At 36.4% G+C, this 56759-nt stretch carries 66 protein-coding genes and 1 pseudogene (1 of these 67 running past the window's edge); 16 read left to right on the top strand and 51 right to left on the bottom strand.

All coding sequences use genetic code 11. The features are described from left to right. Window positions 1-19 precede the first annotated feature (19 nt). The 3 genes from cyaB to JEP36_RS01600 all read left to right on the top strand — a co-directional run bounded on the left by cyaB (window position 20) and on the right by JEP36_RS01600 (window position 3844). Entirely contained in the window at window positions 20-610 is a 591-nt protein-coding gene (gene cyaB, locus JEP36_RS01610; RefSeq protein WP_232797438.1) for a class IV adenylate cyclase, read from the top strand. A 334-nt stretch (window positions 611-944) separates the two neighbouring features. Further along, the gene (gene nqrE, locus JEP36_RS01605) at window positions 945-1544 is read left to right on the top strand and encodes an NADH:ubiquinone reductase (Na(+)-transporting) subunit E (protein WP_109372536.1); all 600 of its coding nucleotides are present in this window, start codon (window positions 945-947) and stop codon (window positions 1542-1544) included. Window positions 1545-2245: 701 nt separating this feature from the next. Continuing rightward, window positions 2246-3844, top strand: coding sequence for a methyl-accepting chemotaxis protein (locus tag JEP36_RS01600; RefSeq protein WP_198619653.1), 1599 nt, complete (start codon window positions 2246-2248; stop codon window positions 3842-3844). Window positions 3845-3918: 74 nt separating this feature from the next. On the opposite strand, the gene JEP36_RS01595 is transcribed toward JEP36_RS01600, so the two are convergent. Further along, complete coding sequence (locus tag JEP36_RS01595) at window positions 3919-4656, bottom strand: phosphatase (RefSeq protein WP_109372537.1); 738 nt, start codon at window positions 4654-4656, stop codon at window positions 3919-3921. 320 nt (window positions 4657-4976) lie between these two features. On the opposite strand from JEP36_RS01595, the gene JEP36_RS01590 reads away from it, so the two are divergent. Continuing rightward, a complete protein-coding gene (locus JEP36_RS01590; protein ID WP_109372538.1) occupies window positions 4977-5417 on the top strand; it encodes a hypothetical protein in 441 nt (146 codons plus the stop codon). A 76-nt stretch (window positions 5418-5493) separates the two neighbouring features. On the opposite strand, the gene JEP36_RS01585 is transcribed toward JEP36_RS01590, so the two are convergent. The 4 genes from JEP36_RS01585 to JEP36_RS01570 form a co-directional block, all read right to left on the bottom strand. Then, the gene (locus JEP36_RS01585; protein WP_198629803.1) at window positions 5494-6357 is read right to left on the bottom strand and encodes a lipase family alpha/beta hydrolase; all 864 of its coding nucleotides are present in this window, start codon (window positions 6355-6357) and stop codon (window positions 5494-5496) included. A 219-nt stretch (window positions 6358-6576) separates the two neighbouring features. Continuing rightward, window positions 6577-6915 (bottom strand): antiterminator Q family protein, encoded by a 339-nt coding sequence (locus tag JEP36_RS01580; RefSeq protein ID WP_198625545.1) that lies wholly within the window; start codon window positions 6913-6915, stop codon window positions 6577-6579. A gap of 271 nt (window positions 6916-7186) precedes the next feature. Continuing rightward, a complete protein-coding gene (gene map, locus JEP36_RS01575) occupies window positions 7187-7963 on the bottom strand; it encodes a type I methionyl aminopeptidase (RefSeq protein WP_100158067.1) in 777 nt (258 codons plus the stop codon). 24 nt (window positions 7964-7987) lie between these two features. Next, complete coding sequence (locus tag JEP36_RS01570; protein ID WP_198629832.1) at window positions 7988-8173, bottom strand: ParD-like family protein; 186 nt, start codon at window positions 8171-8173, stop codon at window positions 7988-7990. A 361-nt stretch (window positions 8174-8534) separates the two neighbouring features. On the opposite strand from JEP36_RS01570, the gene JEP36_RS01565 reads away from it, so the two are divergent. After that, a complete protein-coding gene (locus JEP36_RS01565) occupies window positions 8535-9290 on the top strand; it encodes a hypothetical protein (RefSeq protein WP_198619655.1) in 756 nt (251 codons plus the stop codon). Between the two features lie 147 nt (window positions 9291-9437). Here JEP36_RS01565 and JEP36_RS01560 read toward each other — a convergent pair whose 3' ends face one another. The 4 genes from JEP36_RS01560 to JEP36_RS01545 form a co-directional block, all read right to left on the bottom strand. After that, entirely contained in the window at window positions 9438-9680 is a 243-nt protein-coding gene (locus JEP36_RS01560) for a hypothetical protein (RefSeq protein WP_198619656.1), read from the bottom strand. 43 nt (window positions 9681-9723) lie between these two features. Continuing rightward, a complete protein-coding gene (locus tag JEP36_RS01555; RefSeq protein ID WP_198629802.1) occupies window positions 9724-10227 on the bottom strand; it encodes a hypothetical protein in 504 nt (167 codons plus the stop codon). A gap of 195 nt (window positions 10228-10422) precedes the next feature. Further along, on the bottom strand, window positions 10423-10956 hold the full coding sequence (locus JEP36_RS01550) for a dihydrofolate reductase family protein (protein ID WP_198625542.1): 534 nt from the start codon (window positions 10954-10956) through the stop codon (window positions 10423-10425). A gap of 213 nt (window positions 10957-11169) precedes the next feature. After that, window positions 11170-11451 carry a DUF5339 domain-containing protein gene (locus JEP36_RS01545; protein ID WP_196533314.1) on the bottom strand — a complete coding sequence of 94 codons (282 nt, stop codon included), beginning with the start codon at window positions 11449-11451 and terminating at the stop codon, window positions 11170-11172. A gap of 201 nt (window positions 11452-11652) precedes the next feature. Between JEP36_RS01545 and JEP36_RS01540 the strand changes: the two genes are divergently transcribed. The 3 genes from JEP36_RS01540 to JEP36_RS01530 all read left to right on the top strand — a co-directional run bounded on the left by JEP36_RS01540 (window position 11653) and on the right by JEP36_RS01530 (window position 13471). Continuing rightward, complete coding sequence (locus JEP36_RS01540; RefSeq protein ID WP_232797436.1) at window positions 11653-11898, top strand: DUF7832 domain-containing protein; 246 nt, start codon at window positions 11653-11655, stop codon at window positions 11896-11898. Window positions 11899-12144: 246 nt separating this feature from the next. Further along, entirely contained in the window at window positions 12145-13230 is a 1086-nt protein-coding gene (yedE, locus tag JEP36_RS01535; RefSeq protein WP_232805388.1) for a YedE family putative selenium transporter, read from the top strand. Then, the gene (locus tag JEP36_RS01530; protein ID WP_198625540.1) at window positions 13205-13471 is read left to right on the top strand and encodes a putative Se/S carrier-like protein; all 267 of its coding nucleotides are present in this window, start codon (window positions 13205-13207) and stop codon (window positions 13469-13471) included. The genes yedE and JEP36_RS01530 overlap by 26 nt, the downstream gene beginning before the upstream one ends. 205 nt (window positions 13472-13676) lie before the next feature. Here the strand turns inward: JEP36_RS01530 and JEP36_RS01525 are convergent, their stop codons facing one another. The 3 genes from JEP36_RS01525 to JEP36_RS01515 all read right to left on the bottom strand — a co-directional run bounded on the left by JEP36_RS01525 (window position 13677) and on the right by JEP36_RS01515 (window position 15223). After that, window positions 13677-13898, bottom strand: a complete 222-nt coding sequence (locus JEP36_RS01525; protein ID WP_109372547.1) for a DUF465 domain-containing protein — start codon at window positions 13896-13898, stop codon at window positions 13677-13679. Window positions 13899-14142: 244 nt separating this feature from the next. Then, window positions 14143-14490, bottom strand: a complete 348-nt coding sequence (locus tag JEP36_RS01520; protein WP_198629801.1) for an immunity protein Imm33 domain-containing protein — start codon at window positions 14488-14490, stop codon at window positions 14143-14145. 577 nt (window positions 14491-15067) lie between these two features. After that, complete coding sequence (locus JEP36_RS01515; protein ID WP_194952313.1) at window positions 15068-15223, bottom strand: hypothetical protein; 156 nt, start codon at window positions 15221-15223, stop codon at window positions 15068-15070. Window positions 15224-15493: 270 nt separating this feature from the next. On the opposite strand from JEP36_RS01515, the gene JEP36_RS01510 reads away from it, so the two are divergent. Further along, window positions 15494-15964, top strand: a complete 471-nt coding sequence (locus JEP36_RS01510) for a hypothetical protein (RefSeq protein WP_198629800.1) — start codon at window positions 15494-15496, stop codon at window positions 15962-15964. 265 nt (window positions 15965-16229) lie between these two features. Then, on the top strand, window positions 16230-18251 hold the full coding sequence (locus JEP36_RS01505) for an autotransporter outer membrane beta-barrel domain-containing protein (RefSeq protein WP_198629799.1): 2022 nt from the start codon (window positions 16230-16232) through the stop codon (window positions 18249-18251). Between the two features lie 77 nt (window positions 18252-18328). On the opposite strand, the gene JEP36_RS01500 is transcribed toward JEP36_RS01505, so the two are convergent. From JEP36_RS01500 to JEP36_RS01485, 4 genes are all read right to left on the bottom strand, one after another. Then, window positions 18329-18832 carry a hypothetical protein gene (locus tag JEP36_RS01500; RefSeq protein ID WP_198625536.1) on the bottom strand — a complete coding sequence of 168 codons (504 nt, stop codon included), beginning with the start codon at window positions 18830-18832 and terminating at the stop codon, window positions 18329-18331. Window positions 18833-19152: 320 nt separating this feature from the next. Further along, window positions 19153-19488, bottom strand: a complete 336-nt coding sequence (locus JEP36_RS01495) for a c-type lysozyme inhibitor (RefSeq protein WP_109372551.1) — start codon at window positions 19486-19488, stop codon at window positions 19153-19155. A 124-nt stretch (window positions 19489-19612) separates the two neighbouring features. Further along, entirely contained in the window at window positions 19613-20008 is a 396-nt protein-coding gene (locus JEP36_RS01490; RefSeq protein ID WP_198619664.1) for a subtilase family AB5 toxin binding subunit, read from the bottom strand. A 62-nt stretch (window positions 20009-20070) separates the two neighbouring features. Then, window positions 20071-20730, bottom strand: a complete 660-nt coding sequence (locus tag JEP36_RS01485) for a class I SAM-dependent methyltransferase (RefSeq protein ID WP_198629798.1) — start codon at window positions 20728-20730, stop codon at window positions 20071-20073. Window positions 20731-21034: 304 nt separating this feature from the next. Between JEP36_RS01485 and JEP36_RS01480 the strand changes: the two genes are divergently transcribed. The 3 genes and pseudogenes from JEP36_RS01480 to JEP36_RS17700 form a co-directional block, all read left to right on the top strand. After that, window positions 21035-22261 (top strand): phosphoadenosine phosphosulfate reductase, encoded by a 1227-nt coding sequence (locus tag JEP36_RS01480; protein WP_198619665.1) that lies wholly within the window; start codon window positions 21035-21037, stop codon window positions 22259-22261. A gap of 12 nt (window positions 22262-22273) precedes the next feature. Further along, window positions 22274-22915, top strand: a complete 642-nt coding sequence (locus JEP36_RS01475; RefSeq protein ID WP_198629797.1) for an IbrB-like domain-containing protein — start codon at window positions 22274-22276, stop codon at window positions 22913-22915. After that, window positions 22916-23137 (top strand): annotated as a pseudogene (locus JEP36_RS17700) (integrase); the annotation flags it as partial. Between the two features lie 110 nt (window positions 23138-23247). Here the strand turns inward: JEP36_RS17700 and JEP36_RS01470 are convergent. The 10 genes from JEP36_RS01470 to JEP36_RS01425 form a co-directional block, all read right to left on the bottom strand. Beyond that, window positions 23248-23469, bottom strand: coding sequence for an isocitrate/isopropylmalate family dehydrogenase (locus tag JEP36_RS01470; RefSeq protein ID WP_332872983.1), 222 nt, complete (start codon window positions 23467-23469; stop codon window positions 23248-23250). A gap of 422 nt (window positions 23470-23891) precedes the next feature. Further along, the gene (locus JEP36_RS01465; RefSeq protein ID WP_198629796.1) at window positions 23892-28166 is read right to left on the bottom strand and encodes an NACHT domain-containing protein; all 4275 of its coding nucleotides are present in this window, start codon (window positions 28164-28166) and stop codon (window positions 23892-23894) included. A 231-nt stretch (window positions 28167-28397) separates the two neighbouring features. After that, on the bottom strand, window positions 28398-29039 hold the full coding sequence (locus tag JEP36_RS01460; RefSeq protein WP_198629795.1) for a hypothetical protein: 642 nt from the start codon (window positions 29037-29039) through the stop codon (window positions 28398-28400). After that, on the bottom strand, window positions 29036-29299 hold the full coding sequence (locus tag JEP36_RS01455; RefSeq protein WP_004242500.1) for a hypothetical protein: 264 nt from the start codon (window positions 29297-29299) through the stop codon (window positions 29036-29038). Before JEP36_RS01455 ends, JEP36_RS01460 begins: the two co-directional genes overlap by 4 nt. After that, complete coding sequence (locus JEP36_RS01450) at window positions 29284-29535, bottom strand: hypothetical protein (RefSeq protein ID WP_004242498.1); 252 nt, start codon at window positions 29533-29535, stop codon at window positions 29284-29286. Before JEP36_RS01450 ends, JEP36_RS01455 begins: the two co-directional genes overlap by 16 nt. A gap of 3 nt (window positions 29536-29538) precedes the next feature. Further along, window positions 29539-33201, bottom strand: a complete 3663-nt coding sequence (locus JEP36_RS01445) for a phage tail tip protein J-related protein (RefSeq protein ID WP_198629794.1) — start codon at window positions 33199-33201, stop codon at window positions 29539-29541. Continuing rightward, entirely contained in the window at window positions 33201-33599 is a 399-nt protein-coding gene (locus JEP36_RS01440) for a DUF6950 family protein (RefSeq protein ID WP_196731351.1), read from the bottom strand. The genes JEP36_RS01445 and JEP36_RS01440 overlap by 1 nt, the downstream gene beginning before the upstream one ends. A 57-nt stretch (window positions 33600-33656) precedes the next feature. Further along, on the bottom strand, window positions 33657-34238 hold the full coding sequence (locus JEP36_RS01435; protein WP_198629793.1) for a hypothetical protein: 582 nt from the start codon (window positions 34236-34238) through the stop codon (window positions 33657-33659). Further along, complete coding sequence (locus tag JEP36_RS01430; RefSeq protein WP_198629792.1) at window positions 34238-34834, bottom strand: hypothetical protein; 597 nt, start codon at window positions 34832-34834, stop codon at window positions 34238-34240. The genes JEP36_RS01435 and JEP36_RS01430 overlap by 1 nt, the downstream gene beginning before the upstream one ends. After that, complete coding sequence (locus JEP36_RS01425; RefSeq protein WP_198629791.1) at window positions 34835-38110, bottom strand: phage tail tape measure protein; 3276 nt, start codon at window positions 38108-38110, stop codon at window positions 34835-34837. A gap of 126 nt (window positions 38111-38236) precedes the next feature. On the opposite strand from JEP36_RS01425, the gene JEP36_RS01420 reads away from it, so the two are divergent. Then, complete coding sequence (locus tag JEP36_RS01420; RefSeq protein ID WP_198629790.1) at window positions 38237-38428, top strand: YqaE/Pmp3 family membrane protein; 192 nt, start codon at window positions 38237-38239, stop codon at window positions 38426-38428. Between the two features lie 24 nt (window positions 38429-38452). Here the strand turns inward: JEP36_RS01420 and JEP36_RS01415 are convergent, their stop codons facing one another. The 15 genes from JEP36_RS01415 to JEP36_RS01345 all read right to left on the bottom strand — a co-directional run bounded on the left by JEP36_RS01415 (window position 38453) and on the right by JEP36_RS01345 (window position 48094). Then, on the bottom strand, window positions 38453-38683 hold the full coding sequence (locus tag JEP36_RS01415) for a phage tail assembly protein T (RefSeq protein ID WP_231133514.1): 231 nt from the start codon (window positions 38681-38683) through the stop codon (window positions 38453-38455). Between the two features lie 44 nt (window positions 38684-38727). Next, window positions 38728-39144, bottom strand: coding sequence for a hypothetical protein (locus JEP36_RS01410; protein WP_198629789.1), 417 nt, complete (start codon window positions 39142-39144; stop codon window positions 38728-38730). A gap of 65 nt (window positions 39145-39209) precedes the next feature. Beyond that, window positions 39210-39875: a hypothetical protein gene (locus JEP36_RS01405; protein ID WP_099074612.1), complete on the bottom strand. Its 666-nt coding sequence runs from the start codon at window positions 39873-39875 to the stop codon at window positions 39210-39212. A 9-nt stretch (window positions 39876-39884) separates the two neighbouring features. Then, entirely contained in the window at window positions 39885-40226 is a 342-nt protein-coding gene (gene gp17 / locus JEP36_RS01400) for a tail completion protein gp17 (RefSeq protein WP_088495936.1), read from the bottom strand. Between the two features lie 5 nt (window positions 40227-40231). Then, window positions 40232-40705 (bottom strand): HK97-gp10 family putative phage morphogenesis protein, encoded by a 474-nt coding sequence (locus JEP36_RS01395; protein WP_198629788.1) that lies wholly within the window; start codon window positions 40703-40705, stop codon window positions 40232-40234. Further along, window positions 40695-41024: a phage head closure protein gene (locus JEP36_RS01390; protein ID WP_075672647.1), complete on the bottom strand. Its 330-nt coding sequence runs from the start codon at window positions 41022-41024 to the stop codon at window positions 40695-40697. The genes JEP36_RS01395 and JEP36_RS01390 overlap by 11 nt, the downstream gene beginning before the upstream one ends. After that, window positions 41024-41323: a head-tail connector protein gene (locus JEP36_RS01385; protein ID WP_162282504.1), complete on the bottom strand. Its 300-nt coding sequence runs from the start codon at window positions 41321-41323 to the stop codon at window positions 41024-41026. The genes JEP36_RS01390 and JEP36_RS01385 overlap by 1 nt, the downstream gene beginning before the upstream one ends. A 38-nt stretch (window positions 41324-41361) precedes the next feature. Next, entirely contained in the window at window positions 41362-42528 is a 1167-nt protein-coding gene (locus JEP36_RS01380) for a phage major capsid protein (protein WP_198629787.1), read from the bottom strand. Between the two features lie 3 nt (window positions 42529-42531). Beyond that, window positions 42532-43200 (bottom strand): HK97 family phage prohead protease, encoded by a 669-nt coding sequence (locus tag JEP36_RS01375; protein WP_036976745.1) that lies wholly within the window; start codon window positions 43198-43200, stop codon window positions 42532-42534. A gap of 17 nt (window positions 43201-43217) precedes the next feature. Beyond that, a complete protein-coding gene (locus tag JEP36_RS01370) occupies window positions 43218-44486 on the bottom strand; it encodes a phage portal protein (RefSeq protein ID WP_198629786.1) in 1269 nt (422 codons plus the stop codon). Further along, on the bottom strand, window positions 44486-46219 hold the full coding sequence (locus tag JEP36_RS01365) for a terminase large subunit (RefSeq protein ID WP_198629785.1): 1734 nt from the start codon (window positions 46217-46219) through the stop codon (window positions 44486-44488). The genes JEP36_RS01370 and JEP36_RS01365 overlap by 1 nt, the downstream gene beginning before the upstream one ends. Beyond that, window positions 46173-46640 carry a phage terminase small subunit P27 family gene (locus JEP36_RS01360; RefSeq protein ID WP_198629784.1) on the bottom strand — a complete coding sequence of 156 codons (468 nt, stop codon included), beginning with the start codon at window positions 46638-46640 and terminating at the stop codon, window positions 46173-46175. The genes JEP36_RS01365 and JEP36_RS01360 overlap by 47 nt, the downstream gene beginning before the upstream one ends. Before the next feature lie 117 nt (window positions 46641-46757). Beyond that, window positions 46758-47096 carry an HNH endonuclease gene (locus JEP36_RS01355; protein WP_036937620.1) on the bottom strand — a complete coding sequence of 113 codons (339 nt, stop codon included), beginning with the start codon at window positions 47094-47096 and terminating at the stop codon, window positions 46758-46760. Beyond that, window positions 47093-47500, bottom strand: coding sequence for a hypothetical protein (locus JEP36_RS01350; RefSeq protein WP_036976739.1), 408 nt, complete (start codon window positions 47498-47500; stop codon window positions 47093-47095). Before JEP36_RS01350 ends, JEP36_RS01355 begins: the two co-directional genes overlap by 4 nt. 81 nt (window positions 47501-47581) lie before the next feature. Beyond that, entirely contained in the window at window positions 47582-48094 is a 513-nt protein-coding gene (locus JEP36_RS01345; protein WP_036937622.1) for a KilA-N domain-containing protein, read from the bottom strand. A gap of 826 nt (window positions 48095-48920) precedes the next feature. Between JEP36_RS01345 and JEP36_RS17900 the strand changes: the two genes are divergently transcribed. Continuing rightward, window positions 48921-49124 (top strand): KTSC domain-containing protein, encoded by a 204-nt coding sequence (locus JEP36_RS17900; protein WP_088495941.1) that lies wholly within the window; start codon window positions 48921-48923, stop codon window positions 49122-49124. Between the two features lie 271 nt (window positions 49125-49395). Here JEP36_RS17900 and JEP36_RS01335 read toward each other — a convergent pair whose 3' ends face one another. The 5 genes from JEP36_RS01335 to JEP36_RS01315 all read right to left on the bottom strand — a co-directional run bounded on the left by JEP36_RS01335 (window position 49396) and on the right by JEP36_RS01315 (window position 51227). Further along, entirely contained in the window at window positions 49396-49857 is a 462-nt protein-coding gene (locus JEP36_RS01335) for a lysis protein (protein ID WP_103004804.1), read from the bottom strand. A gap of 2 nt (window positions 49858-49859) precedes the next feature. After that, window positions 49860-50018 (bottom strand): hypothetical protein, encoded by a 159-nt coding sequence (locus JEP36_RS01330; RefSeq protein ID WP_173807699.1) that lies wholly within the window; start codon window positions 50016-50018, stop codon window positions 49860-49862. After that, window positions 50000-50470, bottom strand: coding sequence for a lysozyme (locus JEP36_RS01325; RefSeq protein WP_103004805.1), 471 nt, complete (start codon window positions 50468-50470; stop codon window positions 50000-50002). The genes JEP36_RS01330 and JEP36_RS01325 overlap by 19 nt, the downstream gene beginning before the upstream one ends. Then, window positions 50470-50739 (bottom strand): bacteriophage protein, encoded by a 270-nt coding sequence (locus tag JEP36_RS01320; protein WP_046334538.1) that lies wholly within the window; start codon window positions 50737-50739, stop codon window positions 50470-50472. Before JEP36_RS01320 ends, JEP36_RS01325 begins: the two co-directional genes overlap by 1 nt. Window positions 50740-50804: 65 nt before the next feature. After that, a complete protein-coding gene (locus JEP36_RS01315; RefSeq protein ID WP_198629783.1) occupies window positions 50805-51227 on the bottom strand; it encodes a hypothetical protein in 423 nt (140 codons plus the stop codon). A 618-nt stretch (window positions 51228-51845) separates the two neighbouring features. On the opposite strand from JEP36_RS01315, the gene JEP36_RS01310 reads away from it, so the two are divergent. Next, window positions 51846-54242 (top strand): AAA family ATPase, encoded by a 2397-nt coding sequence (locus JEP36_RS01310; protein WP_232805387.1) that lies wholly within the window; start codon window positions 51846-51848, stop codon window positions 54240-54242. A gap of 288 nt (window positions 54243-54530) precedes the next feature. Here JEP36_RS01310 and JEP36_RS01305 read toward each other — a convergent pair whose 3' ends face one another. The 5 genes from JEP36_RS01305 to cspE all read right to left on the bottom strand — a co-directional run. Next, entirely contained in the window at window positions 54531-54989 is a 459-nt protein-coding gene (locus JEP36_RS01305) for an Hsp20 family protein (protein ID WP_098943205.1), read from the bottom strand. A 189-nt stretch (window positions 54990-55178) separates the two neighbouring features. Continuing rightward, complete coding sequence (locus JEP36_RS01300; protein ID WP_099659640.1) at window positions 55179-55568, bottom strand: hypothetical protein; 390 nt, start codon at window positions 55566-55568, stop codon at window positions 55179-55181. After that, window positions 55559-56344: a hypothetical protein gene (locus tag JEP36_RS01295; protein WP_115370360.1), complete on the bottom strand. Its 786-nt coding sequence runs from the start codon at window positions 56342-56344 to the stop codon at window positions 55559-55561. Before JEP36_RS01295 ends, JEP36_RS01300 begins: the two co-directional genes overlap by 10 nt. Before the next feature lie 157 nt (window positions 56345-56501). Beyond that, window positions 56502-56642, bottom strand: coding sequence for a cold shock small protein YmcF (ymcF, locus tag JEP36_RS17695; protein WP_374189502.1), 141 nt, complete (start codon window positions 56640-56642; stop codon window positions 56502-56504). A gap of 7 nt (window positions 56643-56649) precedes the next feature. Further along, window positions 56650-56759: the 3' portion of a transcription antiterminator/RNA stability regulator CspE gene (gene cspE / locus JEP36_RS01290; RefSeq protein WP_004244726.1), read on the bottom strand. 103 nt of this gene lie beyond the right edge of the window; only the last 110 of its 213 coding nucleotides appear in the window; the start codon falls outside the window, past its right edge; the stop codon is at window positions 56650-56652.

The following is a 56759-nucleotide window of genomic DNA, read 5'->3' as shown; positions in this document are numbered from 1 at the left end:
TCAGAAGAGCACCTTGTTAATGCGCTATAATTCATTAACGCTAAATTGGGGAAAACGTATGTCTGAACACTTTCAAGGTAAATTTGAAGCTGAACTAAAATATCACCTTCAAAATCCACAAAATTTTATTAATGAATTAAAAAAATCAGGAGCCACATTATTTACACCTGAGAATAAAGAAACAGATTGGTACATGGAACATGATAATACTGAATTTTCAACTGCAACCATCAGTTTATGCGTAAGAAAAATGCTACCCTCAGGAATAAATCTTCTTATCGTTAAAGGCCCTGATTTATCACAATGTGAAGCCGTTCGCATCGAAGATGCAGAAAAAACAGTCTCTATGTTTACGACACTTGGCTACCATTGTATTCTCAATTATACAAAATCAAGAGAAATCTATTTTCTAGATGAGTTTCATATCACGATTGATAAACTAGATAAATTAGGCTCATTTGCCGAGTTTGCTATCATGACGGACGACCAAAGCAAACTATCACTCTACACGGATCAATTAAGACATTTAGCCGCAAAATTTGGTTTTACAGAAAAAGATCTTGAGAAAGATAACTATAAAACACTCATGTTAAACAACCTCAAATCATAAACAATTTTATTCAGTAAACATCTCTATAAAAATAATTAAAAACTTTCTCATCTAAGCATCGATATGCTATCAACAGATATTGATGCTTTGTCATTTCTAATGCTTTTTATCTTACCCACTAACAATAAAAAATGGGGTTTAAATAGAAGATTTATTTGAATCCTATATTTATTACATTTATCCAATAATTTTATTTTCCTTATCTTAAATAAACCTCACTCTTAGTCAAAAAATGTCATTTAGATCTAATTTTAAAGATATTTTTGCAATACCACTTATATTAATACACTGTTTTTACTAGAATTAGTAAAAAAATATATTAACAGGAGGGTTTATGCTTGAAAATTACCTTAATATCTTTATTAAGGCAACTTTTGTTGAGAATATGGCATTAAGTTTCTTTTTAGGAATGTGTACTTTTCTTGCTGTTTCTAAAGAAGTAAAAACCTCATTAAAACTAGGTCTTACTGTTACTGTCTTACTTATTATTGCTACACCTATCAACAACTTAATCTATCATTTTATCCTAAAGAAAGACGCGATAGTTGAAGGTATTGATCTTAGCTTTCTTAGATATATTACTTTTATTGGCGTTTTAGCGGCACTAGTTCAAATTTTAGAAATGTTTTTAGATAAATTTATCCCTTCACTTTATCATTCATTAGGGATCTTTTTGCCTTTATTGACTATTCATTGTGCTATCTTTGGTGCCACCATTTTTATGGTTGAACGTGATTACACCTTTACTGAATCAGTGATATATGGTGCAGGATGTGGCATAGGTTGGTTACTTGCAATTATAGCTCTCTCAGGTTTACGTGAAAAAATGAAATATTCAGACATTCCGAAAGGATTGAGAGGATTAGGGATCACATTTATCACAGTAGGATTAATGTCACTTGGTTTTATGTCATTCTCTGGCATTTCACTTTAATAACTTGTTTTTATCTTTAATATTATGTGAAATTTTCATACATCATTAGGATCATTCCCGATGTGATCTTTATTTATAGGCGGAGGGATTATAGCCCTTCCGCTTATAGCGATTTCGTCTGATTTCTTATTTTTTATCTATTGCAATCTTTTTATTTCTCTCTCATTTATAACGTTAAGTTCTCTTATTTGTTCTATTAAATAAACAAAAAATAATTTAATTTATTGCTGTTTTAATCATTATTAATTTTTTATTTTATAAATAGAAACACTGGCATTATTTAAATCTAATTGTTCAAAAATCAACTAGTCAATCACATAAAGTTAATAATAAATCAACAGGTTAACTATATTCCACGAAGGTGATCTCTTTTATATCATTTTTATTATTTATCTTTAACTTTTAATATTTAAGAAAAATTAATTAAAAATCAAAGTGTTACAAAACAAATAAATACATTTAATAAATTTATTAATCAGAACAATAAATAAGCATAAAGAATATTTATAAAATGCCGATACTATTTTTTAGTATTTGAAAAAATCAAAAGGATATATGGCATTAAATCAAAGAGTGACCTAAAAACATATTTTCATTTGTTTTTTAATTCTTTGTCTATACCAGTTACAGGAAGTAAAAATAAAACTTAAAAATCAATAAATTACACAGTTATATTTTTATGAAAAAGGAAATAACATTACATGTTTAAGAACTTCAAACAACGTTATTTGCCAAACGTCTCTTTTAATATGTCGAGTTTAAAAACAACCACCCTAGTTTGGCTTATTACAGGCTCTTTAATCTTACTTCTTGGGCTAGCTTGTGTTTTATTTCTCTCTTCAGTTAATGATTACAAGAGAAACTTAAACACACTAAATAATATCTACCATGAACAATCACTACTAAGCAATACTTGGGAAAATCTACTACAAACACGTAATACCTTAAATAGGGCTAGTTCTCGCCACTTATTAATCATTAATAAAATGGCTACCGCAAATACTGACATCTCCTCATTATTACAACAAACTAAAGAAAAACTTCAGCACGTTGAAAATGGATGGGAAAGTTTCAAGAATTTTCCTCATAATGTTGAAGATCAAAGTTATATACAACAATTAGAGCAGAAATATACTGAGCTTAATGCCGCGCTCATTGAATTTTTAGCCTTTCTAGAACAAGGCAAAACATACGAGTATTTAAATCAACCAACACAAACCTATCAAGACAATTTTGAGCAAGCCTATACTAACTATCATCAACAGCTAGAAAATTATTACACGGCTTCATTGGGTGAAGGAGAATTACTGTACGATAAAATTATTTATAGCTTAATCGCTATTTCAATATTAATTGTTATTTTTTCTTTCTTAGTTCAAGTTGTACTACGAAAAAACTTTATTTCACCTTTAAACGCTATAATGAAAAATATCGAAGATATTAGTAATGGAGAATTAGCGACCGATGTCACCACAAAAGGTCTATATGAAATAAATATTCTCACTGCCAATATTCAAAAAATGCGAGATCAGATAAAACGGATCGTCAATAACATCAATCACAGCTCAGGTCTTATTAATTCAGAATTAAGTGATATTGCTGTTATGAACAATAATCTTGCTATTCGTGTTGAACAACAGTCAGCAGCTGTACTCGAAACCTCCGCAGGAATACGACAATTAAGCGTTACATCAAAACAACATGCAGAAAATACACAAGCATCATGTGAGCTAGTAACAAAAACAGATACGATGATCCATCAAAGCAATGAAATGCTCGCTAACGTTGTTGAAAATATGCATGAAGTTGTCACGTTCTCTGAACAAATAAACGACATTACCTCTACAATCGATAATATCGCCTTCCAAACAAACCTATTGGCTTTAAATGCTGCCGTAGAAGCGGCAAGAGTCGGTGAACATGGAAAAGGTTTTGCTGTTGTTGCTAAAGAAGTAAGAGAATTATCTATTAGCTGTAATTTGGCATCAAAAGAGATAAAAGTACTTGTCGCTAATTCAAGTAAAAAAATAAATCAGTGTTTTCAGCTAGCCGCTGACGCAAACGATAATATGGTAGATATTTCTAAACATACTGAAAATATTAATGAAATGATCCACGATATTTCTATTTCTACAAATGAACAAAGTAATGGTATTGCCCAAATTGAAGATGCAATAAATCAATTAGATCAAACCACACAAGCTAACTCAACAATGACACGAGAATTAGTCAGTTCATTAGATTCTTTGCAAACACAATCAGATAGACTAAAACAAGAATTAACTGTTTTTCATCAGTAAATGTTAAGTCTACTCACAGCATAAAAGCTATCTTTATCTTAGGATAGCTTTCTTATTATTGATTTAACCCAATATTAAAAATGGCTAAATTCAGGGATCTCTTTTTTACCATGTGACTCTAGAAAATCTAATACCCTTCTTGGAGTTACATTTAATATACGCTCTTGTGGAAAATCTATTTGAGCTAATACTTCTAATACTCGATCAAAATTTCCTAGTGAAGAAGCAATGTGTGAGTCAGAGCCTAGTGCAATTAATCCTCCTGCATCACGCACTGCTTTCGCTATTTCTATGCAATTCTTCTCACTTCCTACTCTAGAATGAATAAATGATGAGTTATTCATTTCTAAAGCAACGTTGTAAGTAGCAGCTGCTTTTGCAACTTCAGCAATATCTATTGGATATTTCGGATTCCCTGGATGCGTAATCATTTGGACACAGCCACTTGCTATTGTTGCAATTAACGCTTTTGTATTATCAACAAGGCCTAATGAACTCATTACTGGATCATGAAAACCAGCAAGTACAATATCTAATTTCTTGCTCATTTTCTCACTACAATCTGTTTCACCTTTAATATTTTTAATATTCGCTTCTATACCATAAAGAATACCAACACCATCAATAATACGAGGGATCACAGGTAAGTTAGAAAAATGCCATTCATGAGGTGCATCATCCATATCTGGGCCATGATCAGTAATTGCAAACAACTGAATTCCCTGCTTTTTAGCTTGCTGGAAATATTCACTAACTGTACTGTAAGCATGTGTACTAGCAATAGTATGAGCATGTAAATCAACGGGATACATAAACAACTCCTTTCTAAAAACACCTTATGAACATCGATAAGATGGCTTTTATTGAATATAAGATCTATCTAGAATTAATTATCAATTCCAGTAAAAATACGTAATAACCAACAAGCAATGTACTATCTACTGCACTTTTTCTCACATTAGCAAGAAATGAAGATAAATTTTAATAAATATGCTTTAATCTTTAACATACTATTTAATATCAAATAGATAAATAGAGTTTCACTTTAGTACTATACACAGGGATTTTGAAAACACATTATATTGTGTAATTTCATGTTAAACCTAGTTTTCAACTTTATAAAAGGCTATTTATGTTCAACTATCCAGCAGTCGCTCATTTTGATAAAGAAAGTGAAACTTACGAAATTACCTACCGTGATTTTGATAATATACACGCTGTTGCTTATACAGAAGATGATATTGAACTAGAAGCCTCTGATATTTTACATGTGGGTCTTGAGGAGTTTATTGCGAGTAAACAGCCTATTCCTGCTCCATCCAAAGCCCAAGATGGTGATTTTATTGTCTACTTACCTCTTATTAGCTGTTTAAAAATTGCATTACATAATGCGATGTTAGAAACAAAGACAAAAAAATCCGATCTTGCAAGAAAGATGAATTTAACGAGTGCGCAAATAGAGCGTTTACTTGAAATTAATCAAACCTCAAAAGTAGATAGTCTAGAGCAAGCACTTTATTTATTAGGCTATGCTATTTCTGTCAGCGTTAATAAAGATATTAACCAACAATAATAAAAAAAATAAAAATGGCTCTAAATTGATTAGAGCCATTCGTACTAGATTATTTCACAACAAGCATACAGGATAATTAAAGCTTTTTACTTGCTAAGAAATTCGCATGGTTTGTATAAATAGCGATGATATCTTCACCACGCCCTACTAACCCAGCAACCTGATTTACCATATCCAGATGATCTTCAGCATAATTATCTTTGATCAGTTTACCTAATCGCATACTTGTACGACCTACCAAGCCATCATTTTCACGCTCAGTAAAGAATGCACTTAATACACGCATTGCGGCATGAGTAGGATCCAGTAAATTGCCTCTTTCACCAGCAATCAAACCTTGGATATAGCTACCAAATGAATAGTAATGAACGCCATTTACGATTTCTTTACCTTCACCATCACGAACAGCTGGCAACCCTTGTGGGTACTTTTTATTAAATTCAGTTACATTTTCAGTTGTTAACGCTTCTAATGCAGCGACAGCATCTTGTGGATTGCCACGATTACCTGAAAATGCAGAAATAATAGTACCAATAGCTTTCATTACTGCATCAGCAATATATTCTGGCACACTATCCTTGCGCATAATACGTCGTACTAAATCTGCAATTTCTGAACCGTGGTTTACACCATTAACAGAAGTAACAGAAGCAATGCTCTTCGCATGTTTTGCAGCAACATAACGGCAAGCTAATGGGCCTTGGCTATGACCGATTAAATTTACTTTTTTGGCTTTCGTTTCTTTGAGAATTTTTTGCACAAATTCCCAAAGTTGTTCACCACGAACTTCGTTAGAGTTAAATGCAGAAAGAGATGCGGTGAAAACTTTATGGCCATCTTTTTCTAAGGCATCGGCGATACCATAAAAATAAGGATAACCGACGATATCATCAAAACCAGATAAACCATGAACTAAAATAATTGGATATGTAGTTGACATATTTTCCACTCCTTGGGTTTAAATTAATCTATTTAATTTGCTAAACATCCTATTAGCAATACTTAAAACAACACTTAGAATACAAAGTTTAAAATACAACTTTGAAGTACAAAAATTATAGTAAGCATCGTATTTTTATACCTTAATTATTCTAAGTGTTTTTAGCTTAATCTTTATTTTACGATCGTAAAGCATTATTTTAATTTTTTATTTATAGTCTTAATTAGCACCCGAGAAAATCAGCATACCTTCAATCATACCTTCTGCTTTTTTCAGTTTTTTTCCAATATATGTATCCGAACATTGATCATATTTTGCAAGCTGAATAAACGTTTTACCAAAAACATAATAATTAATAAGCAACTGATAGTCCTCTTTATTGTGCGCCATCAATCTTTTCATTAAGTCATTAATAATATTAGCATTATGATGAGTACATTTTTTTCTTAACTTTATACGCCCTGGAATAATTTCTTTATTATTCAATAGATTAATAGCATTTTGATCATTAGCCACCCATGATCCCCACGCTTCTAAAGTTTTTGAAATATTTTCCATATTAACATCCTTATTTTCCATAAAGTAATAATCGCATCCTGCAATCATTTGATAATAATCCATTAACACTTAATGAATATTGATATTAATATAGTGAACAACGTGTAATTTACAACTCTGGTTTATAAAGATATTGAGTTTTTAACTTAATTTATTGATAGGAATGAAAAATAAAATAGATGCAACTAGCCACTTTAATTAAAAATTAAATTATTTTTAAATTATAAAAATATTTTCTCTTAAAATGGCTATAAATATAAAAGAGTAGCAATTATGGTAATACTTCTTCTGGACGTAAAGTGAGTACTTCATACCCTGTTGCTGTTACCAAAATAGTATGTTCTGATTGAGCAGATAACTTTTTATCTCTTGTTACAACAGTCCAACCATCTTTCTTAGTTTTTATTTTAGCGCCGCCTTGATTTATCATTGGCTCAATCGTAAAAGTCATGCCTTCTTTTAATTCAACGCCCTGTCCTTTTATACCATAATGTAGTACCTGTGGCGCTTCATGCATTTCTCTTCCTATTCCATGCCCACAGTATTCTCTCACTACACTATATCCATGACTTTGTGCAAAGCTTTGAATAGCATGACCAATATCGCCTAATGTCGCACCTGGTTTTACTTCCTTAATACCTTCCCACATTGCTTGATACGTTGTTTTTGCTAATTTACGCGCAATAGGAGATGCCTCTGGCATAATATACATTTTACTAGAGTCAGCAATGAATCCATTTTTTTCTAGTGTGATATCAACATTAACAATATCTTTGCTTTTAAGGCGCTCATCTGCTTTTGGTACACCATGACAAACAACTTCATTGATAGATGTATTTAGCACATACTCATAACCATATTGACCTTTACTTGCTGGTCTTGATTGAAGTTCATTGACAATAAAATCATCAACTTTATCGTTAATCTCTAGTGTAGAAACACCGGGTACAATAAAATCATCAAGCATTGTAAAAACTTTCGCCAATAAACGCCCTGACTCACGCATTAATTCAATTTCATCAGCCGTTTTAATCGTTATTTTATCCACTCTTCTTTCCTCTTATTCTACGTCTTACTTGATGGCTTCTTTTTCCAGCATTTCATTGATAATCATTGGAAATGTCTTATCTGGGTTTAATTCTGCTTGAATGCCAATTTTTATCCAAAACTCTGCCTGAGCATTAACAGAGCGTGACATCACATTACTTGCTTTTCGCAAGTACTCATGTAATTCATCAGAAATTTTTACAATACCCACGCCAATCCTTATATACAAATCATAATAAAACATATACGTTCTATGATAGAATCAAACTCTTCTTCTTTCAATTGCTATTCAATACCGCCATAGGCATAAAATGCCTAAATAAAAAAATAAGGAGAAATAGGAGAAAATAAAAACTCAAAATAATGAGATCATTTTTTTATTTTCATCTACTTTATTACACCAACCCACAAATGAATAATATTTGGTCTCAAATTATCCTAAATTACAGCTGTTTATCTTAAATACGATTATCCTAAGAATTAGCTGAGAGACAAATTAGAAAGTAAACGCTAATTTGATATTAATAAAAATTAGAAACAAATCTCGCATAAATACTAAGGAAAGCAAGAATATGAATCTATTCAAAACAATCGCATCACTTTCGTTATTGAGTAGTATTTTAATACTAACCTCTGGTTGTACAACAATTGAGAGAAACTATCCCACTAGCTTAAGTGTTGCCAATGAGCAAACTGAAAATAGAGCCCTTTCAACAAAATGGGGAGAAAGTTTATCTTCTGTTACTGAAAGTGTTGAAGCGTATCGATTATCACAAACACCTTCACAAACAACATCTATATTTTATCAAAATGGAGCGCCTTCCAATTCTTATTCAAAAATTGTGCGTATTAGTGAAAGTCCAGTACAGATATCAATCTTGACTGAATACAGAAAGATAATGCCATTATATCACACACAGAATAATCAATATTTACTGTATGGAAAACAGAATGAGCGCTATATTATTTTCTTACATAACACTAGCCATAAAATAATATATGAAGCTGTTATTACTGTTGATGGATTAGATGTCATTAGTGGAACAGCAGGCTCTTATCAAAATAGAGGTTATTTATTAAGACCTGGAGATACTTTATTTGTTGAAGGTTTTAGAAAAAATCAGCAACAAGTTGCCGCTTTTCGCTTTGGCGCTCCTGATGAAGGATATGTAAATTATAGTGCTCAAGGTGATAAAAGAAATATGGGGGTAATTGGTGTTGCACTTTTTGAATCAGAAGAAGGCTCACAACAAATGATGAAGAAATGTAGCTATTTACCAAATCCTTTTCCAAATAGTAACTATGCACCAGAGCCTTGTATCCCTTAATCTTTATCCATTAAATTTCTTCTGCTAAAAATAGCGTAAATTATTACGCTATTTTTTTGAGCAACTATGAAATAAAGCGGCTTAAGATTTATATTAGCATTTAATGCTAGTGCACTTTTTCTAGCTCTATTTCAATCGTGTTAAATTCTAATAAGAAGCCATGATCTGCAAATCAGGTTTTTCTCCTCGCATAATAGCCCGCTGTTGTTCATGAACAGCCTCATTAATTGATTTTTGCTCTCCTGGTGTTCGAGTATTTTTACCACAAACTAATGTAGAACATACTGGACTGCCTATTCTATGGCTCCCTGAATTACCCGTACTAAAAGTAACGTTATCAGTAGTACAACCCAATAATAGAAAAGATAATAAGGTGATTGCTATGCGCATAATTTATCCATATAAAATTAAATTTTAAATTGATATTAAAATATTAATAGGCATCAAAAGTATAATGTGGCTTTTGTTTCCATTTGAATTCAACAGTTTGTTTTTTTTCATTCCAAATAGGCTCAGCAACTGGCATAGTAAAACTTATTTTTTGAATAGGCTTTAATGTTGAATTATTATTTAAATACTGATCGTTGATTGATGGTTTTTTCTCATTTAAACCAACTTTAAAAACTTGTCCAAGTCTTTGTTTTTCTTCTTGAACTTCCATTTCAAAACGAGATTGCTTTCCTAACATAAAAACCAAATTATTATTAACTGCGTGACTATCAGGAATGGAATTATCGGTGTGTGTTTCAATTAATTTAGTCTGAGTTACTTTATTATTGGTACATCCAGAACTTACAAATACAGAAAGTAATAACAATAAAAAATAATGCATAAATTGAATATCAATAAGAAATAGGAGTAAATAATTATTCCATAAAATCGATTCATCAACAAAATAAATTTTCCCATTTATATAAAAATAAAGAAATCTGCTCATAAATCGATGATAGAAAATGATTTAAGCTATAAATTGATAAAAAATACAGAGCAAATAAATAACTTAACTAAAATAATAAGAATAAACAAAAATATATCCAACGGAAATGTATAGTAACTAACTATATTAAATTATTATCATATAGAAATAAGAAAGGACACCAATAAGGTGCCCTCCAAATTTAATAATTGATATTTAATTATGTTTTTTATAATGTGATTTAACAAAAGAATCTAAATACACTTCTGTTTTATGATGAGTAAATTCTATTTTTTTATCATTTGGAATAAATAACGGTATGCCCTCACCCAATAAAATAGGTATTCTAGTTATTATAAGTTCATCAACAAAACCTTCATTAATAAATCCTTGAACTGTTTTTCCACCGTCAACATACACTCTATTATATCCATCATCTTTAAGTCTTTTTATTATTTCATTAACATTTCCTGATAAGATATTTACATTACTAGGTAATGAGCTTGGTAATTCTTTAATGGTATTACTTAATACAAAAACAGGCTGAACATAGGGCCACTCAATATCAAAACCCATTATTGTTTCAAACGTTGTTCTTCCCATAATAATTACATCTATTTCACTAAGAAAGTCAGAAAAACCAAAGTCTAAATTTTCAGGGTTTTCAATACTGGTAAGCCAATCAATATTACCTTGCTTATCAGCAATATAACCATCTAAACTTGTTGCAATATAAACCACAATGTTCATTTTCAATACTCATTCTTAGAGAAGGCATTTGATATTAACATTAAATAAATAAAATTGAAAACAAACATAGAAGTAATGAAAATAAATTATTTTTTAATTTTAAATTAGATTTAATAATAAGATATTGCGATATAAAAAGTATTTTTATCTTTTAGTCATAAAAAAAGCCTTATAACTTTAATTATTATAAGGCTTATCGAAATAAAATAAAATTTATTGACCTGCTGACATTTTTTTCATTTGCTCTAAAGAATCTAAAGCTTGCTTACAAGTACTTTCCTGTACATCTTTAGGTAATGCTGCAAATTGTTCTTTAGCTTGAGTATATTGCGCTTTCATCGCTTCTGCTTGAGCTTTAGTTGCATCATTTTTTGCCATTAATTCGACATAAGAGTCAGTTTCTTTAAAATAGTCTTCACATGTTTTAGATAAATCAGCAGAAACAGCGATAGAAGAAATTGATAATAAACCCAAAGCTAAAATAAAATTTTTCATAAATATCCTTTAAGTATTGTTAACAGTTAGAGAGTTACTTCCATTATCTTTTAAGTCAGTATTATCTCAAAGAATAATAAAATGGGGATAAGTATTATCTTAATTAAAAAATAAAGCCTAATCTAATAATGATTATTATAATAAGTGGAATCAAAATATGATAATTGAATTTAGTTTATTATTTTCCGTATCAGCTAACACATGGATGGTCTTGCATTTCTTATCCAAGTTTGTGACGAGAAGTTTATTAGTGATGACTTGAGTGATGAAGGATATGCATTTACACAATATTATTATGAATCAGAAAATAATAGCTATTTTGAAGATTTCGAGCGTGTTTTAGCCCAAGGGTTATCTTCTTCATATTATGTTGAAAATACATGGGATAATTATGAAAAAATTGCATCTGTAATTACAGATGCATATACAAAGTGGAAAAAGAAGTAAATATTTAAATTAATCCTTTTCTAAACATCATTTTATACTCTTCATTATTGGAAATAAGTTATTTAAACAATAATTAACTTATTGCTCATTAAATTAACATTCTTAGATTCTAAAAATTATCTTATCTAGTTTATTAATTTTGACGTGATCTATATAAAAGAATCATACGTTATTCTTATATATAGTTGCTCCGTACTTAATAGGTTCTATTAGTCAGGGGGCTTCCCCCATCAACGGAGGCATTTGATGTCTATAAAATGGGTTTTAATCCTATCTGGATTTATTATTGGTACTCTTGCGTTACTTCTTGGCATTAACGGAAATCCACCTAATATGGGGGTTTGTGTAGCGTGCTTTATTCGTGATAGCGCAGGAAGCATGGGCTTGCATCACACCGAAACGGTACAATATCTTCGCCCAGAAATATTTGGTTTTATTCTTGGTTCTTTTATTGCCGCACTTATCTTCAAAGAATTTCAATCAAAGGCAGGCTCTGCACCTATTATTCGTTTTACACTGGGTTTTCTAATGATGGTAGGTTGCTTAGTTTTTTTAGGTTGTCCATTAAGAATGGTACTTCGTATCGGCGCTGGTGATTTAAATGCTGTTATAGGATTAGTTGGATTAATAATAGGAATTGGCATAGGTAGTTTATTTGTCAAAAAAGGATTTTCTCTACCAAGAAATTATAACCAATCTCCTATAGAAGGTTTTATTTTACCTATTATATGTATATTCCTATTTGCTCTATTCTTATGGAATAGTGATATATTTAATGCCAGTGTGAAAGGCCCTGGAGCAAGTCATGCGCCAGTGTGGATGTCTATCATCGCAGGGCTTATTATTGGTTTTATTATTCAACGCACAAGATTCTGCTTTATTGGAATGGCCAAACATGTATTTTTATCGCGCAATTACAATATGGCGTTTGGTGTAATCGCATTAACACTCGTTGTTTTTTTGGGTAATCTCTATTTAGGCAAGTTTAATCTTGGTTTTGAAAATCAACCAATAGCCCACAGCGATGGTCTATGGAATTTGCTCTCTATGGCGCTTGTAGGCTTATGTGGCGTACTCATTACAGGTTGCCCATTACGACAACTAGCTAATGCGGGTCAAGGTAACTCAGATGCAGCTGTAAGCGTCATGGGTATGTTAGTGGGGGCAGCATTTGCTCATAACTTCACTTATGCCTCAAGCCCTGCTGGAGTTACCGATAATGGTAAGCTAGTTGTTATTATTGGTTTATTGTTTGCTGTCATTGTTGCTGCTATTTATACCTATGTCGCAAATAAAGCAAAAGATAATGGAATTAGTAAAAATGGCGCATAACTATTTATTCCTTTTTCATGAGCAATACGCTGTAAAAAAACTTCAGCAACAACTCCAACAAGATAATTTTTCCGCAAAAATTATTGATGCTCCACGAAAAATATCGTCAGAATGTGAGTTAGCCATATCCATTTATTTTTCTGGCGATGAAATTTATAAACAGTATATTAATGATAACGTTAGAGCTGTTTATAAAATAGATTCAAACCATTTTGATGTACTTTGGAAAGATGAGTTTTAGCATAGTACATAACTAAGTTATTATATTTAGAACCTAGACAGTTAAAAGGCTACAATAGTAGCCTTTTCTTTATATATATAACTATATGGTTTATATAATTTTTTAATTAAAAATAAATTATCTTTCTAAAAACGAAAAACCATCCCTTTTTAGTTGGATGGTTTCTGCATCTTTATGTATTTATAGAGTAATTATTTTTTATTACTCACGCTTCTTCCGGTGGGTTTTTGAGGATCTGATGAATTTCCTCTTTCAGTTTTAGTTTTTGTTTTTTGAGCTCAACAACCTCTTCACCATATCCTCTTCTATCTTTATGTTCTAATCTAACAATTTTATGGTCAAGTTCGTTATGTTGTTCAAAAAGAGCACGAAAATGGGGGTCAGTCTGACGAAGTTTTGAAATTAAATCACGATATTCTGGAAACATAAATAGCTACCTTCCTTATTAATAGTGAATTAAATACTCTTATAATATTTACTCAAACTGATTAATCTGTCATTGTCTTTATGTTAAAAATAAGACCAACATCAATTAATATTTTTAATTCTTAAAATAGCTCAATATTTTTATATTATATACTCTCTGCATAGTTATAAAATTCAATACGTAAGAGCATATAAAAATGTAAATCTACTTAATCTAAAAATTATAAAATAATGATAAATACTTATTAATTTATCTCTTCAAACCAAACATCTTCATATCCATCTCTATCAATAATAAAATTATATCCTTCTGGTAGATAAAGATAATTTATTACTTCAGGTAGCAGTTCTTTCAAATGTTCTGTATGCAATGGTTGATAAAAGTCGTCCTTTGCACAATATTCCTCACAATAGAAAAACCAACTTATAGTACCACCTTCTAAGTGTTTTATGCGTGTACCGTAAATAGGATTACCATTTAGGTTATCCAAAGCAATCGCTACCATGTCTTCTGGCTTTTGAGGTAAAACACCATATCTTTCACACATTATGTTCTGTTGTTCTGAAATTAATAACCTATTGTTTTTATTCATATTATATCTTTAATTTTACAAAAAACACTCGAGAAAAGAGTTTATAAGTTTTTGATTATAATTAACTTATCGTTATCTACCAAGTATTGATAAAAGAGCACATCGCTCCCTCTATTCACATAGCCAAAAGTATAAAAATGAGTAGATCTACGAAACCCCACACAATTAAATAGAATGAAAAAACATCAATTTGCTTTAAAACTAGACGACGTAAAGCATAACAGCACTTTTTACTTAAAAAAAAGCATTTATTGTTAATTTATAAAATGAAAATTCACTACATTTATATCGGTCTCTAATAGTTTTTTATACCCATCTATTCGAGTCACTAAGCCCAATGCCGCCACATTGGGCTTTTTTATTGGCAATGGTTGTTGATATCATTTTCTCATTACAATTACCTTTACATCTCTTTAACTTTACTCAAATATTTTTTTAGTTTTATTAATATCCATACCTATATCTTAAAATTAATGGACATAAACTATAATCCATTATTACTGCTACGACTCAATTTTATTGTATAAGTAATAAAATAAGGATGCCGACTCAATTCCATTTTTGCCGGCATTTGTAACTATTTATTAGATGAAATATCTTGCTCTTGTAATTTAGAAAGTGCTAATTCTTTCATCCAATCTGCAAGTAGTGGTGCTGTTTTTATTGAATCCAATAATGCACGCTCTTTTTTTGTTAAACGAATAACAATAACTTCTGTTTTCATTGTAGACATAATAATTCCCCATTTGTAAAAGAGAAAATATTGGCACAAAACAGTAACAGAACGGTCTGACTTACACGGTTTTACAAAATCATCATTTAAAGATGATTAGCAGTACATTATCGATAGGATATTTACGATATAGTTCGTTGTTTAAGTTTAGAAAAAACATTAATATATTTATGATAAATTAGTCTTTCTGATGATGGACAGTCACCGCAAGAAATTCAAAAAAGAGAATTTAATAAATTTGCAGATAAAACCGTTGATAAAGTATCTACAATGATTGGTTGTTTTGAACGATCGGAGAAAAAAAGTAAAAGCCCTAACTCTGATAAGCCTCTGCCTTATGAGAAATTAGACAATGAGTTTCTTAAGCTTACTGTATCATTCTTTCAAATTATTCAAGAAATCAAATATTCTGGCGATACAAGTCAATACGCAAAAAATAGAATTACCAGCTCATTATTTGGGATAACGCGTTGGTTAGATAATAAATACCCATTATGGAATAATGAAAGAGCTGAAGTAGAAAGAAACGGCAAAGAAATTGAGAAAAGAGTTAAAAAAGAATTTAAAGCAAAAAGATTTTATAAAACAAAATTTGCTATCCTAGCAATTGCCACTTTTTTTACTCCCTTTATTTTTTGCTGGTTTTCTCTACAAAAAAAATATCCTAAATGGTTTAAAGTTATCAGTTTCTTATGGGCTCTATTTTTTGCTATTTTAGTATACAGAAACCCCAAAGAATAATAGCTAGGCTATTATGATATTCTCTTATTTAGCTTATGGTGTTTTTTTAAATAAAAAACACCATAAGCTAAATAACCCATCTAAGATATATTATTCTATATAGCAAATAATTATATTTTTCTTTAATAGAATTCACCTTAAGAAAGATTATATTCTAAATAAATTTTTTTACGGTTATTTAAATTGATAAAAAAAACAAATAACATAATCATTAAGCATAAATTAATTATTTTTCACACAATAAAAAATGAAAAGGTCATTTTTTATGCTATTGAATAAACATTTTAGTAAGAATATTATTACTATAAGTGTATTATCTTTCTTAGCCAGTTCTGTTTATGCAAAAGAAAATAATGTACAAGGTGTTATTCTCTCCAATAATGAAATTACTTCTAATTCTACTTACAGTGATACAACAAATCTTTATATAGATAAAAGCCACGAAATACAAAATATTACTCTTTCAAACGAGGCAATATTAAGAATGAATGGTGATAGTCTCGCGATAGGTACTATCGTTAAAGACAATGCTACTATTAGCATGTATGCTCATGATGCAAAAAAAATAGGTATTCCTACTATTAAAGATACTATAGTAACAGGCACAAGTAATATTGATATGAGCGCAGGTTCATCATCTATAGGCAAATTATTTATAGATAAAAATGCTGAATTATATATTGATAACATTGATGCTGAATCTACTGATGTATCTAAAAATGATCCTGTCCTTTCAACTAAAATCTTTATAGAAAACTTAACACTAGCAGGTAAAACATATATTTTACCCTCATGGAACGAAGATTATGGTGATGATGGCGATGCTCCTAGACCAGAAAAACCAGGCCCAGAATTAATTACTCATATTAACAATCTAGAGATGCAATCTGGTAGCCAACTTGAAATGGAACATTATATTTCTGGCATGCAATTTAATCGGCTTGAATTGAAAACGCTCACCGGTGAAGGTACTTTTATTTTAAGTAGCAGGTTAGCCAATGGTTTAAGCGATAATATTTATATTTCAGATCATGCTACTGGGCATTTTGGATTAAAAATAAATGATAGCGGAGAAGAAATTTCTGATCCTAAAAATACTCAATTAGTTTATGTAAATAGAGGTGATGCTAATTTTAATTTATTAAATAAAGAGGGTCATGTTGAAGTTGGTGTTTGGAAATATAAACTAAATAGCAAAACTAATGATGGTCATACAGAGTGGTATCTTGTAGGTGGAAAATCAGGCGAGCCGGATACTTCTAAACAGCCTGATACTTCTAAACAGCCTGATACCTCCAAACAGCCTGATACATCCAAACAGCCTGATACATCCAAACAACCTGATACATCTAAACAGCCTAATGTTACTCAACCTATATTAAGCAATAGTGCTCAAGCCGTTATTAATATGGCCTCAGCACCACAGCATATATTGAGTATTGAGACGAGTACTTTACGCCAAAGAATGGGCTTCTTGCGTGAAAATAATAATGATCTCGGAGTGTGGGTTCGCTATTTAAATGATAATTCTCATTTGAATGATAAAGGTTATAGTCAATTCAATTCAAACTTAAATGGAATGCAAGTTGGTATAGATAAGAAGATAGCCATAAATAATAACCAATTACTATTTGGTTTAATAACTTCTTACACTAAGAGTAAGATCAAATCTGACAATATTAATAATGGTGATATTAATAGCTATAGTGGTGGTATTTATTTAACTTGGATTAATCATTCTGGTTTTTATGTAGACTCTTTATTTAAGATGAATCATCTTCATAATGAAATCAATACTAATATGAATGAAGGTAGAAGAGTTAAAGGAAATTACAATCAAAATGCGGTTACAACGTCAACAGAAATAGGCTATCCTATTGCGTTCTCAAACGCATTAACACTGACACCATACAGCCAGATCTTTTATTCTCATATTGGTAAGTCGCATTATTTATTAGATAATGGTATGAAAGCAAACATCCACAATGCGGATAGCTTAAAAGGTGAATTAGGAACCACATTAGAAAGTAATTTACTGATTGCAAACCACAATGTTAAGCCTTACATAAAAGCAGCAATATCTCGTGAATTCATTAAAAATAACGAAATAGAAATTAATAACGTATCATTTGATAGTCGTTATTTTGGGAATACTGGTAAGTACGGCGTTGGTTTAACAACTAATATAGGTAATGATGCTCTTTTCTATACTGAAATAAACTATCAAAATGGTAATAAAATAGAAACTCCGATATATGTAACAGCAGGATTTAGAATGAGTTTTTAACTATTTTATTTTTCATTTTATAAAATTAACACATAAAAAACCTCATAACTTATGAGGTTTTCTATTTCAGTTTCATATTAGTATGTTTTTGCTGATATCAGTTCAAAACCTATTGCATTTGTTTTCTTAAAAACTTCTGCATTTCCCGTTTCATAAATATTACCGTGAACAATTTTAGCACAAATCTTTACTTCACCTTCACTTTCATCATTTATTTTTATACCAGAACATGATCTTCTTCCTTCTACGTATGAGTAACTAGACTTATAGCTACTTATTTCTCCGCTAGTAAAATAAACAATATTAGAAAGTATGAAATATACAATAATAAATATAATCATAATTAATGCTAAAGGAAAAATTAATAAATTTTTTATTTCCTTATTAAAAGTTGGTTTTTTATATATAAAGAAAAAGCATACTAACGAGGCAATAAAAGAGAACCCTAATGCTATTTTAATCGATACATTTGAAACTATAACATACTCTTTAATTTCAATTTTCCAATAGAAAAATACAGCTATAATAAATAAAATTGAAAATACATAACTAAATAACTGAGAATATGAGTATTTTTTCATACCACCTCTAACCTATTTGTTGTAAGAAAATAATTATATTTTCATATAGTGAATTATATCCATATGGTGATCGCAAGGATAAATTCGTGTTGTTGTATTCTTCTTTCTGTATAATGGTTTTTTATCATATTTCATTAATCATATATAATAATTTTAAATTGCTATTTGATTATTTTATAATCCATTATAATTTTCTTCTTCCTCCTTAAAAATTGTTATTTGTATCAAATTTCAAATTTATCAACTAAATATACAAAAAAAGGTCACCAAAGTGACCTCTAGTAAGAGCGCTAAATGATTTTCAATAAAAATAGTGGTAATTAACTAGCTTTGCAACCACTCAACACTGGTTTATCTTTTCCTTCGACTAAATCGGCATTATCACCTTTAGTATAAAGCTTATAAGTATAATTTTTATTCATCGCCTCATAGTTTGCACCAGAAGCCATTTTCATGATTTTCATTGGGATCATTTCATCCATTTGATTAATGATCGCATAGCTATCTTTTGCTGTATTTACATAGATAACTTCCATCACTTTATTATTTTCGCACACATAAGAAATTTTGGTTATCTCATCAGCATTATCTGCCATAACAAAACTAGAAGACAAAATACCTACTGCAAGAAAAACACTTTTAAATAAAAATTTCATATAGTCTCCTAAATATCATTAAGTTAGCGTTTATAGAGTATTCTTTTACTCTTCACTAATTTAAAAAAATCTATCTGAAACTCTAATGGGATTTATCCAATTTATAAAAATTACTATTAATCAATTAGTTATCTTTTGTTGGCCCCATACAACGACTATTATGACAACTAGCGAACCCTGCTATCGCTTTATTTGAATATACTCGAGTAAATTTGGGATGAGTCCAAACATTAGGTTGAACATATAACCTAAAGCTTTTACCTGTTGTGTAGTAATAATGTGCTTGCTGAAAAAAGTGATCATAAGAAGAGGCCCAATCTGACTTGTTAGATACTGCACAGGCGATAAATTCACCGCCATGATTCATGGCCTTAACACAAAAATACCGACCATCTTCAATTTTTCCCGAATTAAAATCCGTTAACGTAACATTAGAATAATATTCAATATTATGACTTAATGTATCTGTGGCAAATGCCGCTGGTGTTAATAATAAAAAGGTAAAAAATAGGCTACGCATTAACATACCATTCCTTAAGAAAATAAAGATAAAAGGTCTCTAATCCAGAATAATATTTCTTATTATTTTTTATTCTTCGCGGTGAACAAAGCGACAGTACCTTGTACATGAATAGAGATGTCATGAAATAAAGAGGAAAGCATTTCTTCCAAAGAGTCCACCGAATCAGAATAATTGCAAAAAATACCTTTTTTATTGTAAATAGACATTAATTTTTTACCAAAAAAATTATGTTTGACTCCCTGCCCTAAAATCGTTGTGCCATATAAAACCCCTTTTTCTGTCAGTAAATAACTTATATTTTCTATCGCTTTTTTCTTATCATCCATCGTTCCTGGTAAACAATGTAGTAAATAAAACAATGAGATAGAATTATAAGATGCATTTAATTTATTAGAAAAAGGCTGAAAAACATCATGCTGAAGGCAATTTATTAATTTATCATCAGGTATATACTTTTTAGTATGTTCCAGACTGTGCAAATTAAGATCAGTCAATGAGATTTCTTTTATATAATTTAATGATTTTTTTAAATAAAAGCCCGTTCCAACACCAATATCCATATGGCGCTCACTGAGATGATTTTTAAAATGTGGAATTAGATATTTATTCGTATCACAGTGCCATGCATAGCTATTAGAAATATTAAGCACCCACCAATCATATAGCTTCAATGACACTGGTGTATATACTTTGACTCCATCATGTGTACTTAATGTCATACAATACCCTATCATAAAATGACTATTTTATTTTTTATTTATTGTATGAATAGTTGAAAATACCGAATAATAAATCAGGAAATATTTTTAAAACATTATCTACTCACTAAGTCACTTACTTTATTTCTCTTAATTATAAAAATTTTTTTCATTACTAGAGACTATCAATAATAACAATGAGATATGATTTATTATCCTATTTTTTCAAGTAAATCTCAGTAACAACTAGCAACCATAACTTACCTTTATAATCTAAATATGATTAAGTAATAATACTATTAACTAACTTATTCTGGTGATAGTTATGTCTTGCAAACACAAAATTCCTCTTGGAATAAATGTGTTAGATGCTACTCAAACGCGAATTGAATGGTTATTTGATACTTTTGAACAAATCTCTCTCTCCTTTTCTGGAGGTAAAGATTCTACTGTTCTTTTTCATCTTGTTGCTGCTGAAGCAAGAAAACGACATCGAAAATTCAATGTCATGTTTCTTGACTGGGAAGTGCAATACTCCGCAACCATTAGCCATGTTGCAAAAATGAAATCTTTGTATGAAGACTGTACAGAGCGATTTTACTGGATTGCATTACCTATAACGACGGAAAGCGGGATCTCACAATATGAACCAACTTGGACGGCTTGGGAACCAGAAAAAAAATGGGTAAGGCAACCTCCAGAATACGCAATCACTGATCCAGACTTTTTCCCTTTTTATCATCCGAATATGATTTTTGAAGACTTCACACCTGCATTTAATCAGTGGATCACAGGAAATCATCGTAGTTCAGTTATTTTATTAGGGATCAGGACGGATGAATCATTAAATCGCTTTATTGCTATCAATAACAACCAAAAACTACGTTATGCCGACGATATCCCATGGACAACGGCATCACCCGAAGGTTTTTATTATATGGCCTATCCTATTTATGACTGGCATGTAAAAGATATTTGGACATACATTTCACGTTTTAACCTACCCTATAATTCTATTTATAGTCTAATGCACCAAGCTGGGGTTAGTTTAAGTCAAATGCGCATTTGTGAGCCATTTGGCCCTGAACAACGCAAAGGGCTATGGTTATATCATGTTTTAGAACCTGAGACGTGGAGTCTAGCCTGTGAACGAGTGAGTGGTGCTGATGCGGGTATGTTATACACCCAGCCTCGTAATAAATCAGGTTTTTTTGGACAACGTAAAATCAGCAAACCCGCCCATCATACATGGAAATCTTACGCCCACTTTTTACTAGCGAGCGTACCAGAACAAACAGCCGAACATTACCGAAATAAAATCGCAGTTTATCTCCATTGGTATACTGAGCGAGATTATCCAAATGGAATACCAGATGAACAAGAGGGTGATACTAGCAGTAAACAAATTCCGTCTTGGCGACGGATCTGTAAAACTATTTTACGTAATGATTTTTGGTGTAGAACATTAGCATTTAGTCCTACCAAATCACACTGTTATGACCGATATTGCAAGCGGATACAGGAAAAACGTAAAAATTGGCAGTTGATTTAATAAGAGGTGAATATGACTATTGAAACAGTGTTTTCTTCGCTAAAAGATTATCTGCTAAAACTAAATGATGAGCAAAAAATCGAAGCTATCAACAAAATCAAATTATTTCTTCATCAAATTAGTCCGTTCAAAAATGAACCCATAGATTGTGTTCTTTGGATAAAACAAAATCAAGTCGTAGCAAATGACTACAACCCTAATGTTATGTCTCCCACAGAAAAGAGATTACTCAAAACCTCATTGATAAAAGACGGTTATACTCAACCCGTTGTAGTATTATCTGCACAACAAAATAAAACTAAACAATTGCAGTGGCAAATCGTTGATGGCTATCATCGTTATTTATTAAGTAAAGAAAACGCCTTAAAAAAACGAATTAATAATTATTTACCAGTCACCATCCTTGATGTTAAAAACAACACAATATCAGATCAAATAGCAACCACTATTCGTCATAATCGAGCAAGAGGACAACATCAAGTCGCAGCTATGTCAGATATAGTTAGAGATCTATCCAGATTGGGATGGAGCGATAAACAAATTGGTGATGAACTAGGTATGTCACAAGATGAAGTATTACGCTTAAAACAAATCTGTGGATTAGCAGAATTATTTTCAAAACACAATTTCTCAGAAGCTTGGACAGTAAAATAAGGCGAACAAGTCACCCTAAATACGTTAACCACAACGTTTAAAAAAGCGAGAGATAAATGTGGGTTAACTTGGGGAAAAAGCACTGCCCCTACTTTCCATGAACAACGATCTTTATCCGAGCGACTTTATCGTGAGCAAGGAATTAATACACAAAAATTATTGAGGCATAAAACACAAAATATGACCGCTAAATATCACGATAATAGAGGCAAAGTGTGGTAATTATTGCTGTTTAATTGAAGAGTTTTGGGGATATTTTGGGGAAGAATTTTATAGTACAAAAAATAAACGGGAACTAATAAGCTCCCGTTAACTATTTATCAAATCAACGATTATATATGTTTGATAATTGCGTCACCAAACTCGCTATATTTCAGCAGTTTAGCGCCTTCTAGCTGACGTTCGAAATCATAAGTGACGGTCTTAGCAGCAATCGCGCCTTCCATACCTTTAATGATTAAGTCAGCAGCTTCTGTCCAACCCATATGGCGTAACATTATACCCATAATAATTATGTAACTTATTAAATAAATTATAATTATTGAGGAGATAATTTATTTTTTATGTGATCTTGGTTTGTATGTAACTGGTTGATTTTTAGTTTGGGTTGGGGTGGTTTTGGGGAAGTATTTGAAAGCTTATCAAATTTGATATCAAGTATTCAAATCTATTATTTTTATAAAATAATAGATTAGTTATAATGGTTCTTTCAGTAATAAATTAGAGAGTTTTATTTAAGTTAAATAATTTATCATGCAATATCTCAAAACTGATTGTCAGCTTTGAGCGAAAGCGAATGAGGTTCTCTCATTAATTTTTCTATTAGTTTACGATAAGCATTTACCCTCAAATCCACTGTTTTCATAAATATGACTAGCATGACCATTATCACCCGCTATTCATAACCTAGTATCTTTAAAACATTTCCCCCTAAATACCAGAACAATTAGAGGGAGAAAAATATCAAAATTAAAATTCACTCATCAGAACGACGTTCTCTAACGCTTAAGTCGATAACAATTACTTTTATATCATTTACCATTGGGTATTTATTTGAAATAGACAACCAATGATGAGTTAAGGCATTTTCAAGTTTATCAAGTTTGATCTTTTTATCATTAATAACCCAACTTTTATCTAATGCATCCTTACCCTGCCAAATCAGTAAAAATACACCAAAATTAGCTTCATTTTCACGTAAATAATCACCTACTAATTGATTTTCCAGTCGTTCACAAAGAGATGGTCCTGACCAAGATTTATCTAGTAACTTCAATTCAATAGGAATTGGGACGGATATTGCAGAATGTTGAAGCAAAATATCAGGCCTTTGACTATTAGCAAGCTCAGCTTCCTGAGCACAGATAAACCTCCCTTTTGCTGCACTTTGAATATGATGAGCTACAACATTGCGCATTTCAGTTTCACTGGTAATTTTTTGGTAGGTTTTAGCCAGACTATCATTACCACGTTCAAGCCAGTCCTTAAAATCCAACAAATAATGGACCCCCATATCGTATAGTTGCGCTGCTGTAGTAGGAGTGAACATCAAACTAGCATCAAAATCTCTTACCTGTTCATCAGTCCATAGCTCAAAATCTGCATCAGCTACAGCTCTGTTGCGCGCAGCTCTCATTATCAAATGTCTGTAATTTTCATAAGGATACTCGTTAATGAGCTCCACCAAAGCAACATATGTTTCCTTACCCGGAATTTTAGCTAGCCATTGAAAAAGCAGTTCACGGGCGCTTTGCGCATCATCTCTGAGCGTTGGTGTGTAAGATGTGGTAGTTGAATGATCAAAATCGTCTTCAGGTTTGATATAGCTTGTCATGAGCAGAAATAATGCCTTTAAGCTAGAAGGTTTACGGATGCCCCCAGTAAAAGAAGTCCTTTCTTCACCATGTCTGAATTTCCCTGTCAATGTCGTTACGAAGTGTTGTGCAAAATTACTTGCGCTATCTTCTGGCAACTGTTTAAGCCATTTATCTAACTTAGGTATAGCTTCATCCGGTAAGGTTTCAACATAGAGAGCAAACCATACTGGAGTATTCTGTTCCAAAAGAGGATTATCAATTTTAGAACTCGCCAATTTGGCAAGTTCAGAAAAACTGATACCACCATTAATCAAAATACGAATACAATTTCGTAAATTTTTATTGAGCTGTGGTTCATTCTTCTCAAGCCATCGATAAATCAATCCAGCCAGTTCCATATGGCTCCAGGAAGCTCGATAAACAATGTCATGTAAAAGTGATTGGTTTACATGATCTGATTGGCTTTCATTTGCAAATACCTGCTCAATTTCCTTCCAAAGTGCGTTTAACACCATTTCAGGGTAAGCTTGAAACATCTTTTCCAACCAATCAGGAAAACCATTCATTTCTTTGGTTAAATATAAAAGAGCATGTTGAACGTCATCTGACGAAAGATATTGTGGGAAATTTGGATTTTCTTTAAATTCTGTCTCCAGCCCAAGTAGACCAAAAATAAGTTTAAATGGTATAGACGTTGAATTTTCATTTTCAGGCTTGTAATTACGCCAATACGCCATTACTGCATCACGAAACGCACAGGCAACATCCATCCCAAATGTTTCAATAAGATCATGCCAATCGTGATTTTTTGCAAGATACTCATGCTTATCTATTTCTTGATATAGCCAATATTGTCCATTGCTGATTTCACCTGTCGCCAATCCTGATGGCTTTTTTATATTCTCAGGATTGGCTTTAATAATATTAATCCACTCAATACGCTTAAGCTCATCCTGCGCTCGTTTTTCCTCCCCCTTCAGTTTTAAGTCAGCAGCTTTCTTATTTAACTCCTCTATTTCTGAATCATAAGGAGGATTGAAATATAATTCCATTTTCTGGACTAACTCATGATGTTGCTGGGCTACTTCATTAATTTTGGATAAAAATTGTTTATTATTGTGCGACTGAGTATAAATACGCAAAACCAGGCTCATCGCAACTAACCGATCGTCAAGAAATTCTTTTTGACCAACATAGTTCAAAATTCGATCAAAACTTTGAATATCAAACTTAAAGAAATGACCTTGCCATTGTACATGCCAATCATCAATCAACCTGCTGTTTTTGAATGATTCTTCGAATCTTCTATTCTCTATTGCGCGCCAGAAAAGAGCATCATTTAACTCAGCCCACTCAGGTATTAGTTCAGACAATGCTCCATTGTATTCCCGAATATGATCACTATGCCAACCTCTGATTTGCACAAAAGCCAAAAGTAAATCTAACACTTTTGTATCTAAGCAAGCATCTAAGCGTAACAATACCATTTGTTCAATAAGCCCCATAGCTGAAGGTAACAGCCATATATTTTCCTCAGATATTCCTATATCTAGTGGTTCGCAGTAAGGAGGGCGCTTTATTAATGTGAAAAATCCGTCTAAAAGTATAATCAATGTTTCTTCATATTCAGGAGATTGAGTGCTAGGTACCTTATTTATAAAGTTATTAAGTTCCTCAACCAATCCTGTCGTCTCGAATCGCTTATAAGGCTCCAACTTCATTAATGAGCTTAACAAATAGGTAATATTTCGAATATTAAACTCTGAACCAAGAACGATTTCAGCCAAAATACGACGCGGAAAAATCTCCTGTTTTTCGTTTAGATTTTTCCATAAAGAATCTTTGACATCACTTGTTGCAGTTGCCATTAATACTCTGATTGCCCCAATGCGAGTATAAATATCTCTTTTTTGGTCAACTGCAATAGTCATTAATTCATCAAGATAAAAAGGTTGATTGATTTGCCATAACAACCTAGTTAAAAAGAAAATAACATCATCATTAGAATAATGTTTTTTAATTAGAGACGATATCTCCTTCATTAAATCAGCTTTCGCTATCATTCCAATGGAATCATTATATCTCACATATCTCTCGTCTGTGCCGTTTGCAATGCGACTCACAATACCTCTAAGTATGCTAATTCGTACAGACAGTGGCAAATGAGAAGCATCTCCCCCATTGAGTGCTATTTCTGGTTGAATACTTAATACTTTCTCCCTTATTTTATCATCCATCAAAATTAGCCAAGGAACTAATGTGCTCAGTTTCGGAGTAATTACTTGTTCGCCATATATATCACGGAATATTAATGATTCGACAACTCTTCTGGAGTGCCCTTTTTTTAATAATGAATCAAGCCATTTAGCTGAAAGGTAATCCCGAATTTCTCGGTGGCGAAAGCCAACCATATTGTATATTGCATCGCTAAAAATGCCTCTTTCTAGAAGCGTCCACACATCGGAAGGTTCCCATTCAGCTAAAACAATTTCAGCATTTACGCCGATACGATTTCTTTGCCTATCATAAATCTCAATGCCACTTTTCCCTGTGAAAGTAACTGCCCCAGCAAGGCGAGAAGCACCTTCAAGCGCTTTTGTTGCTTTAATTGACCTTACCTGACGTCTTGAGGGATCAATTTCATCAAGTCGCATTGCTATATTTCGTTCAAACAGTTCGAAGCGAGAGCCAAATTCTCCATCTTTATTCCATGTTGTAATCAAAAAATCGAGGTCAAATGGGCGAGATGCCATTACCTGTAAATTTGCTCGTTCAATTTCATCAACAAATTTAATCACATTCTTGACTTTACGCTGAATAGCATAAAAACGAATATCCTCTAAACTCAATGGGTTAAGAGCGTATATAATTAGAGGGTTATCTTTAATTGTCCCATTAACTACGTTTTGGTTAGAAAATGGTAAATAGCGTTCAACTATTTCATAATCAGTTGTGAAGCTCCAAGCGTAAGGCCTACTAGAAATATAAATATGCGCTCTGTGACAAGATTTTTTTATTGCATATTCAAATCGCTTAATCGCCTTTTCGAAAGCATTTGGCGCTACCAGTCGAGCCTCATCCACAGAATCAAGAAAGAACCAAGCCTCATCAGTTGAAACTAGCCATGCTTCAAAATCATCCGAAGAACCAACTTCCAACCCCCAAGCAAAATCTGGTTCATTCAAGTCTTCTATACGAATAAAAAAAGCTAATTTCCCACTTTGCTTTATGATTTCAGCTTGAGAACGCATTTCAACGGTTTTGCCAGCTCCAGCAGCCGCAAGAATCACAACCCGATACTCTTTCTCAAGTTGAGGCCATTTAATTGATCCTGATGAGAGTCTCATAGATGTGGATACTTCATCTTCATGACCAAGCCTTCCCTTAGATACTGCTGTAAAGGATCGTTCCAAAGGAATAATGTCCAAACTCATTGCTTTTACCATTTGCTAAGTTGAGAGTGTAACAACTAAAATACTACCTTCAATTTGTTGATACAACGGCAAATATCTAACTCAACTCGCAAAAAATTAAAAGTTCATACTTATATCCAGATAAAATTATTTGCATGAAGATATTGTTGTAAAAGTTCTCTTCTAGCATAAACCCAACCGCCAACGAGTATATAAGCTTTTATACACTCAACTCTTTATTGTGGTTTTCTATCACCCACCATACTCCCTCACATCAATATAAAAATACTGCTTTCCTAATGAGGTTGTTGACATCTGTCCTGAAACTATCATGGAATGAGGAATAATACGGTTACCTCGTCCACAGAGGGTTACTCTAATCGTTTTTCCTCCCATCGAATCCATCATACCAATATGCCCAATTGTTGTGATTAATACTGCACAGGGAAAACCGACATTCACGCCATTCCAATTATTTCCTGTGAGTACAAAGTTATTTCCTTCTAATAAATTAAGCGGTCTTTGGCTTGAAGCGTGTGTAATAACACCTTTATGATAAATTTGAATTCCCCATTTTTGGGGATGAAGTGAAATATGATAAGAAGACTTCACAAATACATAGAGCTCATATTCTGCTGAATTACCTTGAATAGTATCGATTAAATTCACACACCACGCATTGTTCTCATAAATCACTTCAGATAATCCACTTAATGATGGATTAGAGGCATTAAGAACTCGAATAAAAATAAGTGGCACTGCGTTATTATTACCTTCGATAACTTTAATTAGTCCTGGATTAGTTTTTATCTTTTTTAAAAATACGGCTGATTCATAAGGTGTTAATTCTTCGGTAATACCCTGATTAAAAAATAATGCACCATATTTACTCATTTAATTAGTACCATAATAATTCCATTAATCGATTGGCTACCGCGTAGAGAATTCCACGAGATTTTATTATTCTCGACTCTAACAGTGAAATAAGATCCTCGATTTCTAGCGACAATATAGGCGGCCAATGACCGCCCTTTAGGAATATTATTATAAGTTTTACTGCCATTTTGAGTGACCGCTATTTGGTCAAAAATAAACGAACGCCCTGTGATTTTTATTGGCTTTCCTTTTTCATATATCTCTATTCCCCACGACATGAGAAATCCTCTACGGCATCAGGAGATACCCATCCTCCCAAGAATTTAAATCCTAATTGAGGTACAGCATGATAAAGAGGCCCTTTAATGGTTTCTCGTTTTTTATCAAACTTCACCAATACAGGTTGTTGATAGTGAAAAGTTTTTATTTGGTAAACACCTTGGCAATCGACTTTTTTATATCCAGAGGTACACCCTGACAATAATAATGCTGTAATTAAAACAATAAACTTCATACGCTACCCTAAATAACCTATTTTTGCCGCTAACTGATTGTTTTCATCGTAAACATAAATAGTATTATTCGTGATCACTAACCGCCCTTTTGTTCCTCCTGAGTTTATATCTAACCGTCCACGAAATACCGCATCATTTAATTCCACATTCCCTGTTGTGGCATCAATATTAAATCCTTTCTTGCCAGCTGAATAATTAGTGGATGTGATTTTTTTACCTACCGATAATTTATCAATAGTTGCCTTGCTAAATAACGCATCATTGAAAAAAGCTTGTCCATTTTGGATCACAAAAGGCGTCACCACTTTACCGTTTAATGACGATATCACCGCAAAATTTTGGGCATTAACCAGAAATTGACTATTTCCTTGTGCATTGAATCCTAAGCCAATGCCAGTAATGACTTTATTCCCTTTGCTATCTTGTTGGACTTTCATTGTCCATGATGCTGAAATTTTGCCATTTATGTCTGTGACCACTTTCGAAGTTTGTTCGATTTTGGCTAAACTTGTACCCACTTGGCTTTCTAAACGAGTGACTTGCTGAGCGGTAGAGGTCACTTTACCTGAAACCTCAGTCACTTTGGTTTCAAGTTGATTTACCGCATTCGCCGTTGCATTGGCTTTCTGTTCGCTGGACTTAGGTACTTCATTCGCCACAAACCCTTTTGGTGCCACCGATTGTTTGTTATTGGTGTAAGTGCTGGTGATAATTTGATGGTTAACACTTTTATGCTTAGTAAGCTGATATTTTGCCCCTCCTCGCAAATAGATATATTCCACAGAGCCATTCGTTAATTGAGCAGGTCCCATCACAGGAGATTGATTTGTCCATTTCCAATCAAAATTATCAATGATACGGTTTTCAGACTGTGTTCCCCATCCAGAACCACTGACTAGCCATTCCACAATCATGGCAAAGCCTTTGGTGCTGTGAGTTGCATAGCTGGGTTTATTGTCTGAATATTGCCCTAAGGTTCTAAAAACCTTAAAAGCGTAACGACGAGAGGTCACTAAAGGCAAAATAACCGGATAATAGGTATTTTCATTGAGTTTAGATAAATCTAAATCCACCACCACAGACTCCGTTAAATCGGCTTTCACTTTATCTAATTTACTGGATAACGTTTGTACCTGAGAGGTTGTGGATGTCACTTTGCCATCGATATTAGATACTCGCGTATTTAATGCATTAACCACACTGCTATCGGCTTTCCCTTTCAAATTTGAATTGAGCGTTGAAATCTCTTGCGTTTGCGCTTGCTGTTTCGAGGTGAGGGTTTCTAGTGATTTATTAATCGCGGAAACATTCCCATTCATCCGTGTTTCCAATGATTGTCTGGCTTTGGCTTCCGCTTGGTCACCTGTAACACGCGCTTGCTTCTCGGCGGAGATAAGTCCTGCGGTGACTTTCGATAAATCATTGCCGGTATAATCACCACGAAGTTGTGTAGCTAAGAATTGGCGCTGTTGTGCCTCCGCTTTATCTGCCTCAGCTCGTGCTTGTTGTTCTTGGTTAATTACCGCTCCTCGTGCAACTTGCTCCGCTAAAATCGCATCATGGTTTGCTTTCACTTGCGTGTTTAACTCAACAACGGCTGATTGGTCAGCTTTGCTGTTTATCTCGCCCAATAGGTCTTGCGCGAGTTGATCTCGGCTAATTTGCCCCACTAATTCCTCAAGAATTAAATCGGTTTGAGAAGAGCAAGTACCTGAAGCTTCCACAAAAGGTGATTTGCCATAGCTGTTGATTGTTCGAACATAAAAATAATACGTATGTCCTGCTTTTAAATTCTCTTGCGTCCAGAAATTCCCTTGGCCAACTTTGTTTGTTTTGGTGATCACTTCATTTTCAGAAAGATCAGCGAGCTTTTCCTCACTAAACCAAAATTCAAAGGTATAACCAAAGACAGCGCTATCGCCTTGTTTCGGTGCAATGGTCAGATTAAATAAGCCAGAGGTAACATCAATATGCTCAGGAGGCGGTGGTGCTTGAATGGCAAAATCACTGATAGCGGGAGCAGACATCGCACCAGCCACATTTGTTGCTCTGACTTCAACACGATAAGTTCCTCGCGCTAATCCGTTAATATCAACACGCTCAGCCGGCACCTGAATAGATTGAATCACTTTACCATTTTGAAGGATATTAGCCGTATTATAACGCACATCAGACGCCACATTCTGCCAAGAAAGTGTACCTTGTACGATGTCACTGACGGCAAGTGGAACAAAGGTAAGATTAATAGGTGAAGCAACACCACCAGTGGGCAAACTCACAAACGGCGGACGCTCAAAAGGCTTGCCAATCACATCTTCATATAAATAAGCACCATCTTCTTCCAACGTTAAAGCCACACCGTCTAATGCATGAAATGACCATTCGGCAATACGAAATTCCAGCCCACTAATCCCCAAAGCCGGTAATTCTAAAAGCACAACTTCCCCAGGACGATAAGCATAGCCGTCTAAGTTCATGGTCAATTGAACCCGTCTTCCGGCTTTCTTTTTACGGAGATATTGGCGGGCTAATCGTTGGGCTTGGTAAGGGCTGGTGACAAAACGATAGTCGATGTTCTCCCGAATTTCTAAGCCATCCTCTTTCACCCATTCGTCCACAATCACAGGCGTGAAATCCGTTTTTGTGTACAACTGTTCGGCATCAATAAACGTGCCATACACCGCATTGGTGGCATCTTTTAAGCCTGTTTCAGGGGTACAGGTGACGGTGCCAATCAATTGTGATTCAGTGATGGTTTTTATTGCAGGTCCATAATAAGCACCGATTTGAATACCGTGTTTTCCTGCGGTGAATGTCGGTTCAGCGTTAATACATTTGTGCATCGCTTCCAAGACACTGGATGGACTCTCATTTAAATCATAGGCGCCATTAAGGGTATATCGCGACTCAAATCCGCCTTCTGGCAGACTCACTTTTTCATCACATAAATCGGCTGCCTGTTTAAAGCTGTCAAAATCAATATCTGTATCAGGTACTTTTAAATAATGGCGGTAATAATCCAAAATCACTAAGGCACCATTGTTACTCCACACAGTTTGCCCTGTGCGAGGATCAAACAGATGTTTTCCCCAAACTTCACATTTCACATTGGGTAATCCATAAGGGAATTTTTCTTGGTCAAACGTTAGTGTCACACGTAACCACGCCAGACCTCGACCAATCATATCCTCTTTCCATGACGGGCAATTTTTAAGCATAAAGGGATCGACATCTTCCCTGTCGTTATGTAATTCCCATGAGGCTTTATCACCAAACGTCTCAATGAGATCATCTCCTAACCAAATCTTCCCGATTTTCTCTATGGGGTGCCCAGCAAGCGCCAATGCCAGTGTGATTTTTTCATTTTCATCTTGTTCGCCATTTTCTTCCTCTGCAAAGAAAAGCAAACCCGATATTACCGTTTTTCCGACGATCACGGTTTCAGGGGCAGACGATGAACGTAACATCTGTTTGCGTTCACCGGTATCTCGATAATTCATGGAAGGCAGTTTAGGCTTAAAGATAAGCGAACCCGCGACTTGAACCGCGACGCCTGCTGCCATCAGTGCCATCCCCATCGCCGAGGTAACGCCTCCAGTAAATAGCCCCGCAATCATTAAGCCAGCACCCACGACTTTTGAAATTAATCCACCACTCCCACCCATTATTCCACTCTCCACGCTTTGATTGGGTTAATCTGCACTGGCTTCACGCCTTGTGGGGTTACGCCCCAATAATGCCCCGCCCAGACCACCGCTAAACTGTCACCGTCCTCACCTTTAAACAATACGAGGTCGCCACGCTGAACGCGCTCAATCTCAATGGATTTGAAATAGCGTGATACGGCTTTCTCTAAGGAGCCAAATTTAGATTTGATCAGGTTGAAGGCTTCGGCTTTGGTTTTATAATGATTGAGATAAGGCTTTATTGGCGAGAAACCGCATTGTGCGTAAATACATTCAGAGGCAAAAATACAACAATCAAATTCACCCCATGAAAAAGGGCGACTCATCGCCGCCCTTATGGTTTCAGGTAATTTAAGTGTCCAGTTAGGTTGTTTCATGTACTGACCTTAAATAACAAAAAACCCACAAAAGTGGGTTTAACAAGAAAAATAAGATTATTTATAAATAAATGCAGGTGCATCTTTCTTGCTGCCCCAATAAATCGCCCGTTCAGCCATTTGAGCAACATAACGAAAGATACGATCACCTTGTCTTCGAGATGACCACGATTCATCGGTGAATCTATCAGGTAACCCGATTGACCATCGTTCGAATCGATTAGAAACATTAACACATACGGCATTTTCTTCGCCAGACACTATATTAATCGATGTGATTTGTCCGACAAATAAGACTTCAGCCAGAAGCGGTTTTCCCTCTTCACCGATGGCGACCATCATCAACCGGACTTCGCGTCCTCGACTTTGCTCATTCATCACCATTCCCACCAGCGATTTATCAAAACCGGCTAATTTAAGCTGTAATTGTGGAGGACTGGTTGTCTTATTTTCTTTTAGCTGACTGATTTCGCCTAAACTTCCTACACCTAAATAGGTTTCTCCCGCAATAATCAGTTGCCCAACACCGGTATGCGCACAGGTCACGCCTGATTTCAAATCGAGTCTGGCAGCTAAAACGATATAAGCCCCCTCATTAATCGCGTTGACCATTTCATCAGAAAATGGATGATATTGCATTAGTACAACACCTCCTCAAAAGATAACGTGATATGGGTATACCCCAAGCGACGATGCTGAAATTTACCCTGTTCATTATCAACGAGACGAAAAATCCCAAAAGGACGCTCAACTTCGAGCATTTCATTGACGGTAGGTGACGTTCTTAACATCGGTGAAATAGGAATATTTGCACGTCCTTGATTATCACTGACCACATCCGTCACCACCATTTTGAGTTCATTGCCCACAGTTAAGCGATCCCCTTGCTGTAACACGCGCATATTGCGCTTCCAGTCCTTTGTTTCTAGCCGATGACCTAATTGGCTCGGTATTGCAATACGAGGCGAACCATATCCATAACGCCCTTTTCTTATCCAACTGGCTATTTTGACTCGTCCCGACATCCCATCCAATGAAGCCACCAGCGCTTCTAACTGGCGCGATTTCTCTTCATTTAAATTATTGAATGTCAGCTCACAACGCCAACGACTTCCCGGAAAGCGTACCGTTTGACTACTTCCATTAAATGGCGAGGTAAAGGTTTTGCTGTTACTCAATAATTGCCAGTTTTCCTGTGTGGGGATCACTTCTTTTGGCCATTCAAGAATAGACATTTAAACTCCTAATGTTCTGCGTGCTGCGCCATTACTTTGAAAGTCTTGTAACATCATCGCGTGGGCTTTCTGTGCGCCTGCTTCTGTCCCTTGTTGTGCGGCTTCCTTCATTGCCTGTGCAAGTACAGCGTCACCATTTCCTGTCACTGTAATATGATTAACGACCGTCATTTGCACACCACCTGCACGGGCTAACGTCGGTTGCGGTGTAACGGGTATTCGTCCTGCGACCGCCCCCACAAAGCCCCCCGAAGCATAACCTTGCGCCGCATGCATTAAGCGATAGAGATTGCCGACACCCAATTTAGCCGTCGCTTCTTTGGTAAAAACAAACTCACCACCATGTACAATCCCTTTAGGCTCAAATTTCCCGCCATGCCCCGTATAACCACCGTAAGCATGCCCTTTGCTCATCCATCCCATATCAAAGCCCATTGCCTGCCCACCCGCTTCAATGGCTTTGAAAATCAGCATTTTCATCACCATTCGAGTGATATCGGAAATCACCGCATTGGCAAAATCTTTAAAGCTTCCTTTGCCCGTTAAAGCAAAATCGGCTAATGCATCAGACATATTATTAAGGGCATTGGTGGTGACGTTTCTGACGTTCTCCATCACATCCATAGCCGACTCACTGAAATCCGATAAGCCTTGTTTTAATCCCACCATCGGATCACCTTTCATGGCCTCTCGTTTCCTAAGCTCTTCCTCAATCTGCTGTTTAGTGAGTTCGACATTACGTTGCAAGTTCGCCAACTCTTTTTCGCCTAAATCCACACTGGCTTGCTGATACAGCACATCAATCTGACGAAGGGCATTAAGCTTTTCTTGCTCTGCGCGCGATTTTCCTATCAAGGTGGTTTCAAATTGCATCTGCTCAATTTCTTTACCGCGATCATAAGCAAATTGCGCAACCGAGTTGGCACGCGCTAGATCATCAATGGCTTTCGCTTTTTCTTTTATCGTCTCAATCGCTTTGGGATCGATTTTTAAGATGGCATCAAACTTGTCTTTATTCTGTTTGATATCGGCTAATGCGGATGTGTATTCATTAAAGGAAGAGGTAGTGCCATACAGCTGAATACTTTGTCCATCCGCAATCAGTGAGGCTTGTTTTTCCTCTAATTCCGTCAAGATTTTGGTGTACTGTTTAGCGTAATCAATGGTTGATTTATGGCTAGGCTTATACGTCCGTTTGGCTTGCAGTGCCAGTTGTGCCTCAATTTCAGCTTGTAAGGCCTTATCGTAGCCTTGCATATCTGGCGTAATTTTGCGTGAAGCCAATACATCTTCTGCATTTAATTTCGCTAATGCCTTCCCTGTGGCTTGCGCTTTTGCCACTGAACGTTGCGATTTTTCAATCGATTCATCAATCTGTTTAGCAATCGCCGTGGCGGCATTCACTTGGCTATTTGTCGCCTGAAGCGTGATATCAATAAGTGATTCATATTCAATGCCTAAACTCTTTAAACTCGCCTTAAGTGAATTGATAACGGCATCAACATTTTGTAACTCAGTGGCATAGCGTTTATATTCAGGAGCTTGATCGCCCACTTTTTCTTTGAGTGTCGCCAACATATTTTGCATATTGGCTCGCTGACGCTCTAAGTTATTAACTTGCTCTGCATATATCCCCATCGCAGCATCAAGCTCTTTTTGCTTTTCAGCCACTCGTTTAAGGTATAAATCCCCCACACCTTGTTCAGCAAACGCCTTTTCACTCTCAACGCTGTATTTTGATAGACCTTGTAAGGAAATGACTTGTTGTTTAAGCTCCTCGACTTTCTCCAATTGCGCGTTAATGCCCGATGAAACTTTACTTAAATTCGCCACTAGCGTGGCATTGCTCATTTTGTTTAACGCTTCTGTTGATGTATCAAGGGAATTGGCAAATTCAATCGATTCTAACTTGGCTTGTTTGACATTTTCGCTGTATTCATACAATCCCATGCCCAATGCCGCAACACCCGTCAACACTAATCCAATAGGGCCACCCGCTAATCCCATAACACTGTTAAGTGCTCGCCCCGCCACCGTTGATTGACGCCGAGCGGTCGTTAATGCACGTTGAGCAACATTTTCGGCGGTTAATGCCTGTGTATAATTTAGCGAGGCTGTTCTTGCGAGTGATTTTGTGGCGATAAGGTTATCGAGTGCGATTTTTTCCGCGTTAGTGCCTCTAGCAACTTGATATTCCATTTTGGCTCTATTGAGCGCCGATGTGGCGGCTTCTTTATCCGCCCATGACTTCCTCACGGCACTGGTTGCTGCCACACTGTTTGCCTCTGCACTCTGTAATGTGGCTTTGGCTTCATTCAACGTTGTCTGATTTTTCAGATAAGTGGCTTTCGTCCATTGAGAGAGTTTTGCTACCAATGCCGTGACGGCGATCCCTTCGACTACTTTAGCGACTAACGATAGATTATCGGCAAGAGTGCTCATCCCTGTGGTAAAAAGCTGAGTCGCACCTGTACCTTGATTCGCTTCACCAATAAATTTGGTCATCGCCGATTGAAGATTAGTGAAACCTTGGCTAACCGTTGTCACACTGGTGGCGAATTTTTTATCCACACTGTCGGCAGCACGCTCTAAAGCTTGAATGACTTTCTCAATCGTCATTTCACCATCTTGGGCTTTCTTCCTTAATTCGCCCACACTAACACCCATTCCGTCAGCGATGGCTTTCGCTAACGCAGGGGTTTGCTCCATCACTGAATTTAGCTCTTCGCCACGTAACTGACCCGAGGCTAATGCTTGACCAAATTGGGTTAATGCCGCTTGGGCTGCGGTTGCACTCGCCCCCGAAATCGCCACGGCTTTTGAGACGGTTTCCGTGAGTTCAGCCACTTTTTGCTGACTTAAGCCTAAGCGATCGGCATTATCTGCAAAACGTTGATAAACCTGTGCTGTGGCATCCAATGATTGATAGGTTTTTTGGGCAATATCATAGACGGCTTGTGTGGCTTTATTTAACTCAACGGAGCTTTCCGTCACCAGTTTTAAGCGGTTCTGTAATTCCGTCCAACTATCGGCATAATTAATGACTTGATGAATGGATAATGCACTTGCGGTGATACTCGCAAAACGGGCAAAAAGCGCCGAGGATTTTGCGGTTTGCGATACCATTCGCTCTTGTTGTACGGTGATAGCTTGAAGACTGACGCGAATACTTTGCCCAAATTGTTCTGTTTGGCGCTGGCTACGGTTGATCGCATTTGTGAAATTTGCCGTATTCAGCGTCAAATCAATATTTAATCTACCTAATGCTCCCGCCATAAATTCAATCCTTGGTATGAACACTACAAAAGCAAACTTTCACCCTGAATAAATGCAATATTCCTTGTTATTTGCTATTGATTTAATTATTGATAAACTGAAATTTCGAATAATAGAGGGGGTTTTATGAGACTTATTCTGGCGTTATTACTACCTTGGTTACAATTTTTCACGATTGGTCGCCCATTTGCTGGCATCTTCTGCCTTATCCTACAAATCACCTTAATTGGATGGATCCCTGCGGCTATCTGGTCGGTTTATGCCCTTTCTCAATACAATACGGATAAAAAAATTGAGAAAATGTCTCGCGGTAGTTAACGATTAAGCCCCACGGATGTGGGGCTATCGATTAGCTAATACACTCTCAGTGACATTATCCCACACCTCTTCTTCCGTGATTTTCTTCTTCCACATCGGCATAAAATCCATCAATTCAGGCGGAGACATTTTCGGATCACGATTTATCATCGCGAGAAGATGCGCCACTTGTGCCATCCGATAATCCTCTCGCCATAAACCAAAGGGTTGTTTGCGATAAAAAGCCTCATATTCACACAAGTGGCTTTCAGGCATTTGCTCGATTTCCGCGAGCGTTTTTCCCAGTGCCAACGACAATATCAGTTGGAATTGTCGCCGTTCTCCAAGTTTTTTTCGCTATTCCCCGCTTCTGCTGTAAACACCGCATTAGAGAACCCTTGCCCTAAACGATTAAGACCTTTTAAGTCTTCTTCATTTTCAGCATCAAAAAGCAGTTCCCCTTTTTCATCACACAACTTAAAGGCCAGCATTCTGGCAACATCATATTCATCGTAGACACGATTTATCGCCTCATTAAATTGTTCGGGATCGTCTTCGTCTAAATAAATGTCCTGCGCCTCAGCGAGCTTGATTTTAATTTGGCGAAGTTTGCGCTGAATGTAATTCATGGTGCCAACATCCAGCTCTTTGACATAAAAGGTGTTGTCTAAATAGGTAAAAGACGTCACTTTCAGTGCTTGGTTTAACACTAATTCACGCAATAACGCGTTAGACATAATCACTCCTAAGATTTTTTTATCGAGAAGGGAGAAGAGAAATAATGAGGTGGATGAGTTAAGGATTATTTCTTCACATTCAAATAATCACGGCCAGACAATTTAATCGAGATCCCCGAATCCATCATTTGCCCTACACTGCCATCAATATTCATGCCTGTCTCGACAGAGCCGTAATAAAACATGGAGCCTTCATCTCGCGTTAAGACCATTTTCACCGCAAATTTTTCTTTGCTGTTTTCATATTTACGCAAGAGTCGCTGCACATCACTGGAGCTATAACGTAAGAAGAAGGTCAATTTAATTGAGCCGTATTCCGTATCACCGGATTCATATTCTTTGCCATCACTGCAAATAGTGGTGACATCAATTTGTTCGGTTGTCGAGCCGTCTTTGCTGAAACTTTTTACCGCACAGAAATTATTAGACCATTGAATGCGTTGTGCTTTGGCGTTTGCAAAATCTGTGGGTAACGTTTTATCACTCCAATCCACTTCGTCGCACAAGGTCACTTTATTGCCATCAACCTGTGCAATGGGGAAACGCCCATCTAACTCCCCGAGTCCCGATAACATAATCATGTCATCCGCTTTCAGTTTATTATTGGCGATGGTAATGGTTGCGGGTGATAACGTCGCTTCCGTCACCGTCATCGCCTCCCCTAAGCCTGTTTGCACAAAGATCTTCGTGCCGAGGAAAGGCGTCGCTTTATGGTTTTTTGACTTTGCCATATCCATTCCTTATTTATCTGATGAAATCATTAATTCAAGAACAAGCCGATGCAATTTGACATCCGCTTCATACCCAAAGACCGCATTCACCCGTTGTGCAAATGGGATTGTCGCAACAATCTGAGTTTCAATCTTTTTACGCAAGACTATAAGGGGTTGTGGCTGGGGCGCATACACATCAAGTTGCACACGATAGTTGTCTAAATCCGTATCCTCCAGCGCACTGTTAGGCGTGATGCTGGCAAACTGGATCACAATGGCGGGATAATGCCCTTTGCCTTCGGGTAATACCTGAAAAAAAACCCTTCCATCGACAAGCGGTGAAAGGGTCTCTTTTAATTGCTGTATCATGATCTCTACCTTACTTTTTCAATATCCTCTTTGAGTGTTTGAACAATCACTTTAGCCGTTGCTTCCTTTTTCGCTTCAAAGCTGGGACGCATAAACGGTTGTGCGGGCATCTTGGCGGTACCAAACTCGACAAACCACCAATAAAATGGATCATTCGGGTTCAATGTTGCACTTTTCCCCGTTGCCTGTTTAAAGGCAGACACCTTTTTACCCGATAATGATTTCACCCAAATGCGCGTTTTGACTTGCCCATTGCGTTGTACTTTCGTTTTAGAACGAATATTGCGCTTGATAGTGCCTTTGCGTCGATGAGGCACCGTTTCCTTAAGAATAGGCACTCGATGTTTGATTTCCTGCTTTAACGCCGAAGCGCCTGCATTCATCGCCTTACGCGCACTTTGATTTCTGGTTTTACGGGCAATGTTTTGCATTCGTTGAGCGAGTTCAGACAATCCACTGATTTTAATCTCACCCATCATTCACGCCCTCTTTACACATTAATTGAAGCTCACGATGACGCTCATAAGGGTCAATAATCGAAATAATATTAAATATTCGCTTACCCCATACAATACGCATCGAAGTATCAATATCAGCGATATAACGAATAAGAATTCGCGTTGTGGCCTCACTTTGTACTTGCTGAGCTTGAAAATATTCTCGCCCTTGATAAGGCATGATCGCTGCACGTACTTTTGTCGCATGATCCGTCCAAATCACATCACTGCCACTGATGGCATCGGGCGCTAATACTGATTTTTGAATATGAATAGTGTGGCGTAATCGTCCCGGATCCATTAACTACCTCGCCAATTTCGACAAAGCAGTAACAATCGTTCTGCTGCTTTATTTTCATATAACGGAATTTCACTTTGGCTGGTTCGATGTTCAAACATATCCCCCAGCACTAAGAGCATTGCCGATTTCACTTCATAAGGGATATCATCAGGTGATTTCCATGCCGGTTCATCACACCATCTCAAACAATAATTTAATGCGCTTTGTGCATAAAATATAATCTGCTCATCACGATCATCACCGCTGTATTCGAGATGCTGTTTTAATAAAGAAAGAGGAATGACATCTAAGATATTCATGATGTAATACGGGATAGTTACCTACCCCGACCTATTACTTAAGCACTTCTTCCAGACGTTGGGAAAGTCCCTTTGATTAAGGCTTGAGGGCGATAATGGGCTAAGGCTAAACGTTCTTCACACAAAATGGTCAGCATATTCTTCACGAAATTATCACGATCTTCTCGACTCACTTCGATAACTGCATTCATTCGATCCCATACTTGAGACGCCAAATCAAATGCACCAACAGTAAACTCACCTTGTTTTTGTGCTTTTGTTGGAACAACAGGTAATCCCCACATTACATTTGAAGTAAACGCTTGTGGACCACCAAAAATATAACGCCCTTCTTTATCTTTCATTAACGCAATGGCATGCCAATCACGAGGATTTAAAATAATACCAGAGGCGCTAAATTCAGATTCTGTTACCTGATAAATGGCATGAGCAATCAGGTCAGCATGTGTGTCACCCGTAGCACTCAACGTGGTATCATAGGCAGTGGCAACATGATTAATCCCCGTCAAATTATCCGCAGTACCGTCACCATTGAGTAATTGCTCCTCTTCCACTAATGCTAAGCCATACAATAAGCGGTTATTAACGTAAGACTGTAACTGCGCAGCATCATCCATCACTTGGCGAGACGCTTGGATCCAATGAGCAATAGTGATCACATTTGCCGTTTGTTTTTCAAAAGTCAGATTAGATTCTGGTTTTTGAGCCTTTTCTTTCACGGGTGCCGCGCTATTGGTAAACAATTTTTCGCGTACATATTCCAGTGAGTTACTGGAAATACGACCTTGTGCTAATAAATCGCGGATAACTAAACGACGCATCCCCGGCATAATAATACCCGGTACTTGCATCGGCTGAATGAGAACACCGGCTGAACTCGCATCACTGCCTAATGATTTATTAAAGGTTTTCACTTCATAAGAAGCCTGACTCCCATTCCATGATTTTGTCAGCGCTTCTGCTGCTCGCTCAGAAAAATCTTTTTTCGCATTAGGATCATCAGCACTCGTTGCCCCTTTCTGCTCTAAATCAAACAGACGTTCACCGGCTTTTTTTAATTCCTCTTGGACTAAGGCTAAATCTGTTTGTAATTGCTTTAAAACTGCGCCAGTAGCTTCAATTTCTTTCTTCTGTGCATCGAAGAGCTCTTGCACCTTTTTTTGTGATCCTTCGATGGCTTCTTGGATAATAGCTAAGTCAGACATATTCTATCCTTTCAGATTAAATGCATTAATTTGGTTAACAATGGATGCGACTAGGAATTGTTGAGTGTCATCGGACTCACTCCGAATAGCGGATTTGAAGCGGGAAATAAAACCGACTGCTTCTGATTTTGATAAACCGGCTGACTCTCTCAGCCAATCCTCAATATCTCTGATCGTTAATAACCCATCGATACTCTTGAGTGATGAAACCTGTGCTTGGTCATTAGCGGGAAATGTACAAATACTAATTTCACGTAACAGGGAGATGTTTTTAAAAATACGGCCTGAAGGTGTTCGCTCAAAGTCATTACGCAGACAACCGAATCCGATAGAAAGCCCATCAACCGTGCCATGTTTCATTGCCGCTTTTAGATCTTGAGCCGCACTATGACCGGGTGTCAGTTGTCCTCTCACACGTAATCCTTTTTGATCTTCCTCCATGTACTCCCATTTCCCCACAGGAAGCTCCCAGACTCGATGGTTATAAAACATAGCGACTTTTTGTTTTTGCTTATCTAAAACATGCTTAAATGCACCGGGTAAAATAATGTCACCATCGGAATCTTGATGACTAAATACGGAGGCATAACCTTCGAAAACGCCTTGTGTGCCATCACCCGTAAATTTGATTTCCGCTTCATCAAAATTCAGTGTTTTTCTAATATCAGGCATTGAACCCCCATAAATAATTAAGCCCCACTTTCGTGAGGCTCTTTATTGAGTTGGTTAATCGGTAAATATTGTGCTTGCCGGTAAGCGACATCTCCACCTTCAAGAGGAGGATAATTATCGAGCCGTCGCATTTCATTAATGGTTCTTAGCCCCGATTCTCCCATCGCTTTCATAAACGCGGCGCGTGAAGTGGAATCGCCACGCAATAACCCATCAAGGTTATGTTCAGCATGGTATTTCCCCACTTCGGGTGGTTTTAGAAGCCAACGCGCAATGCAATTTTCCCATCGGGAGATATAGGGTTGTAAGGTATATTGAAGAAAACCTAAGTTTTGTTGCTCAATACCTGTTCCCCAACTTGTTGATTTTTCAACATCACCGACTAAGTGCGGTGGAACACCAAAGAAACGGGCTAATTCACTGACTTGAAATTTGCGGGAAGACATTGTTTCTGCATCTTGAGGACTAACACCAATATCTTGAGCTTGAAATCCCCCTTCTAAGATCCACAATCGTTTTTTAACGGGGCCACCCGCAATTTCTTTGAAATTCTCTTCAAGTTGGCTACGTTGCTCTTTATTCAGTACCTTATCGCCTGTTGTTAGAATTTTAGGTGACTTAGCCCCATTGGCATAAAACTCACGTTGTTGATCTTCCATCGCAACGGCCGTGCTTGCTGTCTTACACGCATAAGCAATAGGCGACAATCCAACTAACCCATTAAAACCAAACCCTTTTAAATGAAAAATTTCGTGTTGTTTAAATTTGGCAAATTCATGATCACGCTGATATTTATAGATAATATTCTTCCCCTCCATGCGTACATCCATATTGGCAGACAACAGAGGAAGCAAGCTGATCACATCACCGACTTTATTTCGCTCAATCAACGCGAAAGCATTACCATAAAAGCAAAGCTGCATAGTCATTGCCTCTCGGAATTCTTGAGCCGTCATATATTGATTGGGCGAATATCGCAGTAATCGAGCCAATGGGTTACTTAAATCAACTTTGGTTCTATTTCCCCGTTTATCCGTTTCGAACACATCCAGTGGCAAACAAGCCGTTAACGTCGAAATTAAGCTAACACAACGCCAAACCGTTGATATTTGGAGTATTCGCTCATCATTTACAGAAGAATCACCAAGCGAGCCTTGCGCTGAGATAACGCCTGATTGTGAACCTTGTTCAGGTGTCACGAGTCTTCCCCCAACAAAGAAGGAAGCCAGACGCGCAAACCAACCATGATTAGTGCGCAAATCGATTGAATATTGTTTATCTGTCATCACATACTCAATGGGTTAGAGAAAAAATCTTCAAGGTTGCCATCATCAACCTCACCTTCCGCAGCACCAATCGCCATTGCTGATGCCACCACACCATCAATTCGACCGGTGCTTTTTTTCTTAGCAAAGACACGGTTATCTTTTTGGTCAGCCTCAAGCACAGCGGATGCGGCATTCCATCTCAAACAAGGATTAGCGTGGATCTCAATCTTCTTGTCATCAATGAGTTGTTCAAACAGTTCGATAGAGTGCGGCATCCATAGCCCTGAGTCTTTGGCTTTGTAAAACCCTTGGCCATGTTGGATTAAGGGAACCGTCACCCCCACCTCATCAAGTTTGGGTACAAGGTATTTAATGCGATAAGGGTCAAAGGCAATGGCTCTCATGTTGACGCGCATTGCCATCTCGGCGATACGTTCTGCCACAAATTCATATCTCACCGCATTCCCTGGCGTGGTATGCATAAAACCTTGCCTTACCCATAAGTCGTAAGGCACTCGGTCGGTTTTCGCTCTATCCAATAAGGTGTCTTTGGGTGTCCAAAATTCGACATAAAGACGTTTGAGAGTAGGAAAATACAAGGCTAATGCGGTTAAATCTTTGGTTCCCGATAAGTCCAGTCCGCCATAACACTCTTCACCTTGAAGATCATCGAAGGTGAACGTGTTTTCACACTGCATCCATGTTTCACTGTTAATCCATGGATTATCGGCATCCACCCACTGACAAAAATTAAGCCGTCTGACAATACTTTCTTTTGCGGGCATACCTCGGGCTTGTGTCACTTGTTCGCGTAAATAGCGATCAGAAAAGGTGTAGCCCAATGACGGATTGGCTTTCCCCCAGCAAGACTCATCCTTAAAGGGATCATCGCCCTCATCCAGTGAGCAAATATAGGAAAAGAAACTGTCGTCTTCGATAGTGCCTTCGGCGACTTTTCGTCCGTATTCATGATAGTCATAACACACGCTGGTTTTATCATGGCCACTATTGGTGATCATAAATATCAAGGCTTGTCGCCGACCTTTTGTGCCTGCTCGCATCATCTCAACGGCGGTATTATTTTTATGCTCATGAATTTCATCAATCAACGCACAATGGGGACGAGGCCCTGATTGCCCATCATCTGAGCTAATCGGGCGAAAGAATGAACTCGTTTTCAAATAAGCCAAGTTCCACTCTTTGCCTGTTCCGCCTGATTTGGTGATCCGCTGACTTAATGCGGGAGATTGATCAACCATTGCCACCGCATCACGAAACAAAACCATGGCTTGGTCTTTTTTCGTGGCTGCCGCATACACTTCGGCACGCGGTTCACTGTCGGCGACTAAACAATACAACCCAACGCCACCTGCCATCGGGGATTTTCCTGAACCTTTGCCCGATTCAACGTACACCATGCGAAATCGGCGTGTGCCGTCTGTCATTTTCCAGCCAAAAATGGAGCCAATCACAAAGCATTGCCAAGGCAATAAAATAAACGGTTTTCCTTCATGCTCCCCGCCATTGAGCTTTAAGACTTTCGCAAAAAAGTCGATCACCCTTTTGACAGCCTCAACATCCCAGACTAATCCTCGTTGCTCGGCTTCATTTAAATCTTTGAGATGGCGCGCACATGCATGACGAATATCAGGCCCCGCTAAGATTTTGCCTTGATGCACGTCTTGCGCGTATTGCGTTGCGGGATCAACCGAAATATTGGTTGAGCGGATCTTCCTCTTCTTCTCCACCATCCATCTTCACCTTCGAACGAGCGGCGGGGGTTAAACCAAACTCGACTAAATAACTTTTAAAACGGCGATCTGCATCAGCCAACATGGCTACGGCAGGATTCGCTTTAATTAAAAAATCCCCTAATTGCGTTTTTGTGGTGTATGTCCGACCTTCAATAGCAATGGTGTCTCGCAATTGAAGAATATCAGCGTAGATATCACACAGTCGTTCTAATGCCAGCGTGTCAGCCACGGTTAAAACGCCCATTCCATCGAATAGTAAGGTTAATTTTGCCCACGCCATTTTCCCCCAATCCGTTAAATGTTCGGGTGGGCTTGGAATTTCACGTTTAGGTTGGGGTTCTTTATCGTTGAGTTTTCGTTTTCCCGGATTACCGGTGACCACCTTCAAGTGGGTCGGTTTCGGGCGTCTTCCTGCCATCGGAACCTCCCAGAAAAAAACTTTTCATTTCGCGGTTGTGCACACAAATGAGGGCGCTAGGTAATCAGGGCGAAAGTGTCTGAACTTTTACCCCGCCCCCACCCTGTATTCATTGTGTTATTGATGCCAATGAGAATTGGGATCGAGTGGAATACCATCCGCATTACAGCCAATGACTTTGCCACTCTTTTCGATACGTTGTTTGGTCGAGTTATGATGCAGTTCGCATAAGCTTTGAAAGTTATTTTTATCCCAGAATAAAGCTTGGGCTTTTGCGATACGTTCTTTATCACCTGATTCAAGCGCTTCTTTAAGACGATGCGGAATAATGTGGTCAACTACTGTGGCCGCAGTAATGCGCCCTTGCTCTTGGCACATGACACAGAGCGGATGTTCATTAAGAAACGCTAATCGTACCTTTGCCCAGCGACCACCATAGACATTGCGTTTTTTCATGTTTTGTTTCTGACAACATCAGCTTCTATTGATGATTGCTTATTGCAGGTAATAATTCCTTTGAATATAACGTCACTAGACGTACTAAAACCTAAAGAATTATCGCTACTAATAACATAATGTTCATAATCAGCCTTATCCGCCCATTGATTATGAGTGGTTGCTAGTGTGATGATAGTTTGATTTATTTTATGTATTTTTTTTAGCAATTTAGCTGGCTTATCAATACTATTTAAATCGATGATTTTTGTGTTTCTTGGATCTGTATAAGGAAATTGCCCTGAATGACAAATCGCTATGAATTCTTTATATAGGTTGCTTCTCTCTTCAATTAGCTGCGATATTTCTTTTTGCAAGTAAACACAATGACCTATTGCCTCATAATTAATCTGTTTGTTTGACATAATAAACTCCAATAAAAAAGCCATTAGGGCCTATTCATCGTTAGATATTAATTAAATCAATATCCTCAATTTTAAGGAACGCTATTCAATACCAGGAATATAGATTTGAGCTTCTTTAAGAATTCGTTCCCTCGCTGTTAGTAGTAACTGCTTTCTACCACCAACTCCCCAGTTAGCCATCGTTCTTGCACAGTTACTTATATTTTTAGTTTCGGTATTAATGACATGATCTAGCTTGTTCAACTTAGACATGACATCTAATCCCTTCCTCGTAGCCTCTTTAAACGTGTTGTAGACAAGGATTTCAAATTCTGGCTTTAACCAAGCTGCATATCTAATAACGACTAACTCTAAAGCCCAAGTTCCCTGGTTGAGTCCACCTTTAATCACTTTAACCGATGCACTTTTTGTTGCATCGCTTAAAGCGTGAACAAATCGCCTTACTTGACGACTTTTCAAAAATGCACCAGGCCTTTGTGATTCCGTTGCTTTACCATCCGCAACAGCGGCCGCATGAAGATCATTTAAATTATATCTACCTTCACTATCAACACGGACAGACACACCATTAATACTTACTCTTGGATATTGCATAACGTATTACCTTCATTTGAAATGAACCCTCGTTCACATAGAAAATCAGCCCGTCGAAGCTCGCCAGCTATAACTGACTTTCTCGAAGGCTCATATCAAAGTGATTGGATTCGACGTTTTTGAATTGCTCTGTGAATGAGCGATGAAATGCGTATAAAAAAAGCCACCAGCGGTTAACTGATGGCTATCCATATACGTCACTAAATAAATGACGTTTGTAGAATTAAATATATTGATGTCTCTCCATCGTCACGCCCCTTCTTCTACCTACAGCTGACGTTGCTGATAATGACCGAAAAATAACAAAACGGTGGTATTCGTTGTTTTTGACTCTCACTATGCGCTCTCTATCGAGAAATAAAATAGGTCATGGCTAACATAGGAGACGGCGACAACGCGACGCTTTCTATTTCTATTGGCATTGAAATAAGAGTAGCGGTATGATTTATAGGTATTTATTTTTCGCTTAAATTTAGCCCCACGGTAAACTCAAACTCGCAGGGTTATTTTATTTGTATTCAATAGTTAATTAAAAAAACAATTGAAAGTATTCAATTCGCTTATTTGCTTAACAAAGCGATACTGAATTAATATCACTATATTCCTCTTGAGAAGTTCTTTATTTAATTTTGTCCATGCGTGATGCTGGAACTTATTTTTCATCTCTAATGTGAGAAGCTTCACACAAATAATAAATTTAACTCATATTTCTTCTTTATATAAAAATAAGTTGAATATTTTTACTAATATTAAAAGTTACTAAAGTAAAAATTTATTTACTCTTTTATTTTATCCCATTTTATTTTTATTAATAGTGATTAGTCTAATGGACAAAATTTACATTGCATCATCTGAAATTATTTCTGTTGCTTACGATTATCAAACTAAAACGCTGGATATCGACTGTAAATATGGAGAACAATATCGATATAAGGAGGTACCATTCAGTATTTACCAAGGTTTAATGGCATCAAATTCTAAAGAAAAATTTTTTTATGCCATGATTGAATATAAATACCCTTATAGTTAAATAACCTTATAGTTACCATTAAATATTATTATTCTTATTTTTATCACAAAAAGTATCTTTTTTTAAAGAAAACAAATACACAAATAAGAATCACCCACCTAAATTATTGAAATTATTTAGCAAATTAATATTAAGTGTATTGCAACCACTTATTAAAATAATATTTTTGCCGCACTATAGGTATATTCACTTATAAGTGCTATCTTTATTAAGATTGATATTTTTTCGACAAATTTCAATTTTGCCCTCGTACTCTACGTAGGGCTTTTTTTTAGTTCACACACTCCGCTCTAATGTAATCCTGCAACCCTTTAATCATCTGTTCAGTCTCAGCTATTCGTTCTCTGAGTAACCAATAATTTCGGATAGCGGTGTCAGTAGGTCGGGCGGTGGTTGCATAAGCCAAGCTGGTGGCGGGAGTGGTTTTGCTTTTTGGGCACTCGGCTTTGATGTACACCCGCTCAGGATGATGCTCACTAATATCACGCAAGCGACTAATTTCATTCTTAGCATTCGCTAGCTCCTGCGTATATTGAATATCCAGTTGGTTTAACCGCATTATGCGTGCTTGATAATCAGTGTTAATAGACTTCTGTTCTTCGAGAGCCACTGTCAGTTTTTTGTTGGTATCTGTCAGTGCATTAATTCTATTAGCTTGCCAATTAATCACCCAATAACTACCCACAATAATGCCTACCATCGCAATGACGGCATAGAGTTTCCCGTATTTCATGATTAGTACCGATGATGTGAGAGTGCAATCTGACAGCGTTTTTCTAAACTCACTTGGTCTTTAGTACATGAGTTATCAATCAAGAGATAAATGCCACCAGCGACTGTAATGAGTAATGCAAGAATAAAGCCGATAATGACGATTAAAGGTTTCCATGACATAGTGCTGACTCCGCCTCTCGACGACTGACAAGCCCTCGCCAAACCTTTCCACCTGCGTATACCCAACGTTTTATTTCTTCACAGGCACCCGCTCTATCACCCGCATTTAATTTCTTAAGTAATGTTGAGCGAGCAAATGCGGTTGTACCCACATTAAAAGCAAAGGAATATAAAGCGGCTTTGGTGTAGTCATCGAGTGGCACTTTGATTAATGTATCGACTTGCTGTTGTGTCTTAATAAAATCGTTTTGTAATAACAAATCGCATTCTTGTTGTGTGTATCTCTTACCTTGAATAATGTCTTTGCCTGTATGCCCATAACAAACTGTTAGAACACCCGCCACATCACGATAAGGTTCATAACGTACACCTTCAAAATGGGCTATCACTACTAGCGCAATTGCTGTTGCTCCCGCAGTTGTTAGCGCGGCTATTTTCTGTTTGAGAGACATTAAATATCCTTTGGCGCTTTCACCATTAATTCAGCAAGCCTTTTTAATGTTTCGGTCGGGTTTTGTGGGTCAACATGACGAACAAGCTCTTCAAATAATTGAGTGCGTTTTCGTTGCTCTCGACGAGTCATAAAGTAAGTAGCTAAACCAAGAACCATGCTAAACGCCATACCGATAACAAATCCCCATTCATATAATGAGAGACTGGCAAAAAAGGCCGTTAGGCCTGCTGTTCCATAAGTTACATTGGTTAATTTTTCCATACGCATAGTCACCCCCAGAGGAGTGTCCGTTAATGATTAGTGTGAGAGAGTTAAAAGTGAAACGATAAAAATTAGGCGGGTATTGATACTTTAAGTGCTTTTAATAAACCTTCAGGCAACTGCTCTTCCAGTGAAGCATTAGAAACAATCACAAGACCATACATAGATATCCATGTATTCGTTTGTTGTAAGTACCCTTGAATAAATTGCTTCGCTTTCTCTAACAAATAAACACAACTCTCTTGCGTGTTTTTTCGCCAATAGGATTCAATTGCCACCAGCAATGGGTCGCCTGCATCATTAATCTTTTGTGTGCCGATTCGATATTGCTTTTTACCTGCGGGAGATGTCGTGCAAATTAGTTGTGTGAGTTGTTGAGTTTCGCCATCAGCCGTATGGATATTCGCCGTTAAAATGGCTGAAGTATTCTTTTCACTGTCTGTTTCTGATGCATAGTGAAGACTAAACTGTAATTCGTTTATCTCTTTTGACATAACATTTACCGATTTATTTAGTTAATAAGGTGCCGACTCACAGCTCTTGTGTGAACGGTATAAGTGGGTATTGATTCTGTGGTCGGCGTAGATGGAAAGGCTACAAAGTAACCTTATTTAATTTAGGGTTGAATATATTAATGAGAATAATTATCATTACAAATGTATCAAATTGACAGGTTTGATACGAATTAGTACGACATGACTTACATTGCTTCTTGCGTTTATTTTATATGCCGATATGACTCCTAGCGTATCGGCATTTTTTTATTTTGTGTTGGGTAGTTCTTTTATATTTATAATTTAGAGATATATGATCAGATTCGATCTAATATTACTATGATTTAAGGATAAAACTAATCAGATAGTCCGCACAGTGCCAATAGTGGATATTGATACCATTCTATCTACTTGTGCGGAGCAGATCACAGTTTCATTACCCTAGGCTATGTCTATGAACTTTTTATGGCCTTTAGATGGATGTTGAACCCCTTCATATAATACGTTCTATGCTGTATTAATAACCAGCCCAAACATTCCTTAATCTTAGAGTAAACTAAATGAACAATTTGTTTATTTGCAAATTGGCAACTAATAGCCAACATTAGAGGAGTGTTCATGTTCAGTCAGGTTGACATTGATAATTTTGGTAGTTTCACAAAACTTAGTTGGAGAAATAGCCTTAAAGATACAGGTAATAATGTCCAGAATTTCAAGAGGCTCAACATTCTCTATGGACGAAACTACTCTGGTAAAACTACACTCTCGCGAATTTTCCGTGCTTTGGAAACAGGACGCATTCCACACAATTTTGTGGATCCAAATTTTATTATTCGCGGTGATAACGGTGATGTAACACAGGCAGACCTTGTCGGTCATAGCTACGATGTTCGGGTCTACAATCGAGACTTTGTGAGCGATAACCTAAGCTTTTTGGTCAATCAAAGCGACGGAGAGATCAAGACGTTTGCTATCGTTGGTGAAAAGAATAAAGAGATCGAAGATGCCATTATCGCAATCCAAACTAAGTTAGGCAGTGTTGAGTCGAAGGCAGGCCTCCGACATGAACTTGAAGTTAAAAAGAAAGAACGAGATCGAACGAAAGGCATTCATAAAACTGCGTCTGATGCTCTGGAAGGCAAACTTCGTTCTCATGCCAACAGTAAGATTAAGCTGAATCGCATCTACGGCCCTGCTGTTTACAATATAGACAGTATCAAAAGAGACATTAGCTCTGTCAAAAAACCTAGCTTCATACCGCTGACAACCGAAGAACAAGCTGCCAAGGTCAACCTCTTGAAGCAAGAGGCCCTACCTGATATTACCTATACCGTATCATTAAGCCTCAACATAGAATCAATAAGCAAGGAAGCCGAAGAACTCCTTTCAAGATTGATTAAGCCAACCCTGCCAATTCAGGAACTGTTGAATGAGGCGGCTCTTCAAACGTGGGTAAAGCAAGGCATACCGCTACATAAAGATAAACGAGACACTTGCGCCTTCTGTCGTCAAAGCCTTCCCCATGACATCTGGCAGGTATTAGACTCTCACTTTAGTAAGGAATCCTCGGATCTGGAGTCGTGTATCGATTCATGCCTGTCTTCCATCGCCACAGAAATCCAAGCCATTCCTAACTTCTTGGTTTTGACTGGTGATAAGTTCTATGCAGAAGAAAAAATCTTATTTGAAGCTAGCAAGAGAAAACTTGATAATTACCTGAAAGTTTACATGCAGGATCTCAAAGCTCTGAATGCTGCATTGGATAAGAGAAAGAACACCATTTTTCAGCAGGTTGCCATACCTGTCTACATTCACGACCCGATTGCAATTCAGCAATGCGTGGGCGACATCAATGACCTGATCGCTAGAAATAACAGCCGTACAAGTTCACTGGGAAAAGATAAAAATATTGCACGCGAATCTCTTCGACTTACCGATGTAGCTTCCTTTATTGGAGACATTACCTACGATGCTGAGTTAACGCGTATTGCCAGTCTCAAAACAGATTCTGACACTGCAAACACTGTATTTACCGAGGCAAAACTCGAAATTATCAAACAAGAGGCTGAAGTGACCCGCCTACTGGGCCAACAGAAGGATGAACGCAAGGGCGCGAAGCGAGTGAATGACTTGCTTAGTCACTTCTTTGGTCACGATGGCATCAAACTTGCCGCTAAGGACAATATTGAGAATAATTCAGTTAAGTTTGAAGTCACCAGAGATGGTAAATCAGCCTACAACTTGAGTGAAGGCGAATGCAGTCTGATTGCTTTCTGTTACTTCATAGCCAAGCTGGAGGAGCCAGACAGCAAAGGCAAGGATCTGATCATTTATATAGATGACCCAATTTCCAGCCTAGACGGGAATCACATCTTCTTCATGTTCAGTTTGATTGAAAGCCTGATTGCGAAACCCATCAAGAATGCAGACGGAACAAACAGCTATCGCTACAAGCAGCTTTTCATATCCACCCACAACCTAGATTTCTTGAAATATCTAAAGAAAATATCATTTCCTAATGAGAAGAATCACGGTGGATACCAACATTTCATCGTGGAGAGAAACGAAGGGGCAAGTCAGATTTCATTGATGCCTTCATATCTGCGAGACTACATCACTGAATTCAACTACCTATTTCATCAGATCTACAAGTGCCGCAATCAAGGTGCAGCGAATAAATCTCATGAACCATTCTATGGATTCGGCAACAACCTCCGTAAGTTTCTTGAGGCATTTTTATTCTTTAAGTTCCCTCATCAAGATGACAAGAACGATGCCTTTGAGAGAATCAAGAAATTCTTTGGCGAAGAAGATCCGACTGCAATAGCTCTTGTGAATAGACTTAACAACGAGTTTTCACATCTTGAATCGATCCCAGATCGTGGATTCAAACCTGTGGAGATTCCAGAAATTTCCAAGGTGGCAAATTACGTATTGGACAAGATTTATACGGCAGATCCGCATCAATACAATGCGCTGTTGAAGAGCATAGGTGAACCACCTAGGACACCTTAGGAAAAAGGCACAAAGAGTTTTTTGCGGTGAGTGAGGCGCCATTTGAATCTGGAATGCACCTCTCGAGCCCAACGAAAAGTGCTTACTGATATATGAAAAATCGGAATTCTCAAAAGGAGTGTAGAACTAAAAACAGGTATGAATAATGAACTTCCGCTCTTCGCTCAAACCAGACTGTAATTTCTAATAATATTCTACCTATGAGCCCCAAGTCTGAGCTAATACAATTTAACAATTAAGGCCACACATTATGCGTAGCCTTAATCTTATTCACGTTATCTAACTCAATTATTTTTTATCTTTATTTTCTATCGCTATTGTTTGCCGTTTTTCTTCTTCAGGTAATTCATACTCAATAGCAATGGTCAGAAGTCCACTTGATAAATCGGCTTTGTCTATTTTAACATTTTTACCGAGGTCAAATTGCAACGTAAATTGCCCTTGAGATATGCCTCGGTGGATCCATTTATCATTGTCTTCTTCTGATTTTTCTTCTTTTTTCCCTTCAATCAATAAACGACTTCCTTTCAATGAAACCGATAAGTCATTTTCTTGATATCCAGGCACACTTACTGTCAATTCATAATGGTTATCATCAATCTGTTTCAGGTTATAAGTTTGTACAGGTGATGCAATTGGCTTACTACCTGTTAACTGACTAAACAGGCGATCTATCTGATCAAAACGATTTGAAAGTAAGTTGTCAGATAATGTTGGGAATAATGAAAAAGGTTTAATGTTAGGCATATAACTCCTCCTTCAGTATTTAGTGAATTATGGGTGATATCTTATTTACCCAAAATATAAATATGAACGAGCAAAAATTTTTCAAGGCCCAAAATCTAAATTTTTTATCTTTAGCCAATATGAGATTGTAGATAGCAAAAAACCCCGCCGAAGCGAGGTTTGGGATCTGGTTAACTTAACTCATTTGCATTAAATTTGAGTTTTATTAGACTTCATTTCAAGCATTTTATTGATCGTTTTCTCACTTGTAGCTATATTTGCCTTTGCATTAATCTTGTTCATTCCGTCACAAGTTAAATGATAATCAGCTATTACTCTCATTCCTTTCATATTTTTCAAAGCATAATGTAGAGCAAGCAAGTCTTTTTTATTATACTTTTCTCTTTCAGCACTGTCTGACCGAGCTAAGTAATCTATCAATCCTTGATGGCTATCTTGTGGGCCATGCATCATCATTGGATAAATACAATGATATGCTGCATAGTAGGATCTAGATATTGCATTTCGATATCCAACTTCATTTTCTATTTCTATGCAACCTTTCGAAAATTCAAGTATGTCTAGACATGTTATAGCCACTTTAGTCGTTCCTTTAACTTAGATACATCATCAACACCACCAATAAATACACTAAAATTCTTACCTATGAATTCATCGTACTCAGTCAATCTATACGCTAACTCGATATTCATATCAGATAATACTTCTACATCATCACATTCAGCCGTCATCATAAATAAATTAGATTGTTCATCATAAGCTGATGTATTGGTATAATTTATAGCTACTATTTGGATATTCCACTCATCTAGGATGGCAATAATCAAGTTTGCCAAAGTCATTAAGTTTTTTTCTTCTAGACCTGACAACTTGAGATATTTCATTAATGCATGCCTAGCATTCTTAAATTCATTTAAATATCCATTTCTTTTATCTTCATCTGATAGTTTAATAACTTTAGCCATAAATTTTTCGGCTTTACTCAGATCAGCAATATAAAGACATGATTGGTATGCTAAATAAGAGAATGTAGGTGACTCATACTCATCTGCAAAACGATGAAGTAAATGCATATATTTGATATTAGAAGCTCGTTGATTAATAACAGCCAAATAATTTCTAGCGTAATCTATATTGCTGACTTGTAAAGATAATTCGAAATAATGAGACGCTTTATCAATGTCGTTATTCAGACTATATGCCAACGCTTTTAAATGGTTTTTTTCTAACCCACTACTATATTTCTCTATTTCCTTAAGAATTTGCATTAATTCAAAGTCATTAGATACCTCTTCATTTGAAATTCTCTCTTGAAGTGATTTCATTAATTCTTCTGATTTATGAATTGGCTGCATATATTTATCTTTTAGCTAAAGTTCAAATTAGAAAATCTTTAGCCATATTATGATTTTTATGTTGAATTCTCAACTTAGAAATGAGCAATTTTGGCTTAGTAATAGATAGCAAAAAACCCCGCCGAAGCGAGGTTTTGTATATTCAACTATTTAATGCTCAACTCATTTGAGCTGTCATCACACTTTTGCAAAAGATACATTTTGCGCCGTGTGGGTTGTTCACTGTGACATCAAATTGTGATGTTCTATATTGTGAACCGCAACAACTTGGGCATTTAAAATAGAGGCGAATAGTAATAGCGCCTTTAGAGGGCCACCACGTTGCCTGCTGCTGGGCCTTTCATACCATTTTCCATGGTGAATGAAACTTGTTGGCCTTCCGCTAATGTTTTGAAGCTATCACTTTGGATTGCAG

Source organism: Proteus sp. PR00208 (assembly GCF_016238545.1).
In the GTDB taxonomy this organism is placed as follows: domain Bacteria; phylum Pseudomonadota; class Gammaproteobacteria; order Enterobacterales; family Enterobacteriaceae; genus Proteus.
This window is presented reverse-complemented; position numbering and strand designations above follow the sequence as displayed.

Coding starts and splice junctions, on each gene's coding strand:
- cyaB (WP_232797438.1), top strand. CDS start 20: ATGCGCTATAATTCATTAACGCTAAATTGGGGAAAACGTATGTCTGAA.
- nqrE (WP_109372536.1), top strand. CDS start 945: ATGCTTGAAAATTACCTTAATATCTTTATTAAGGCAACTTTTGTTGAG.
- JEP36_RS01600 (WP_198619653.1), top strand. CDS start 2,246: ATGTTTAAGAACTTCAAACAACGTTATTTGCCAAACGTCTCTTTTAAT.
- JEP36_RS01595 (WP_109372537.1), bottom strand. CDS start 4,656: ATGTATCCCGTTGATTTACATGCTCATACTATTGCTAGTACACATGCT.
- JEP36_RS01590 (WP_109372538.1), top strand. CDS start 4,977: ATGTTCAACTATCCAGCAGTCGCTCATTTTGATAAAGAAAGTGAAACT.
- JEP36_RS01585 (WP_198629803.1), bottom strand. CDS start 6,357: ATGTCAACTACATATCCAATTATTTTAGTTCATGGTTTATCTGGTTTT.
- JEP36_RS01580 (WP_198625545.1), bottom strand. CDS start 6,915: ATGGAAAATATTTCAAAAACTTTAGAAGCGTGGGGATCATGGGTGGCT.
- JEP36_RS01565 (WP_198619655.1), top strand. CDS start 8,535: ATGAATCTATTCAAAACAATCGCATCACTTTCGTTATTGAGTAGTATT.
- JEP36_RS01560 (WP_198619656.1), bottom strand. CDS start 9,680: ATGCGCATAGCAATCACCTTATTATCTTTTCTATTATTGGGTTGTACT.
- JEP36_RS01555 (WP_198629802.1), bottom strand. CDS start 10,227: ATGAGCAGATTTCTTTATTTTTATATAAATGGGAAAATTTATTTTGTT.
- JEP36_RS01550 (WP_198625542.1), bottom strand. CDS start 10,956: ATGAACATTGTGGTTTATATTGCAACAAGTTTAGATGGTTATATTGCT.
- JEP36_RS01545 (WP_196533314.1), bottom strand. CDS start 11,451: ATGAAAAATTTTATTTTAGCTTTGGGTTTATTATCAATTTCTTCTATC.
- JEP36_RS01540 (WP_232797436.1), top strand. CDS start 11,653: ATGGATGGTCTTGCATTTCTTATCCAAGTTTGTGACGAGAAGTTTATT.
- yedE (WP_232805388.1), top strand. CDS start 12,145: ATGTCTATAAAATGGGTTTTAATCCTATCTGGATTTATTATTGGTACT.
- JEP36_RS01530 (WP_198625540.1), top strand. CDS start 13,205: ATGGAATTAGTAAAAATGGCGCATAACTATTTATTCCTTTTTCATGAG.
- JEP36_RS01525 (WP_109372547.1), bottom strand. CDS start 13,898: ATGTTTCCAGAATATCGTGATTTAATTTCAAAACTTCGTCAGACTGAC.
- JEP36_RS01520 (WP_198629801.1), bottom strand. CDS start 14,490: ATGAATAAAAACAATAGGTTATTAATTTCAGAACAACAGAACATAATG.
- JEP36_RS01515 (WP_194952313.1), bottom strand. CDS start 15,223: ATGTCTACAATGAAAACAGAAGTTATTGTTATTCGTTTAACAAAAAAA.
- JEP36_RS01510 (WP_198629800.1), top strand. CDS start 15,494: ATGATTGGTTGTTTTGAACGATCGGAGAAAAAAAGTAAAAGCCCTAAC.
- JEP36_RS01505 (WP_198629799.1), top strand. CDS start 16,230: ATGCTATTGAATAAACATTTTAGTAAGAATATTATTACTATAAGTGTA.
- JEP36_RS01500 (WP_198625536.1), bottom strand. CDS start 18,832: ATGAAAAAATACTCATATTCTCAGTTATTTAGTTATGTATTTTCAATT.
- JEP36_RS01495 (WP_109372551.1), bottom strand. CDS start 19,488: ATGAAATTTTTATTTAAAAGTGTTTTTCTTGCAGTAGGTATTTTGTCT.
- JEP36_RS01490 (WP_198619664.1), bottom strand. CDS start 20,008: ATGCGTAGCCTATTTTTTACCTTTTTATTATTAACACCAGCGGCATTT.
- JEP36_RS01485 (WP_198629798.1), bottom strand. CDS start 20,730: ATGACATTAAGTACACATGATGGAGTCAAAGTATATACACCAGTGTCA.
- JEP36_RS01480 (WP_198619665.1), top strand. CDS start 21,035: ATGTCTTGCAAACACAAAATTCCTCTTGGAATAAATGTGTTAGATGCT.
- JEP36_RS01475 (WP_198629797.1), top strand. CDS start 22,274: ATGACTATTGAAACAGTGTTTTCTTCGCTAAAAGATTATCTGCTAAAA.
- JEP36_RS01465 (WP_198629796.1), bottom strand. CDS start 28,166: ATGAGTTTGGACATTATTCCTTTGGAACGATCCTTTACAGCAGTATCT.
- JEP36_RS01460 (WP_198629795.1), bottom strand. CDS start 29,039: ATGAGTAAATATGGTGCATTATTTTTTAATCAGGGTATTACCGAAGAA.
- JEP36_RS01455 (WP_004242500.1), bottom strand. CDS start 29,299: ATGTCGTGGGGAATAGAGATATATGAAAAAGGAAAGCCAATAAAAATC.
- JEP36_RS01450 (WP_004242498.1), bottom strand. CDS start 29,535: ATGAAGTTTATTGTTTTAATTACAGCATTATTATTGTCAGGGTGTACC.
- JEP36_RS01445 (WP_198629794.1), bottom strand. CDS start 33,201: ATGGGTGGGAGTGGTGGATTAATTTCAAAAGTCGTGGGTGCTGGCTTA.
- JEP36_RS01440 (WP_196731351.1), bottom strand. CDS start 33,599: ATGAAACAACCTAACTGGACACTTAAATTACCTGAAACCATAAGGGCG.
- JEP36_RS01435 (WP_198629793.1), bottom strand. CDS start 34,238: ATGCAATATCATCCATTTTCTGATGAAATGGTCAACGCGATTAATGAG.
- JEP36_RS01430 (WP_198629792.1), bottom strand. CDS start 34,834: ATGTCTATTCTTGAATGGCCAAAAGAAGTGATCCCCACACAGGAAAAC.
- JEP36_RS01425 (WP_198629791.1), bottom strand. CDS start 38,110: ATGGCGGGAGCATTAGGTAGATTAAATATTGATTTGACGCTGAATACG.
- JEP36_RS01420 (WP_198629790.1), top strand. CDS start 38,237: ATGAGACTTATTCTGGCGTTATTACTACCTTGGTTACAATTTTTCACG.
- JEP36_RS01415 (WP_231133514.1), bottom strand. CDS start 38,683: ATGCCTGAAAGCCACTTGTGTGAATATGAGGCTTTTTATCGCAAACAA.
- JEP36_RS01410 (WP_198629789.1), bottom strand. CDS start 39,144: ATGTCTAACGCGTTATTGCGTGAATTAGTGTTAAACCAAGCACTGAAA.
- JEP36_RS01405 (WP_099074612.1), bottom strand. CDS start 39,875: ATGGCAAAGTCAAAAAACCATAAAGCGACGCCTTTCCTCGGCACGAAG.
- gp17 (WP_088495936.1), bottom strand. CDS start 40,226: ATGATACAGCAATTAAAAGAGACCCTTTCACCGCTTGTCGATGGAAGG.
- JEP36_RS01395 (WP_198629788.1), bottom strand. CDS start 40,705: ATGATGGGTGAGATTAAAATCAGTGGATTGTCTGAACTCGCTCAACGA.
- JEP36_RS01390 (WP_075672647.1), bottom strand. CDS start 41,024: ATGGATCCGGGACGATTACGCCACACTATTCATATTCAAAAATCAGTA.
- JEP36_RS01385 (WP_162282504.1), bottom strand. CDS start 41,323: ATGAATATCTTAGATGTCATTCCTCTTTCTTTATTAAAACAGCATCTC.
- JEP36_RS01380 (WP_198629787.1), bottom strand. CDS start 42,528: ATGTCTGACTTAGCTATTATCCAAGAAGCCATCGAAGGATCACAAAAA.
- JEP36_RS01375 (WP_036976745.1), bottom strand. CDS start 43,200: ATGCCTGATATTAGAAAAACACTGAATTTTGATGAAGCGGAAATCAAA.
- JEP36_RS01370 (WP_198629786.1), bottom strand. CDS start 44,486: ATGACAGATAAACAATATTCAATCGATTTGCGCACTAATCATGGTTGG.
- JEP36_RS01365 (WP_198629785.1), bottom strand. CDS start 46,219: ATGGTGGAGAAGAAGAGGAAGATCCGCTCAACCAATATTTCGGTTGAT.
- JEP36_RS01360 (WP_198629784.1), bottom strand. CDS start 46,640: ATGGCAGGAAGACGCCCGAAACCGACCCACTTGAAGGTGGTCACCGGT.
- JEP36_RS01355 (WP_036937620.1), bottom strand. CDS start 47,096: ATGAAAAAACGCAATGTCTATGGTGGTCGCTGGGCAAAGGTACGATTA.
- JEP36_RS01350 (WP_036976739.1), bottom strand. CDS start 47,500: ATGTCAAACAAACAGATTAATTATGAGGCAATAGGTCATTGTGTTTAC.
- JEP36_RS01345 (WP_036937622.1), bottom strand. CDS start 48,094: ATGCAATATCCAAGAGTAAGTATTAATGGTGTGTCTGTCCGTGTTGAT.
- JEP36_RS17900 (WP_088495941.1), top strand. CDS start 48,921: ATGGACAAAATTTACATTGCATCATCTGAAATTATTTCTGTTGCTTAC.
- JEP36_RS01335 (WP_103004804.1), bottom strand. CDS start 49,857: ATGAAATACGGGAAACTCTATGCCGTCATTGCGATGGTAGGCATTATT.
- JEP36_RS01330 (WP_173807699.1), bottom strand. CDS start 50,018: ATGTCATGGAAACCTTTAATCGTCATTATCGGCTTTATTCTTGCATTA.
- JEP36_RS01325 (WP_103004805.1), bottom strand. CDS start 50,470: ATGTCTCTCAAACAGAAAATAGCCGCGCTAACAACTGCGGGAGCAACA.
- JEP36_RS01320 (WP_046334538.1), bottom strand. CDS start 50,739: ATGCGTATGGAAAAATTAACCAATGTAACTTATGGAACAGCAGGCCTA.
- JEP36_RS01315 (WP_198629783.1), bottom strand. CDS start 51,227: ATGTCAAAAGAGATAAACGAATTACAGTTTAGTCTTCACTATGCATCA.
- JEP36_RS01310 (WP_232805387.1), top strand. CDS start 51,846: ATGTTCAGTCAGGTTGACATTGATAATTTTGGTAGTTTCACAAAACTT.
- JEP36_RS01305 (WP_098943205.1), bottom strand. CDS start 54,989: ATGCCTAACATTAAACCTTTTTCATTATTCCCAACATTATCTGACAAC.
- JEP36_RS01295 (WP_115370360.1), bottom strand. CDS start 56,344: ATGCAGCCAATTCATAAATCAGAAGAATTAATGAAATCACTTCAAGAG.